General features: G+C 69.6%; 47 protein-coding genes (1 of these 47 only partly in view). 22 read left to right on the top strand and 25 right to left on the bottom strand.

Annotation, left to right across the window (positions count from 1 at the left end; translation table 11 throughout):
- The 4 genes from ASG04_RS14625 to ASG04_RS14610 form a co-directional block, all read right to left on the bottom strand.
- A protein-coding gene (locus tag ASG04_RS14625; protein WP_162241731.1) for a sensor histidine kinase crosses the window boundary here: on the bottom strand, window positions 1-354 show its 5' end (the start). It extends 858 nt beyond the left edge of the window; 354 of the gene's 1,212 nt are visible here — the first part of the coding sequence; its start codon is at window positions 352-354; its stop codon lies beyond the left edge, outside the window.
- Window positions 355-407: 53 nt separating this feature from the next.
- Window positions 408-1,205, bottom strand: coding sequence for an ABC transporter permease (locus ASG04_RS14620; RefSeq protein ID WP_082518230.1), 798 nt, complete (start codon window positions 1,203-1,205; stop codon window positions 408-410).
- 5 nt (window positions 1,206-1,210) lie between these two features.
- Window positions 1,211-2,050 carry an ABC transporter ATP-binding protein gene (locus ASG04_RS14615; protein ID WP_056125667.1) on the bottom strand — a complete coding sequence of 280 codons (840 nt, stop codon included), beginning with the start codon at window positions 2,048-2,050 and terminating at the stop codon, window positions 1,211-1,213.
- Window positions 2,051-2,240: 190 nt separating this feature from the next.
- Window positions 2,241-3,014 (bottom strand): SDR family NAD(P)-dependent oxidoreductase, encoded by a 774-nt coding sequence (locus ASG04_RS14610; RefSeq protein ID WP_056125665.1) that lies wholly within the window; start codon window positions 3,012-3,014, stop codon window positions 2,241-2,243.
- Window positions 3,015-3,136: 122 nt separating this feature from the next.
- On the opposite strand from ASG04_RS14610, the gene ASG04_RS14605 reads away from it, so the two are divergent.
- From ASG04_RS14605 to ASG04_RS14575, 7 genes are all read left to right on the top strand, one after another.
- A complete protein-coding gene (locus ASG04_RS14605; protein ID WP_056125663.1) occupies window positions 3,137-4,081 on the top strand; it encodes an AraC family transcriptional regulator in 945 nt (314 codons plus the stop codon).
- Window positions 4,082-4,466: 385 nt separating this feature from the next.
- Window positions 4,467-8,522: a protein kinase domain-containing protein gene (locus ASG04_RS14600; RefSeq protein WP_056125661.1), complete on the top strand. Its 4,056-nt coding sequence runs from the start codon at window positions 4,467-4,469 to the stop codon at window positions 8,520-8,522.
- A complete protein-coding gene (gene pglX / locus ASG04_RS14595) occupies window positions 8,519-12,088 on the top strand; it encodes a BREX-2 system adenine-specific DNA-methyltransferase PglX (RefSeq protein ID WP_056125659.1) in 3,570 nt (1,189 codons plus the stop codon). Before ASG04_RS14600 ends, pglX begins: the two co-directional genes overlap by 4 nt.
- Window positions 12,085-15,669, top strand: a complete 3,585-nt coding sequence (locus tag ASG04_RS14590; RefSeq protein ID WP_056125657.1) for a hypothetical protein — start codon at window positions 12,085-12,087, stop codon at window positions 15,667-15,669. Before pglX ends, ASG04_RS14590 begins: the two co-directional genes overlap by 4 nt.
- Before the next feature lie 2 nt (window positions 15,670-15,671).
- Entirely contained in the window at window positions 15,672-18,350 is a 2,679-nt protein-coding gene (gene pglZ / locus ASG04_RS14585; protein ID WP_056125655.1) for a BREX-2 system phosphatase PglZ, read from the top strand.
- Window positions 18,350-19,660, top strand: a complete 1,311-nt coding sequence (gene brxD, locus ASG04_RS14580) for a BREX system ATP-binding protein BrxD (protein ID WP_056125653.1) — start codon at window positions 18,350-18,352, stop codon at window positions 19,658-19,660. Before pglZ ends, brxD begins: the two co-directional genes overlap by 1 nt.
- Entirely contained in the window at window positions 19,653-21,728 is a 2,076-nt protein-coding gene (locus ASG04_RS14575; protein WP_056125651.1) for a DEAD/DEAH box helicase, read from the top strand. Before brxD ends, ASG04_RS14575 begins: the two co-directional genes overlap by 8 nt.
- Window positions 21,729-22,452: 724 nt before the next feature.
- On the opposite strand, the gene ASG04_RS18110 is transcribed toward ASG04_RS14575, so the two are convergent.
- The 11 genes from ASG04_RS18110 to ASG04_RS14525 form a co-directional block, all read right to left on the bottom strand.
- Window positions 22,453-22,656, bottom strand: coding sequence for a transposase (locus tag ASG04_RS18110; RefSeq protein ID WP_414835835.1), 204 nt, complete (start codon window positions 22,654-22,656; stop codon window positions 22,453-22,455).
- A gap of 539 nt (window positions 22,657-23,195) precedes the next feature.
- Complete coding sequence (locus ASG04_RS14570; RefSeq protein ID WP_056125649.1) at window positions 23,196-23,537, bottom strand: hypothetical protein; 342 nt, start codon at window positions 23,535-23,537, stop codon at window positions 23,196-23,198.
- Window positions 23,534-24,682, bottom strand: a complete 1,149-nt coding sequence (locus ASG04_RS14565) for a TRAFAC clade GTPase domain-containing protein (RefSeq protein ID WP_056125647.1) — start codon at window positions 24,680-24,682, stop codon at window positions 23,534-23,536. The genes ASG04_RS14570 and ASG04_RS14565 overlap by 4 nt, the downstream gene beginning before the upstream one ends.
- A 146-nt stretch (window positions 24,683-24,828) precedes the next feature.
- Complete coding sequence (locus tag ASG04_RS14560) at window positions 24,829-25,314, bottom strand: hypothetical protein (RefSeq protein WP_200938524.1); 486 nt, start codon at window positions 25,312-25,314, stop codon at window positions 24,829-24,831.
- Window positions 25,315-25,503: 189 nt separating this feature from the next.
- On the bottom strand, window positions 25,504-26,067 hold the full coding sequence (locus tag ASG04_RS14555) for a hypothetical protein (RefSeq protein WP_156463683.1): 564 nt from the start codon (window positions 26,065-26,067) through the stop codon (window positions 25,504-25,506).
- Between the two features lie 121 nt (window positions 26,068-26,188).
- Window positions 26,189-26,596 carry a hypothetical protein gene (locus ASG04_RS14550; protein ID WP_056125643.1) on the bottom strand — a complete coding sequence of 136 codons (408 nt, stop codon included), beginning with the start codon at window positions 26,594-26,596 and terminating at the stop codon, window positions 26,189-26,191.
- A gap of 525 nt (window positions 26,597-27,121) precedes the next feature.
- Window positions 27,122-28,186, bottom strand: a complete 1,065-nt coding sequence (locus tag ASG04_RS14545; protein ID WP_056125641.1) for a MupG family TIM beta-alpha barrel fold protein — start codon at window positions 28,184-28,186, stop codon at window positions 27,122-27,124.
- Window positions 28,186-29,790, bottom strand: a complete 1,605-nt coding sequence (locus ASG04_RS14540; protein WP_056125639.1) for a PTS transporter subunit EIIC — start codon at window positions 29,788-29,790, stop codon at window positions 28,186-28,188. Before ASG04_RS14540 ends, ASG04_RS14545 begins: the two co-directional genes overlap by 1 nt.
- Window positions 29,791-29,831: 41 nt before the next feature.
- Window positions 29,832-30,740 carry an N-acetylmuramic acid 6-phosphate etherase gene (gene murQ / locus ASG04_RS14535; RefSeq protein ID WP_056125637.1) on the bottom strand — a complete coding sequence of 303 codons (909 nt, stop codon included), beginning with the start codon at window positions 30,738-30,740 and terminating at the stop codon, window positions 29,832-29,834.
- Between the two features lie 10 nt (window positions 30,741-30,750).
- The gene (locus ASG04_RS14530; RefSeq protein ID WP_162241729.1) at window positions 30,751-31,644 is read right to left on the bottom strand and encodes a MurR/RpiR family transcriptional regulator; all 894 of its coding nucleotides are present in this window, start codon (window positions 31,642-31,644) and stop codon (window positions 30,751-30,753) included.
- Window positions 31,645-31,701: 57 nt separating this feature from the next.
- A complete protein-coding gene (locus tag ASG04_RS14525; protein ID WP_056125633.1) occupies window positions 31,702-32,361 on the bottom strand; it encodes an NUDIX hydrolase in 660 nt (219 codons plus the stop codon).
- 85 nt (window positions 32,362-32,446) lie between these two features.
- Here ASG04_RS14525 and ASG04_RS14520 point away from each other — a divergent pair, with 85 nt between their 5' ends.
- Together ASG04_RS14520 and ASG04_RS14515 are read left to right on the top strand one after the other, a co-directional pair.
- Window positions 32,447-33,391, top strand: a complete 945-nt coding sequence (locus tag ASG04_RS14520; RefSeq protein WP_056125632.1) for an ADP-ribosylglycohydrolase family protein — start codon at window positions 32,447-32,449, stop codon at window positions 33,389-33,391.
- Between the two features lie 76 nt (window positions 33,392-33,467).
- Window positions 33,468-34,577 (top strand): VanZ family protein, encoded by a 1,110-nt coding sequence (locus tag ASG04_RS14515; RefSeq protein WP_056125630.1) that lies wholly within the window; start codon window positions 33,468-33,470, stop codon window positions 34,575-34,577.
- Window positions 34,578-34,600: 23 nt separating this feature from the next.
- Here ASG04_RS14515 and ASG04_RS14510 read toward each other — a convergent pair whose 3' ends face one another.
- A complete protein-coding gene (locus ASG04_RS14510) occupies window positions 34,601-35,173 on the bottom strand; it encodes a hypothetical protein (protein ID WP_056125627.1) in 573 nt (190 codons plus the stop codon).
- A 57-nt stretch (window positions 35,174-35,230) separates the two neighbouring features.
- Between ASG04_RS14510 and ASG04_RS14505 the strand changes: the two genes are divergently transcribed.
- From ASG04_RS14505 to ASG04_RS14475, 7 genes are all read left to right on the top strand, one after another.
- The gene (locus tag ASG04_RS14505; RefSeq protein WP_056125625.1) at window positions 35,231-38,719 is read left to right on the top strand and encodes a TM0106 family RecB-like putative nuclease; all 3,489 of its coding nucleotides are present in this window, start codon (window positions 35,231-35,233) and stop codon (window positions 38,717-38,719) included.
- 175 nt (window positions 38,720-38,894) lie between these two features.
- Window positions 38,895-39,269 carry a PH domain-containing protein gene (locus ASG04_RS14500; protein WP_056125624.1) on the top strand — a complete coding sequence of 125 codons (375 nt, stop codon included), beginning with the start codon at window positions 38,895-38,897 and terminating at the stop codon, window positions 39,267-39,269.
- Window positions 39,270-39,273: 4 nt separating this feature from the next.
- Window positions 39,274-40,092, top strand: a complete 819-nt coding sequence (locus ASG04_RS14495) for a nuclease-related domain-containing protein (RefSeq protein WP_056125622.1) — start codon at window positions 39,274-39,276, stop codon at window positions 40,090-40,092.
- 96 nt (window positions 40,093-40,188) lie between these two features.
- Entirely contained in the window at window positions 40,189-41,538 is a 1,350-nt protein-coding gene (locus tag ASG04_RS14490; protein ID WP_162241728.1) for an ABC transporter substrate-binding protein, read from the top strand.
- Entirely contained in the window at window positions 41,535-42,494 is a 960-nt protein-coding gene (locus tag ASG04_RS14485; RefSeq protein ID WP_235515552.1) for a carbohydrate ABC transporter permease, read from the top strand. The genes ASG04_RS14490 and ASG04_RS14485 overlap by 4 nt, the downstream gene beginning before the upstream one ends.
- Window positions 42,494-43,402 (top strand): carbohydrate ABC transporter permease, encoded by a 909-nt coding sequence (locus ASG04_RS14480; protein WP_056125617.1) that lies wholly within the window; start codon window positions 42,494-42,496, stop codon window positions 43,400-43,402. Before ASG04_RS14485 ends, ASG04_RS14480 begins: the two co-directional genes overlap by 1 nt.
- The gene (locus ASG04_RS14475; RefSeq protein WP_056125615.1) at window positions 43,399-44,427 is read left to right on the top strand and encodes an aminoglycoside phosphotransferase family protein; all 1,029 of its coding nucleotides are present in this window, start codon (window positions 43,399-43,401) and stop codon (window positions 44,425-44,427) included. Before ASG04_RS14480 ends, ASG04_RS14475 begins: the two co-directional genes overlap by 4 nt.
- 440 nt (window positions 44,428-44,867) lie before the next feature.
- Here the strand turns inward: ASG04_RS14475 and ASG04_RS14470 are convergent, their stop codons facing one another.
- The 3 genes from ASG04_RS14470 to ASG04_RS14460 all read right to left on the bottom strand — a co-directional run bounded on the left by ASG04_RS14470 (window position 44,868) and on the right by ASG04_RS14460 (window position 47,326).
- On the bottom strand, window positions 44,868-45,524 hold the full coding sequence (locus tag ASG04_RS14470; RefSeq protein ID WP_056125613.1) for a GOLPH3/VPS74 family protein: 657 nt from the start codon (window positions 45,522-45,524) through the stop codon (window positions 44,868-44,870).
- Window positions 45,525-45,601: 77 nt separating this feature from the next.
- Window positions 45,602-46,405, bottom strand: coding sequence for an SDR family oxidoreductase (locus ASG04_RS14465; RefSeq protein ID WP_056125611.1), 804 nt, complete (start codon window positions 46,403-46,405; stop codon window positions 45,602-45,604).
- A 93-nt stretch (window positions 46,406-46,498) separates the two neighbouring features.
- Window positions 46,499-47,326 carry an HNH endonuclease family protein gene (locus ASG04_RS14460; RefSeq protein WP_082518169.1) on the bottom strand — a complete coding sequence of 276 codons (828 nt, stop codon included), beginning with the start codon at window positions 47,324-47,326 and terminating at the stop codon, window positions 46,499-46,501.
- 85 nt (window positions 47,327-47,411) lie between these two features.
- Here ASG04_RS14460 and ASG04_RS14455 point away from each other — a divergent pair, with 85 nt between their 5' ends.
- Together ASG04_RS14455 and ASG04_RS14450 are read left to right on the top strand one after the other, a co-directional pair.
- The gene (locus tag ASG04_RS14455; protein WP_056125609.1) at window positions 47,412-48,191 is read left to right on the top strand and encodes an aldo/keto reductase; all 780 of its coding nucleotides are present in this window, start codon (window positions 47,412-47,414) and stop codon (window positions 48,189-48,191) included.
- 76 nt (window positions 48,192-48,267) lie between these two features.
- Window positions 48,268-48,816, top strand: coding sequence for a cysteine hydrolase family protein (locus ASG04_RS14450; protein WP_056125857.1), 549 nt, complete (start codon window positions 48,268-48,270; stop codon window positions 48,814-48,816).
- A 4-nt stretch (window positions 48,817-48,820) separates the two neighbouring features.
- Here ASG04_RS14450 and ASG04_RS14445 read toward each other — a convergent pair whose 3' ends face one another.
- The 3 genes from ASG04_RS14445 to ASG04_RS14435 all read right to left on the bottom strand — a co-directional run bounded on the left by ASG04_RS14445 (window position 48,821) and on the right by ASG04_RS14435 (window position 52,864).
- Window positions 48,821-49,246 (bottom strand): type II toxin-antitoxin system VapC family toxin, encoded by a 426-nt coding sequence (locus tag ASG04_RS14445; protein ID WP_056125606.1) that lies wholly within the window; start codon window positions 49,244-49,246, stop codon window positions 48,821-48,823.
- Window positions 49,243-49,455 carry a hypothetical protein gene (locus ASG04_RS17655; protein ID WP_056125604.1) on the bottom strand — a complete coding sequence of 71 codons (213 nt, stop codon included), beginning with the start codon at window positions 49,453-49,455 and terminating at the stop codon, window positions 49,243-49,245. The genes ASG04_RS14445 and ASG04_RS17655 overlap by 4 nt, the downstream gene beginning before the upstream one ends.
- Before the next feature lie 67 nt (window positions 49,456-49,522).
- Complete coding sequence (locus ASG04_RS14435; protein WP_156463682.1) at window positions 49,523-52,864, bottom strand: DEAD/DEAH box helicase; 3,342 nt, start codon at window positions 52,862-52,864, stop codon at window positions 49,523-49,525.
- A gap of 96 nt (window positions 52,865-52,960) precedes the next feature.
- Here ASG04_RS14435 and ASG04_RS14430 point away from each other — a divergent pair, with 96 nt between their 5' ends.
- Window positions 52,961-53,401 carry a BLUF domain-containing protein gene (locus tag ASG04_RS14430; protein WP_056125600.1) on the top strand — a complete coding sequence of 147 codons (441 nt, stop codon included), beginning with the start codon at window positions 52,961-52,963 and terminating at the stop codon, window positions 53,399-53,401.
- Here ASG04_RS14430 and ASG04_RS14425 read toward each other — a convergent pair.
- Both ASG04_RS14425 and ASG04_RS14420 read right to left on the bottom strand, forming a co-directional pair.
- A complete protein-coding gene (locus ASG04_RS14425; RefSeq protein WP_056125599.1) occupies window positions 53,398-54,813 on the bottom strand; it encodes an amino acid permease in 1,416 nt (471 codons plus the stop codon). The genes ASG04_RS14430 and ASG04_RS14425 overlap by 4 nt on opposite strands.
- A gap of 125 nt (window positions 54,814-54,938) precedes the next feature.
- Window positions 54,939-55,271: a hypothetical protein gene (locus ASG04_RS14420; protein WP_056125597.1), complete on the bottom strand. Its 333-nt coding sequence runs from the start codon at window positions 55,269-55,271 to the stop codon at window positions 54,939-54,941.
- A gap of 106 nt (window positions 55,272-55,377) precedes the next feature.
- Between ASG04_RS14420 and ASG04_RS14415 the strand changes: the two genes are divergently transcribed.
- From ASG04_RS14415 to ASG04_RS14405, 3 genes are all read left to right on the top strand, one after another.
- Entirely contained in the window at window positions 55,378-55,767 is a 390-nt protein-coding gene (locus ASG04_RS14415; protein WP_056125595.1) for a hypothetical protein, read from the top strand.
- Window positions 55,767-56,189, top strand: a complete 423-nt coding sequence (locus ASG04_RS14410; protein WP_156463681.1) for a hypothetical protein — start codon at window positions 55,767-55,769, stop codon at window positions 56,187-56,189. The genes ASG04_RS14415 and ASG04_RS14410 overlap by 1 nt, the downstream gene beginning before the upstream one ends.
- Before the next feature lie 104 nt (window positions 56,190-56,293).
- Window positions 56,294-56,731 carry a hypothetical protein gene (locus ASG04_RS14405; RefSeq protein ID WP_156463680.1) on the top strand — a complete coding sequence of 146 codons (438 nt, stop codon included), beginning with the start codon at window positions 56,294-56,296 and terminating at the stop codon, window positions 56,729-56,731.
- Window positions 56,732-56,842: 111 nt separating this feature from the next.
- Here the strand turns inward: ASG04_RS14405 and ASG04_RS14400 are convergent, their stop codons facing one another.
- Complete coding sequence (locus ASG04_RS14400) at window positions 56,843-57,463, bottom strand: hypothetical protein (RefSeq protein ID WP_056125589.1); 621 nt, start codon at window positions 57,461-57,463, stop codon at window positions 56,843-56,845.
- Between the last annotated feature and the right edge of the window lie 208 nt (window positions 57,464-57,671).

Genomic DNA, 57,671 nt, shown 5'->3' with positions numbered 1-57,671 from the left:
GGACGCGATGCCGATCAGCACCGAGACCACGACCGAGGTGCGGAGCCGGTCGAGCTGGCACCAGGCCACCGGGTACAGGATGCACTGCACGAACGCGGTGCTCGGGGCCACCGCGGGGAGCACCAGTGCGGCGACGACCAGCAGCGGTACGAAGGCGGCAGCGGCACGCGGGCTGTCGTACCCGCGCCAGCCGTACGATGCGTAGGCCACGGCGAGGACACCGAGCATCGCGAACGCCGGCCACCTGGTCGACCACGGCGACCACCCGAGCAGCGTGATGACCGCGACCATGGCCACCGTGACGGCGAAGGCCACGTGCAGGCCCCAGTTGCGGTGCGCGGTGATGCGGTCCATGCCGACAGCATCCCACCGCCCGGTGCCGCTCCGACCGTTGTCCACAGGCACGATCACGCGTCCTTGCGGTTCCATCGGAACGTGAGCAGGCAGGCCACCGTGCCCAGGACCAGCCATCCGACCATCACGAGCGTGCCCAGGAGGAGCTGCCACGAGCCTCCCGGCTCAGCGGACGCGAACGCGTCGGGCAGGAAGACGGACCGCATGCCGGACGCCATCCACCGCAGGGGGAAGACCGACGCGACGTTCTGCAACCAGCTGGGCAGCTGTGTGAAGGGGAGGTAGACGCCGGAGATGAACTGCAGCACCAGGACGATCGGGACGATCGTGGCGGTGGCGCGGCGGCCCTCCCGGGGGAGTGCGGAGATCGCGATGCCGAGGACACAACTGGTGGCGATGCCCAGGATCATGATGCCCGCGAACCGGGCCCAGAGGGCCGGGTCGGTGGGCAGGTCGACGCCGAAGACCAGGCTGGCGATCGCCAGCAGCAGGGCGGTCTGGATGACGGTCGTCACCAGGACCATGCCGATCTTGCCGACGAAGTAGCTCAGGACCGGCAGGGGTGTGCCGCCCAGTCGCTTGAGTGTGCCGTCGCTGCGCTCGCCGGCGATGTCGACGCCGAGGGACTGGGTGCCCGACAGCAGGATGCCCGTCGCGACCAGACCCGGCAGGTAGTACGTCGCGTAGTCGACGCTGACGTTCGGGCCGGCCTGGATGTCTGCGGCGCTGCTGAAGGCGACCGAGAACAGCGACAGCATGATGATCGGGAACAGGAACGTGAAGAACACCGAGTCCGGTGCGCGGAAGTACGAGCGGATCTCGTAGCTGATGCGGGCGGCGCCCGTGGTCATCGCGGTCATCGTGTGCTCACCATCTCGAGGTAGACCGTCTCGAGGGAGGGGCGGATGACCTCGAGGTCGTGCATCGGTTCCGTGCTGCTGCGGATCAGTCGTGCGGCGTCGTCGGTGCGCTCCTCGTGCTCGGCACCCGAGTCGTCGCGCCACCGGATGCGGGGTGTGCGGGCCTCGGAGCCGCCGAGCTCGTCGATCGGGGCGATGTCGAGTAGTCGGCCGTCGGCGATGACCGCCGCCCGGTCGGCGAGCTGCGCGGCCTCGTCGAGGTAGTGCGTGGTCAGCAGGATCGTCGTGCCCTCCGCCTGCACCTGGCGGAGCAGGTCCCAGAACTGGCGCCGTGCCTCCGGGTCGAAGCCCGTGGTCGGTTCGTCGAGGAACAGGACCTCGGGGCGGCCGATGATGCCGAGGGCGACGTCGACGCGGCGGCGCTGGCCGCCGGACAGGCGTGCGACGCGGGTGGTGCGCTGGGACTCGAGCCCGACGGCGGCGATGAGCTCGTCGACGTCGCGGTGCCGGGGGTAGAGCTTGGCGAAGTGGACCAGCTGCTCGACGACCGTGACGTTCGGGGACTCGCCGCTGGTCTGCAGGACCATGCCGACGCGGGCGTTGTGGCTGCGGCTGGTGCGGGCCGGGTCGTGGCCGAGGACGCTGACGTCGCCGGACGTGCGGGAGCGGTACCCCTCGAGGATCTCGACGGTGGTGGACTTGCCGGCGCCGTTCGGGCCGAGGAGGGCGAAGGTCTCGCCGGCCTCGATCGAGAAGCTCACGTCGTCGACGGCGACCTTGCCGGTCGCGTACTGCTTGCTGAGGTGACGGACCTCGATGGCGGGGGTGTCGGGCATGCCTTCAGCCTGGCCGGGTTCTGGGCGCGGGGGATCGGTGGGGGCGGTGGAGGTGGGTCCTCCGATCGGGGGATGCGACCGACACGACAATGGGCGCCGGACGCGCGGAGCCGCGGGACCTCCGCAGGGGCGGACTGGAGGCTCGGTGCACGACCGGCACCGAGCCTCCAGTCCGGCCTGTGGTCGCCGCTCAGGCGAGCCGCGTCGACGCGATCCCGCCGTCGACGTCGATCGTGCCGCCCGTGACGAACGCAGCCTGGTCTGAGACCACCCACCGGACGGCGCGCGCGATGTCGACCGGCTGCACCGGCCGCCCGGCCGGAGTGCCCTGCGTCATCGCCGCGAGGACTTCGGCCGAGTCCGCGTTGCCCGGCGTCGCCGTTGCGCCCGGCGCGACGGTCACGACCCGGATCCCGCGGTGGCCGTACTCGGCTGCCCAGGCCCGGGTGAGCTGCTCGACCGCGGCCTTCGTCGCGGGGTAGAGGGCCATGAAGGGGACGCCGACGCGCGCCATCCACGAGCCGATGTTCACGATGTGGCCGCCTCCGCGCTCCGTCATGCCGGGGGCGAGTGCAGCGACGAGGACGTGGGGCGCCCGGATGTTCGTCGCGAGCAGGGCGTCGACGGTGTCGTCGGACAGCGATTCGGTCGGGCCGCCGGGGTAGAGGCCGGCGTTGTTCACGAGGACGTCGACGCTACCGCCGAGCTGGTCGAGCGCGTCGGCTGCGAAGGCTCGGATCTCCGCGGCGCTGGCGGAGAGGTCGGCGGTGAGCGCGACGGCCCGGCCGCCCTGGCGCTCGATGTCGGCGGCGACCGCGCGGGTGCGCTGCTCGTCGCGGCCGTGGACGGCGACGGTCAGGCCGTCGGCGGCGAGTTCGCGGGCGATGGCCTCGCCGATGCCGCTCGAGGCGCCGGTCACCAGGGCGGTGCGGGGGACGGTCTGGTCATTCGGTGCAGTGGTCATGTGTCGATGTTCCGGCCGACGGCGGGTGCGCACCTTGCCCGGATCCGCGAGGACCTTGCCGGATCCCGCGCCGGGGCATCGAGCCGCTCATCGAGACGATCAACGGTGGGTAGGTTGGCGACATGGACGACCGGATCGCGCAGCACCTGGACCGCGCTGCGGCGATCGCGTCGGCGCACGCGGCTGTGGTCGGCAGCGACCACCACGCGGCGATCGCCCGCATCGGATCGGCGCACCACGCCGAGACCCTGGGGCTGACCGTGTCGCGGGTGCACGAGCCGACCGGACTGTTCGACCGCCGGTACGTGCCGTCACTGTCGGTGGTGCTGCGCGGGCGGAAGCGCTCCATCGTCGGGGACGACGACCAGGTGTGGGGCCGCGAGCGGTTCATCATCACACCCGTGGACCTGCCTGTCGTCGCCGGGGTGGTCGACACCGCGGGGGAGGACGGCTTCGTCTCGGCGGTGTGGCGGCTCGACCCGGCCGTCGTCGGCGAGGTCGTCGCGTCGATGTCCGTGCCCGCCGTTGCCCTGGCGGCACCGGTACCGCGGCTCGGGAGCTGGACGGAGCCCCTCGCGGATGCATTCGCCCGATTGCTCGGGCTGCTCGACGCGCCGGAGGACATCCCGGTGCTGTTCCCCCTGGTCTCGCGGGAGATCGTGCTGCGGCTGCTGCAGACCTCGCAGGCGCCGCGGATCATGGCGGCGCTCGACGGGACCGGTCCCTCGGTGGTGGCCGGGGCGACAGCGCTGCTCACCGGGCGGATGGAGGAGCCCTGGTCGATGGACAGGCTCGCGCGGACGTTGCGGGTGAGTGAGTCGACGCTGTTCGCCCGGTTCAAGGAGGCGACCGGCATGACGCCGGCGCAGTACCTCAAGAAGACGCGGTTGGCGGAGGCACGGCGCCGGATGGTCGTGCACGGGGACACCGCGGCGCGGGCTGCGGCTGCGGTGGGGTTCCGGAGTGCGTCGCACTTCTCGCGGGATTACCGGGAGGCGTACGGGCGGCCGCCCGCGGCCGATGCGGTGGTGACGCGGGCGCAGTTGGCTTTGGCGACGGCGGTGTAGGTGCGGGGGTGGGACGGGGCGGACTGGATGAGCGCGCCTACCGAATGGGGCGAGGCACGCGGTTCTCTGAGCGCTTCGGCATCAAGCGCGGCGGCTACGATGACTGCATCGATCCTGACCTGACGATCGACGCGTGCCTTTTCGGGGACCCCCTCCTGCTCCTCGAAGCAGGCGAATAACTCACTGCCAAGCACGAGGTCGAGCAGAGGCGTGATCTGGTGGAAGAAGATTCAGACCGCTCATAAGAGAGGCGCTGAGGCCGCTGCTCGAAAGTGTGAATAGCAGATTCGATAGGATCTTGATCGCCGCACTCCGAAGCGTAAGACGCCGGCGGGGTGGAGTGGTTGAGACTTCGGGACGACGGCTAGCGTGAGAGGAGGATGATTTGCGGGAGGACTCGGGGCTGTGGCGGGTGATGGGCGACCCCGCGCAAGCGCAGGAGGCTGCCGCGCTCGCCAGGATTAAGGAGCTCTTGCCCGACGACGGGATCGCCCGCGCTTGGGTGAACGTCACCTTCACTGACACGGACGGGCGTCTCAATGAGGTCGACGCGCTGGTCGTTACCCGCTCCGGACTGCTCTTGGTCGAGCTGAAAGGCTGGCACGGCCTGATCGGCGGCGATCAGACCACTTGGCACCACAACGGGCGAGCCGTGGACAACCCGCGGAAGCTTGCCAATGCGAAGGCAAAACGACTGGCCTCAGTCCTGAAAGATCTCGCCCACGCCGCCCGTCTTCCGAGCGGCGCCGTCCCGTATGTGGCGGAGGCTGTCATCCTCCATGAGGACCCGCAGGTGCGTCTCGACCAGTACGGTGTCGAGTCGGTGTGGGCGCTCGATGGCTACAACGTCCGCGGGCTGGGCCAGGGAAAGAAGTTCTCCGACCTGCTCGCCCGTGCCCCACGGCGCGCCCTAATCGACCGGGCTCAGGCGAACAACATCGATCGCCTTATGGAGGCCGCTGGCCTAATGCCGCGGGCTCGTCAGCGGATGATCGGTGAGTACGCGCTCAACTCCGGCGAGCCGCTTGACGAGGGTCCTGGCTGGCAGGACTTCCTCGTCACGCATCCACGCACGAAGCTGCAGCGCCGTATCCGGCTCTTCCCGTACCCGAAGGGCGCATCGCGCGATGTCCGCGCCGCCGTCGACCTGAGGGCGGCCCGCGAGATGCGTCTCACCGACGGCATCCGGCACGACGGCATCGTCGGCCCTGCCGAAACGTTCTTCCCTGAGGAGGGAGCCGCCCTCGTCTTCCCCTTCGACGCTCACGAGGTAAGCCTCGCGGCGTACATGCAGCAGCATGAGGATCTGAGCTTCGAGGCCCGGGATCGCCTCGTGCAGGACCTCGCCGAGCTGGTCCGTTTCGCCCACGGACAGCGGCTAACCCATCGTGCGCTCTCTCCACTCAGTGTCCGGGTTCGTGCGACGGGCGGGACGACGACCCTGCGCATCCGAGACTGGGACCTCGCCCGCCGTCCCGCTCCCAGCACCTCGACGTCGACCGAAGTCGGACGGGGCCTCACCGACGTCGCCGCGGCGGTCGATGGTGAAGTGCATCTCTACCTGGCGCCGGAGACCCAGCGCGGGCAGACGCCGGCTTCACCGCAGACCCTCGACGTCTACGGCGTGGGAGCGGTTGCGTACCTGATCTTTACGGGGAAGCACCCGGCAGTGAATTTTGCTGCGCTACAGGGTTTGGTCACGTCTCAGGCTACCGGGCTCGACCCGCGCGCCATCATGCCCGAAATTCCCGACATGTACGCCCAATTGGTGCGGGACGCGGCCGCGTTTCGCGAGCTGGACCGCACGCTCGACATCGGCGACTTTCTGGTGCAACTCGCGGCTGCCCGCGTGTACGAGCGTGGTGACGCCGAACCAGTACCCGCGCTGACCGATCCGCTGGACGCCGCGGAGGGGGAGATCGTCGGTGACCGCTTCGAGATCGTCCGCCGCCGCGGGTCTGGCTCGACGGGCGTGGCACTCGAGGTCGCGGACTACGAAAGCGGACGCGAAGGCGTGATCCTGAAGCTCGCGAAGGATGACACGGCGGCGGCGCGGCTCGCCGTCGAGGCCGACGTGCTGCAGCGACTGGACAGCCCGCGGATCGTCAAGCACCTCGACGGGCCGCTCACGGTCGGCACTCGGCAGGGTCTGCTGATGACCGATGCGGGCGAGGAGACGCTCGCCGACCGCATCCGCATCGAGGGCAAGGCGACAATCGAGCAGCTCGAGCGCTACGGATCCGACCTCTTTGAGGCGGTCGCGCACCTCGACAGTCGGGGCGTGTTCCATCGCGATATCAAGCCGTCGAACCTCGCTATCAAGCCCGATCCCGGCAGCCGCAGGCCTCGCCTGACACTCTTCGACTTCTCGCTCGCCGACGAGCCACTGACGAACATTCGCTCCGGCTCGAGCGCCTACCTCGACCCCTACCTCGGCCACGGTGGCCGCGCGCAGTACGACAGCGCCGCGGAACGATTCTCGATCGCCGCGACGCTGTTCGAGCTGGCGACCGGTGACCCGATCTGGTGGAGCGACGGCGACGCACCGAGCAGCGCGACAGACGCACCGGTGGTGCAGGCGACCATGTTCGACCCCGCGGTCGCGGAGGGTCTCGGGCGCTTCTTCACCGCGGCACTCGCTCCCGCGAACGCCGACCGGCACCCGTCCCTGGACGCCATGCACCTAGCGTGGACGTCCGCACTCGCTGGGGCGACGGTCGGTGTCGATGATGCCGCAGCGAACGAGTCGCTAGCGGGCGCCGCGACGCTTGACACGTCGCTGCGCGAATCGGGTCTCAGCGCCCGCGCCCTCTCCGCGTTGGCGCGCGTCCCGGCGACAACGATTGGCGAGCTGCTCGGCGTGCCACCGATGACGATCAATCAGCTCCGCGGTCTCGGCGAGCAGATCCGGCGGGAGATCCAGGGCCGCACCCGCCAGTGGCGACAGCGGCTTACGAAATCGGAAACGCAGACCGACGAGCCGGTGCAGGTCGGGCGTCGCCCCGTGGAGGACTTCCTCGGCGCCATCAAGTTGAAGCCGGAGGAGTCTTCGGAGGACCGCTACAAGCGGTTGAAGAAGAACGGCGCGCTGCGTTCGGCGACCGAGGACGCGGCCCGCTGGGTGCGGGACCTCGGCGGCGTCGCGACGCTGGACGAGCTGGCAATGAAGCTGCTGCGCGAGTACGGCTCGACGCTGGCGGACGACACTCGTCAGAAGGCGGCGGCGGAGGTGCTCCGCGCAGTCCTGGAGGTAGACATCCGTTCCGGCGCGTCGAAGTTCGTCTACGAGCAGTTCCGCGACCGTTCGCGGACTGTGATCGCGTACGCGCCGGACGACGGCGCGGGGCTCACGTTCGACGAGGCCGAGCTACACCTCGAGGCGCTGCATTCCGCATCCGACCTCGTGGACCAGCTGCTCGCCGAGTCGGACGTCGTCCCCGGGCCGCAGCTGCGAGAGTCGCTGCTCGGCAGCGGCATGCCGGCGCTGCGTCTCCCGGTGGCGCGGACGGCGCAGCTGGCGATCGGGTTGTCGAAGGAGGGCCGCATCTCCTCACTGGGCGAGGCGTACCGGGCGGACTTGGCGTCGACCCGCGCTGTCGAGCTGGCACTGCGCGGAGCGGCGACCCGTGAACTGGCGATCGTCACCATCGAGCACCGGGTCCGTGCCCGCTTCCCGGAGATCAGCTCGATCCCGCCGCGCCCCGACCTCGACCAGCCGGTGCGCTCGACGATGCCGTATCTGGAGTGGCGCGCGGACCTGGGCAAGTACGTGGTCCGGGCGAATGATGGCGCCTCGCTTACAGTCACCGGTTCGTCGACGACCTGGGGACGCACGGAAGCTGACCCGGCGATCGCCGCACGGCTGCGCCAGTCGATCGAAGACCGGGGCGCGCTGACCGTCGTCGTGTCCGGCCGCCAAGGTCTGCTCGCCAGTGCGCGCCGCCTCGGTCGCGAGCACGGGCTGCACGTCGTCGACCTCGCCGACCTGGCGCTCGATGCGCTGCGGACGACGGCCGTGGCGAAGAATATCCAGTGGCCGACCGTACTGCGCGCGGATGGTCAGGCGAAGGGTTCCCAGGACCGCGGGAATTTGCTTCAGCTCGCTCGGCTCGCGATCGAGCCCGCGTGGACGGAGCTGCTCGCGACACCGGAGCCTCTGCTGCTGGTGAATGCGGCGGTGGTCGCGCGCTTCGGCCTCGTCCACCTGGTCGCCGCGGTGACGGACCTTGCGACACCGCGTGCCGCCGCGCGATGGTTCCTGCTGCCGCGCCCGGCCGGAGTCAGCACGCCGGACCTCGACGGGGTGCCGTTCCCGTTCGGTGCCGACGGCCACCTGGAGCTCTCCCTCGACCACCTGCCCGCGGCCGCATCGGAAGGCGCCCGGGATATCGACCGACAGGCACCTGCGGTCGAATTCACCCGAAAGGTCCCCGCGACGTGATCGACTCCGCCGCCCTGCTCGCCGACCTGCAACGCCAGCTGAAGCTGCTGCAGACGGACCTCACCCTGCGCGCCGAAGATGAGGCAGACGCATGGGGCACTCGCCTCCGCGACGAGCACCGCCGCGCCTCCGCGCGGGAGCGCACCGGGAAAAGCTGGATCGACTGGCGCGACGGCGAGGTCGCCCAGGCGGCAGTGACCTGGATCCTCGCCTGCGTGTTCATTCGCTTCGCCGAGGACAACGACCTGCTCGCCGGGGCGAAGCGCGATGGCACGCAGGTCTCACTGCCCTGGCTGGCCGGTCCCGATGACGGACTCGACCGTGCCGTCGAGAACGAAGCGGCGTTCTACGCTGCGACCCCGACCGCGACGAGTCGTGACTGGCTGAAGGCGGCGTTCAGCGTGCTCACCGACCTGCCCGCCGGTCGTCCGCTCGTGGACCCGGACCACTCCGCCGTGTGGCACGCGCCGATCTCGGCGTCCGCGGCCGATGGGCTCCGCGATTTTTTCCGCCGCACCCGGCCGGACGGCACACTCGTTCACAACTTCAGCGACTCGGACCTCGGCACCCGCTTCCTCGGTGACCTCTACCAGGACCTCTCGGACTACGCGAAGAAGACCTACGCGCTGCTACAGACCCCCGACTTCGTCGAAGAGTTCATCCTCGACCTGACCCTCACCCCGGCCATCGCCGAGTTCGGGCTCACCGGACTGAAGCTCATCGACCCGGCGTGCGGCTCGGGGCACTTCTTGCTCGGCGCATTCGAACGGCTCGTGGCGAATTGGGCGGAAGCGGCACCCGCGGTCGACAAGGGTGCCCGTGTGCAGAAGGCGCTCGACTCCATCCACGGCGTGGACCTCAACCCCTTCGCGATCGCCATCGCCCGCTTCCGCCTCACGGTCGCCGCGCTGCGGGCATCCGGTCTCACGTCGCTCGTCGGCTCGCCTGCCTTCCGATACCACCTTGCCATCGGCGACTCGCTGCTCGGCAGCGTCAACCCGAACGCCGGCTTCGACCTCGGCGACGACGAGTACTTCGAGTACAGCGCCGAAGATCTCCGCGACTACCAAGGCATTCTGGAGCACGGCCAATACCACGTCGTCGTTGCAAACCCGCCCTACATCCAGCCGCCGGACGCGAAGCTGCGCGACACTTATAGGGCACTGTATTCGACCTGCCGTGGAAAGTACGCCCTTTCAGTGCCCTTCATGGAGCTACTGTTCCGGCTCGCAAAGCGTCCGAACGCGAGCGGCGCCGGATATGTTGGCCAAATCACCTCGAACTCCTTCATGAAGCGGGAGTTCGGCAAGAACCTCATCGAAAAGTTCCTATCCGGCGGCTTCACTGGTCTGTCGCCGGAACATGTGGACCTCAGCCACATCATTGATACTTCGGGCGCGTACATCCCTGGGCATGGCACTCCGACGGTGATCCTTGCGGGTCGCCCCCGGAAGCCGCAGTCGGATTTCGTCCGGGCGGTGCTGGGGGTGCGCGGCGAGCCTGGTCAGCCCGCGGTACCGGCTGAGGGGCTCGTGTGGCGGGACATTCTCGATCACCTTGATCAGCCAGGCTATGAAGGGCCCTATGTCTCGGTCGCGGACATGTTGCGCAGCAGCTATGCGCAGTTCCCGTGGTCGCTGTCCGGCGGCGGAACCGCGGACGTCCGAGCTCTCATCGACGGTCAAGGAGAACGGAGGTTGTCGGACGTAGTCGAGTCCATTGGATTCACTGCGATTACGGGACTCGACGATTTCCATGTGCGGAATGAACCCTCGGGATCGGCTCTATGGGAATCGATTCCGACCCGCAGCTACGTCGAAGGAGAGAGCGTCCGGGACTGGCGCGTTCAAGCCCGTCGAGTGGTTCTCGACCCATATGCAGATTCAATGAGTCGTGGTGCAACTGCAACGTATTGGCCATATCGCCGAGCGCTCAATGCGGTGATTTTTTTTGGTAAAACGCCGTCCGCCCGCGGCCATTGGTGGGGTGAGTTCGCTTTTGTTCACAACGCGAGGCTACAGGCTGAGGCCCTCATCTCCTTTGCCTTTGTCAGCACGCATAACCACTTCGTTCTTGTGAATGATCATTCGGTAATGAACAAGTCTGCCCCGGTGATTAAGCTGCCAGAGGGGGCAACTGAAGACGATCATTACGACCTGCTCGGAGTGCTCAACTCCTCTGTGGCGTGCTTTTGGCTCAAGCAGGTGAGTCACAACAAGGGAAGTACCCTCAGTCGTGACGGCGCGAGAACGACCCTGGCGCCGTGGGAGGATTTTTTTGAATTCACAGGTACGAAGCTGCAAGAGTTCCCGCTTCCGCGCGAGCGGGAACGGGACCTTGCTCGGCGCATCGACCTCGCGGCGCGAGAGCGAGACGAGTCGACGCCGAGCAATGTTCTCGCGGCGGACGGTCCTTCTGAGCTAGAGGCCGCAGAGCCGAAGTGGCGTACTTTCGGCCGGGAGATGACCTTCTTGCAAGAAGAACTCGACTGGCGGACGTATGCCGCATACGGGCTGGTGGATGCTGAGCTTGCGCCGAAGCGCCCCGACGTTGTCGCAATCGAGCCGAACGAGCGCGCGTTCGAGATCAAGCTCGCCCGGACCGTCGCGGCCGGGGAGACGAAGACAGCATGGTTCGAACGGCACGGGCGCTCTCCGCTAATAGACCTTCCAGAGGCGTGGCCGGTCTGGTATCGCGATCTCGTTGAGCGGCGCCTCGAGGCGATGGAGACGAATTCGTCTTTGCGCCTGCTGGAGCAGCCCGAATACAAGCGCCGATGGGCCGGTGCGAGCTGGGAGACGCTTGTCGCCGGCGCGATCCGCGAGGTAATTCTCGACCAGCTCGAGGCGCCTGAACTGTGGCAGGACGCCTCGGGCCGCCCGGTCGTGCGGTCCGTCGCTCAACTCGCCGACACGCTGCGCCACGACGAGCGGCTGCGGGAATTGCTCGCCATCCACACAGGCTCTCAGGACTTCGACCTCAGCACCGAGATTGGCCGGCTGATCGAGCCGGAGGCCGTTCCCGCCTTCGCACCGCAACGGTACAAATCCTCCGGGCTGGAGAAGTTCCGTTCCTGGGAGCACATCTGGGAGCTCCAGCGCGCCGAGGACCGCGGCGAGCGAGTCGACGTGCCCGTCCCGCCGAAGTACAAGCCCGTGGACTTCGTGAAGGTGTCTTACTGGTCGGCGCGTGGCAAGCTCGACGTGCCGAAGGAACGATTCATCGCCTTCCCCGGCAGCCACTACCCCGAGGACTCGACGGGGGTCTACGGCTGGGCGGGGTGGGATCACTCCGAGCGCGGCCAAGCGGTCGCTCGGCTCGCCAACCAGCTCAGTCGTGCTGGGGCATCCGACCAGCAGGTCGTGCCCCTTGTGGGGGTACTGCTCGAACTCGAACCGTGGCTGCGGCACTGGCACGATGAGATCGATCCCCGCACGGGCGTCAGTCCGGCGACGGCCGTCGCCGGGATCACCACCACACTGCTCGGCCGCCTCGGCCTCGGCAGCGACGTCGTCCTCGCCTGGCGACCGGAAGCACCCGCCCGTGGGCGGAGGAGCTCATCATGATCGAACTCACCCTCAACGCGCTGCTCCGCGACGCCATCGACCTGCCTGAGCGGGTCGAAGCCGCCGACTTCGTCATCAAGCTCGACGAGGGCGTCGCCAAGCACGCCCAGACGATCCAGGACTACGTTGTCACCGACGCCATCGCGGCGGCGGTCGGCGAGGGACTCGGGCTCGTGACCAGCTCGCTGCAGCAGCAGTCCTCCCGAGGTGCCTTCCTCGACGGCTCCTTCGGCTCCGGCAAGTCGCACTACTTAGCCGTGCTCCACCTGCTGCTCTCCGGCCACGTCCCAGCCCGGCAGATCCCCGGGCTGGAGGCCGTGGTTGCTCGGCACCTGGATACCCTGGACCGGCCGCTGCTCGTCCTCGACTACAACCTGCTCGGCGCCAGGTCGTTCGAGGATGCAATCTTCGGCGGCTACATCGCCACCGTCGCCCGCCTCCACCCCGACGCCCCCGCACCCGTGCTGCACACAAGTGACGCAGTGCTGGAGGACGCTCGTGCCGAGCGCGAGGCATACGGCGACGAGCTCTTCTTCCAGCGTCTCGGCGCCGGGGGTGACACCGGCTGGGGCGACCTGGCCGGAGAGTGGAACGCCGAGACGTTCGAGGCGGCCGCAGCCGAAGCGCCCGGCCACCCGGACCGGGACCGTCTCGTCGGCGACCTGCTTGCCAAGGTGTTCACCGGCTACGCCCGCGCCGGCGAATGGCTGCCGATGGCCGACGGACTGAAGGCCCTCGCGAACCACGCCAAGCAGCTCGGCTACCAGGGGCTCGTCTTCCTCATCGACGAGGTCGTGCTCTGGCTCGGTCAGCACCTCAGCGACCAGGTGTGGGTGGAGCGCGAAGTCGAGAAGGTCGTCATGGTCGGCGAGAACGCCGCCGCGAACCTCGCTATCCCGATCACGTCCTTCCTCGCCAGGCAACGGGCGCTCAGCGACTTCCTCGGCACAAACGTCTCCGGCGCGCAGCGAGTCGCCCAGGGGCAGCTCTTCGCCTACTGGGAGGACCGGTTCACGAAGATCAAACTGCAGGCGGCCGACCTGCCGAAGATCGTCAAGAAGCGGTTGCTGCGGCCGAAGTCGACCGCGGCCGTAGCCGTCCTCGCCGCCGCCGTCGCCGAAGTGAAGCAGGACTATGCCGCCTGGGGCTACCTCCTCGACGACGAGGTGCGGTCGGACGAGCAGTCGTTCGCCGACGTCTACCCGTTCTCACCCGCCCTCATCGACACGATGGTGGCCCTCTCCAGCCTCATGCAGCGCGAGCGCACCGCGCTGAAGCTCATGGCCGAGCTGCTCGCCGACGGGCGCGACACCCAGCTCGTCCGCGACGTCATCCCCGTCGGTGACCTCTACGAACCGGTCGCGCTCGGCGGATCCGAGCCGCTCAGCGAGGAGATGAAGCAGCACTTCCGCATCTCCCGGACCTTCTACCGGCAGAAGATGCTCCCGTACCTGCTGCGGAAGCACGGGCTGACGGAAGCCGAGGCAGCAGCACTGCCGCGCACCCACGCCTTCGTCACCGAGGATCGACTCGCGAAGACGGTCCTCATTGCTGCGCTCGCGCCCGAAGCGAAGTCGCTGACCTCCCTCACCGCCGCTAAGCTCGCCGCCCTCAACTACGGCACGATCGACGCATTCATCCCCGGAGCCGAGGCCGACCAGGCGCTCGGACTTGTGCGCGCTTGGGCCGCCGAGTTCGGCGAGATCAACGTCGGCGACGGCTCGGACCCCATCATCAGCGCCACGCTGAGCGGCGTCGACTACGACTCGATCCTGGAGCGCGTCGCCACCGAGGACAATCAGCAGACACGCCGGGAGCTCGTGCGCAAGCTCATCGCCGAGGAGCTGAGCCTCCCGCCGGAGAACCTCACCGGCCGCCAGCTCACCCACGTGTGGCGCGGCCACAAGCGCACCGTCACCGTGAAGTTCGGAAACGTGCGCGACGAGACAGACGTGCTCGACAGTGACCTCATCCACGGCGACCCGGAGTGGCGGGCCGTCATCGACTTCCCCTACGACAACGGGAGCCACAGCCCGGCCGACGACGTCGCGCGGCTGCGCAAGCTCGGCGACGGCGGACGCAGGGCGAACACCATCGCCTGGATCCCGAACTTTCTTACCGCCGCGAAGCAGGACGAGCTGGGCAAGCTGGTGCGGCTGGAGTATCTCCTGACCGGTGGACGCTTTGACCAGAACGCCGACCACCTGGCCGTGGCCGAGCGCGGACCGGCCCGGCAGACGCTCGAATCGCAGCGGCGCACCCTGCGCGATGCGATGGTGGTGGCACTCCGGCAGGCCTACGGGGTCAACACGCCCGTCGACACGAACGTCGGCAACGATCTGGGCGGCAACGAGATCTTCTCCACCCTCGCCGGGCTCACGATCGCCCCACCAGCGACCGGCACCCTCCTCACCGGATTCCGGTACGCGCTGGACACCGCCTGGGCAGACGAGTTCCCCGAGCATCCCGACCTCGGTGCCGAGGAAGTTACCGCGAGCAAGCTCAGCCCCGCGCTCAACCTGATCACGTCGACGATCGAGCAGGGCGGGCGCAGGCAAGGCCTCGCCGCCGGTGAGCAGCGCGCGGCGCGTGATCTCATTGTGCCGCTCAAGCTTGGGGCGCTGAATGAGAACGTGCTCGTCGTCGACGCAGCACACTTCGGCTGGACCGCCGATCTCGCTCGCTGGCAGGGCGAGCTCGGTGCCGGAATCACCGTCGGACAGCTGCGGTCGAAGCTCGCCCCCTGGGGCATGACCCAGCCGATGCAGGACACGGTCCTCCTCACCTGGGGACTGTTGCACAACATCGAGTTCGGCAGCGGCACCCCGGGCATCGGCTCGCTGCCGGACGCCGCGACGCCTCGGCACGCGAACCTGCCGAGCGACGCCGACTGGAAGGTCGCTCAGGGTCGTGCTGGCGCGATTTTCGGCGTGCCGCCCGAGGCGCTCCTCACCCCGCGCGCCGTCGGTCGCTTCGCACAGGCCGTCCGTCACCAGGCGACGTCGAGCAAGGTTGCTGATCTTGCGGCGCAGCTCGAAGGGAACGCCGCGACCCTCGGCATCGACGTCGCGGCAGTCACCGGGCGACTCGCCACCGCGCGTCGCGTCGGCGAGCTGGTGCGGGCACTCGGATCGTCGACGAGCGGCGACAAGGCCCTCATCGACACGCTCGTGACCTTCGACCTGCCGACCGAGCTGACGGCCCATGGCAGCGCGCATGCGTCGGCGGAGCGGCTCGCGCGGGAGCTGCAGGGGCTCAACTGGCGGGTCGTAGCCGCGGCGGCGAGCCGAGGCGACGCGGGCATTGACGCGTCCCTCCAGGCGCTTCGGGATGCGGCCGCGGTCGACGAGTCGGTCGTACCGCTTGAGCCGCGCCTGCGGGAAGTCGCCGCGAAAGCGGAGGCACTGCTCGTGCAGGCGCCGCATACACCGCGGCCTCCGCAGCCCGCACCGACCAATCCGCACGGCACCCATTTCGGTGCGCTCGCCGACCTGGGGAGCGTCCTCGCCGACCTCCGCAGCGAAATCGAGCAGGAAGCCGGCGTTGAAGGCAGCGTGACGATCAGCTGGCAGATTGACTGACCGTGGCCATCCCGATCGCAACCGAAACCGCACTCCGCGACCACGTGGCGGCATGGCTGAAGAAGCCGCGCCCCGCTCGTACGGTCCTGGTGCGTGCGCAGCCCGCGTGGTCGGGGCAGCGGGTACTCACGGTTGGTGAGGCGAGGGTCCACGTCATCGAAGGCGTGTCCGGGCTCGCTGCGCTGGATGCGATGCGATCCGTGCCCGACGGCGAATACGTCGCGGTGCTCACCGACCTCACGGAAGCGCAGCTCGGCAGCGCGGTGGTGCTCGACGCGTCGCCGCAGCAGCTCACCGACCTCGACGAGTGGGCGTTCGTCGCGAGCGCCTTCGGCGTGCGGGACGATTCGGTCCCGCGCCCGGTGAAGGAACTCGGGAACTGGTTGCCGCGGCTGCTGGCCGACTGGCGCCGCGAGCGGAACTACCCGCAGCTCCCGTCGGGAGCGGTGCTTACCCCGGGACACGTCATCCGGTCGCTGCTGCTCGCGCTCCTCGGCCTGGGGCGACCCGAGGACCTCGACCTGTCCACGGCGCTCGCCCCGCTGGATGACGCGACCGCACGGATGCGGCTGCAGTCACTGGCCGCGGATGCTCGCCTGGGGTTCATCCAGGCGGTCGCCGCGCACACCGAGCCGCACCTGGCACTCGCACTCACGGCGGCGAGTCGGCTCGGTAATGTGTCACCGATCGCCGTCGGCCTCGCCGCCGGCGAGCTTTGGACTGCCGGTTCCCTCGCGCCGAACGCCACCGTGGCCGCCGCCCGGGTCCGTGCCGAAGAGTATCTGGGGCGGGCGCCAAGTGCCGCCGCTGTGCAGCGCTTCGGTGGCGGCGCGAAGCTCATCACGCAGCGCTGGCTCGCGAGCGGGGACCGGCATGCCACCGAGGTGCTCGAGCAGGCCGAAGCGCTTTGTGGCGAGTGGGGTTGGGCGGACGGCGCGGCGGGATCCGCCCTGCTCCCTGCGGGTCTCCGCGTGCGCATCGCTGCATTCGCCGCCGCGATCGACGCCGCGGTAGCGACGCCGACGCCGCAGACGGCGCGTTCGGTCGAGCGGGCATTGGCCGCGATCGACGGGCACAGCGTCCGGGCGTCGTTCGATGGCTCGCGACCGACCGCACAGATGGCCGCCCGGCTCGTGCGTTGGCTCGTCAGCAGTGTGACCCCGACAGCGGGACTTAGTGGGGCGCTCCAGGACTACGCCACGGATGGCGCATGGGCGGAGCGTGCCCTCGGCGACATCTGGGACGGCGACACCGATCGCGGCCTCGCGCGAGCCTACGGTGCACTCGCACTCGCCGTACAGGCGAAGCGGCGCGACCAGGATCGCGCGGCATCGGCGCTGCTCACCGGCGCCTCCAGTAAGGACGAGCGGGTCACGCCCGTTGAAGACCTGCTCGCGCGGACCGTCGTGCCGCTCGCCGCTCGGAACGGTGTGCTCCTGATCGTGCTCGACGGTATGAGCGTGCCGACCGCCGCCGAACTCGTGCCCGAGCTCACGGGGCTCGGCTGGGCAGAAGTCGTCCGCGAGGGGCAGCGGCACCGTGGAGTCGCGCTTGCCGCACTGCCGACGGTAACGCAGTACTCGAGGACCTCCCTCTTCGCCGGGGAACTACTCGACGGCCATCAACAGATCGAGAAGTCGAGATTCACCAGCGGCGTGAACGGGGTCGTCTTACATAAGGACGACCTCCGGTCCAGGCCCGGCTTCGCGCTCCCCGAAGCGGTGACTGATGCGATCGGCAGCCGGACCCAGAAGATCGTCGCCGCCGTGCTGAACACGATCGACGACGCCCTCGCCAGCGCCGACGTCGACGCGCTGCGCTGGACGCCGCACTCCATCGCCAACCTGGAGGCGCTGCTCGCGGCCGCCCAGGACGCCGGGCGTCTCGTCATCCTCACCTCGGACCACGGCCACATCGTCGAGCGCGGTAGTGAGCTGCGGAACGTGCCGGGGTCGCCAGCCCGTTGGCGCGATGCAGGTGGGGCCCCGGCCGGCTCCGATGAGGTGCTCGTGGCGGGGCCGCGCGTGCTCGCCCCCGGCGGGCAGGCGATCCTGGCCGTATCGGACGGTCTCCGATACACGACGAAGAAGGCCGGCTATCACGGTGGTGCGTCCCTCGCCGAACTGACGATCCCCGTCGTCGTGCTGAAGCGACAGGGAGCCGATGACCCGGTCGGCTGGGTCGAGGCCCCGCCGCAGGAGCCGACCTGGTGGAATGAGCCGAGTCGTGCCGAGACCTCAGCCGCCTCGGCTGCGCGCCCGGCTCCGAAGGCCAAGACAAAGTCGGCCAAGGTGGCTGCGCCGACCGGGCCGACCCTGTTCGGCACCGAGCCGGAGCAGCCCGCGGTGGTGGCTGCGCGCGCGGGGGCGAGCCTCGGCACCTCGCTCGTGAGCGCGGCGACGTACAGCGCACGCCGAAATCTAGCGGGGCGCCATCCGGTCGAGGACACCATTGTCGCGACGATTGTCGACTCCCTCGAGGCCGGTGGGGGACGGGCGCACCGAGACACGCTGGCGGTGCAGCTCGGCATCGCCGCCCACACCTTCGCTGGGCTCTTGACGACGCTGCGCCGTGTGTTGAACGTCGATGGCTACCCGGTCGTCGACACCGATGCGGATGGTGTGACGGTCGTGCTCGACATCCCGCTGCTCCGAGAGCAGTTCGAGCTCGGGGGCGCCTGATGGTCGACGTCAGTCCGCGCCGTCGCCGCGAGATCATCGACGCCCTGCGCCGAGGGACCGTCCCGCAGCGCGGACTCGACGTGATGGCTGTCGGCCTTGAGCGCTTCGGCACCGCGATCGCCGCTGAGCTTGCCACGGTCGCCGAGGGCGGCGCGAACTTCAAGGCCATCCGCGGCGAATACGGTGCTGGCAAGACATTCTTTGCGCGCTGGCTCACCGAGACGGCCAAGCAGCAGGGCTTCGCGACCGCCGAGGTGCAGATCTCCGAGACCGAGACGCCGCTGCACCGACTGGAGACCGTCTACCGGCGCATCACCGAAACCCTCGCCACCGAGGCGATCGGGGCGAGCGCATTCCGCGACATCGTCGACGGCTGGTTCCGAGTCCTGGAAGAAGACGCCATCGCGGCCGGGGCCGACCCGCGCGACCCCTCCGCCGTTGCAGCCCGCACCGACGCGCTCCTGGAGCAGCGGCTCGCCGTCGTTAGCCGCACCGCCCCCGCATTCGCCGCAGCCCTCCGCGGCTACCACAAGGCCGTCCGATCGGGGGACGGCCCGACGTCCGACGGACTCGTCGCGTGGCTCGGCGGGCAGCCGTCCGTCGCCGCGAGCGTCCGTCGTGTTGCCGGCGTCCGTGGGGACATCGACCATTTCGCTGCTTTCGGATTCCTCCAGGGCCTCCTCGCCGTGCTCCGGGACTCGGATTACCGCGGACTCGTGCTCGTCCTCGATGAGGTCGAGACTCTACAGCGGGTGCGCAGCGACGTACGCGAGAAGTCGCTCAACGCGCTCCGGCAGCTCCTCGATGAAGTCGACGCCGGGCGATTCCCCGGGTTGTACGTCCTCGTCACCGGCACACCCGCGTTCTTTGACGGGACGCAGGGCGTCCAGCGTCTCCCACCACTCGCGGCACGCATCGGCGTCAACTTCTCTGGTGACCCAAAGTGGGACAACCCTCGTGCGCCGCAGGTCCGCCTGCTCGGATTCCAGCATGCGAGCCTCGTCGAGCTCGGACAGCGCATCCGCGACATCTATGCGAGCGGCAGCCCCACGGTAGACCGGATCGGGGCGTTGATTACCGACGACTATCTCGGTGGGTACGCGACTGCGGTCGCAGGGCAGCTCGGCGGGCGAGTCGGCATTGCGCCGCGCGTGTTCCTACGCAAGCTCGTCGATCTGCTCGACAAGGTCGAGCAGTTCCCTGATTTCGTGCCCGACGCCGCCGGAGCGGTGCAAGTCGCCGCCGGTGAGCTCAACGACGATGAGCGTGCCGCCCTCGGTAGCCTCGACGCGATCCACATCGATGTCTAAACCGACCGGCATCGCCCCGGCGCTGGAGTACCACGTCGCGAATACCCTCGGCTGGCCGGACCTGCGGCCGCTCCAGCGGGCGGCCGTCGCGCCGGTGTACTCGGGGGCAGACTGCCTGCTCATCGCGCCGACCGCCGGCGGCAAGACCGAGGCCGCGACGTTCCCGCTGCTCACCCGGATGACCGAAGAAGGCTGGACAGGGCTCTCCGTCGTCTATGTCGCTCCGCTGAAGGCATTGCTCAATAATTTGCTGCCGCGCTTGGAACAGTACACGGCTTGGCTCGGGCGTCGCGTCGCACTCTGGCATGGGGACATCGGCGACGGCGCCAGGCGAGCGATTCTCGCTGAACCACCCGACATCCTCCTCACCACACCGGAATCCCTCGAGGCGATGCTCGTTTCGCGCCGGGTCGACCACCGGCTCCTGTTCCGCGGGCTCCGCGCTGTCGTCGCCGACGAAATCCACTCCTTCGCCGCCGGGGACCGCGGGTGGCATCTGGTGGCCGTCCTCGAACGTGTTCAGCGGCTCACCGAACACCGAATCCAGAGGGTCGGCCTATCCGCGACCCTCGGGAACCCGAGGGATGTGCTCGCTTGGTACCAGGGATCGAATGCCGCTCTTGGCGTTCCAGCCCAGGTAGTCGCCGTCGACGACCCACCCGCCCCACCGGAACTAGTGCTCGATCACGTCGGCAGCCTGGAGAATGCCGCCACCGTGATCTCGCAGCTTCACGTCGGTGAGAAGCGCCTCGTTTTCTGTGAGTCCCGGAGGCAGGCTGAGGAGCTCGCCTTCGAGCTGCGCGGCCGGGGCGTCACGACTTTCATCTCCCACTCGTCGCTGTCGCTCGATGAGCGCCGCCAGAGCGAGCGGGCGTTCGCCGAGGCGCGAGACTGCGTCATCGTGTCGACGTCCACACTCGAGCTAGGCATCGATATCGGCGACCTCCACCGGATGATCCAGCTCGATTCGCCACGCTCCGTCGGCTCGTTCCTACAGCGCCTCGGTCGCACCGGCCGTCGCCTGGGCACAGTGCGTAATGCTCTGTTCCTCACTACCGATTACGACTCGCTCCTGCGGGCCGCAGGCTTGCTTCACTTATGGGGCAACCGGTTCGTCGAGCCGGTCATCCCGCCGCCCTCGCCGAGGCATCTCGCCGCGCAGCAGTTCCTCGCGCTTGCCCTTCAAGAGGGTCGATTTGCCCGTGCGACCTGGCGTGGATGGTGGGGCGGCAGCCCGGTAATGAACGCAGGGGAGGAGGTGCTGGAATACCTCGTGAACAACGACTTCCTCGTGCAGGACAGCGGGTGGCTCATCATTGGACCCGCCGCGGAGAAGACATTTGGCGGTCGACATTTCATGGACCTGCTTAGCACCTTCATCGCCGATCTCGAACTCTCCGTGCTCATCGGCCGCAAGGAAATCGGCAGCGTCACGCCGCTTTCCCTCACCTACGCGGTCATGCGTGGAGAGAAACCGCTGTTGCTTGCAGGACGCGCATGGCGCGTCCTCACGATTGACTGGGCGCGCCGCCGCGTCGAGGTAGAACCCGAGAACGCTCGGGGGAGGGTCCGCTGGTCGTCTGACTCCCTCCCCGAGTCGTTCGAGATGGTTCGGGCGCGGCGAGACGTGCTCCTTGGTGCCGATCCGCCGGCGTGGTTGACTGAACGCGCGACGAGGGCTCTCGCTGCGACTCGAGAGTTCTGGGCCTCGCGCGTCGACCCCGAAAGCCTCGTCCTCACTCGCAGCACGAATGAGGCCACGCTCTGGAGCATGGGTGGGCTCAAAGCGCATGAGACCCTCGCGGCGGCGCTCCCCATCAAGTTCGAGGCCCGCTCCACCAATGAGTACATACGGGTCACCGTTGATTTTGACGTGAAGGTTATGCGAGCTGTCACCCTTGAAGGCGTGTTTCCCTACATCGACGCACGGGCGGTCGATGGGCTGAAGTTCTCCGCCGCTCTGCCGGCGGACCTGGCCTATGCAACGCTCGCCGAGCGATTCGTCGATACGGTGAATGCGGCTGGGATAGCCTCGTCGTCGATTGCGATCGTTACTGGCGGAGAGTAGGTTTGAAGATTTATGAAAGCGCTTAGGATCGACAACGTTGCCTGAGTTGCTTGTATGCTTCTCGGATTGACAAAGTCAGCTGTCTACAGCCGCCCAGTGTTGCCGAAGTGCACGTCTCCGACGCTCGTCAGCTCAGATGAGCGGTTCTTTGAAGGCGTCACTGGCGAATCGCAAGCGGTTGTGCCCGAATTTGCGGCTGAGCACAAGGACTGTCGACGAAATAACGTCGACGAGTCTGGGCGGGGGATCGGTCTTGGGTGCTCAATATGACGACGTGCTGGGGTGGATGTCACGGTCGCGCTCGAACGCGACGGCTAGTGCCAGATTTGCGACGACGCGATCGACCGGGAATCATCGCCCTTCAAAGAACGCGAGCCGGCTTCAGACCGTACGGTCCAAGTGACCGATGACGGGTGAGGGGAACTCATTGCCGAGGCAGCGCAGGCTCGATTCGCGTAAGTCGTTGCCCCGCGCGGGCCCGTGTCGCGGGGACGTCGGACACGAGTGCCTCCCGGTGATCGGATCGCAAACGGACGTTTCGTTCCGAGATTCGGCGGCCAACTGCTGCCGAGCCTTGCTGCAGGAGTTTGCCAAGCAGCCCGAGGATCACCGGCTCAGCGACGGTGCGGGGCTACGTACGTGTCCCACGAACCACCGAACACCTCCAGATCGAGCTGTTGCGACGACGAGTTGAATCCGCCCTGGGTTCCGGAGCCGGACCAGCTCAGCCCGACTGGACTGTGTCACGGCACCATTGTCGGTGTCCTGCCGGTCCCGAACTCTTCCAACCCTCGGCCCACCGCACCTCCAGAACGCCCAGCTCACGGGCGACCTCCGCGACCGTCCGACCGGTGTTGGTCACCAGCTTCACAGCCTCGTCCTTGAACTCAGGAGTGAACTCCCGACCCGCCCGTCTCAAGATGAACATCCTCACTTACAAGGTGTCCACCGACCCGGCCTAAGGCCAGCGTGAGGCAGGGCTGCTTGCCCAGCACGGTGTGGGACTGCCGGGTCATCTCGGCGCTGGTTGTGACGAACCGCCACGTCCGTGTGGGAGCGGGATCGAACCACCAGTCGAGGTCGGCGGTGATGCGGTCTTGGAGAAGGTTCGTCAGGGCGGTCTCGTTCTGTACGGAGTCAGTCGATGGGTTCCGACCTGGGCCGCCTCTGTGAGAGGTCGGCTTGGGTCGCAGGCAGGGCTCTCCACAGGACCACTGACATTCCCTGCGACTGCGGCGCGCTAGGCAGGAGCGCAGCAGGCTTTCGCACTCGATCTTCTGGCCGCTTCGGGTTGTCGCATTTGGGGAATCACTGACGCAGTGCTCATGGTTGTGCTGCTGCTCGTAATTATCGTGATGGGGCCGATCTGGCTCATCGGATCGTTCCTCGGCTAGCGCTGCAGCTCGAGAACGACGGCCCTATAAAACTCGGGTGCCACCTCGCTTGTCCTGGCCAGCTTGGCTTCATTCAGCGTGGGATTGAGCTGGCCGGCTCGTCCCAGATCGAGGCGTACTCCTCCTCAACCTCGTGCCAGAGTGCAGCACGCGCACTCTCGCAGTCGGAGAAACGAAGGTGGTCGGGGGCAAGCACGACGAACTCGTGGGGGATGACCCGGCCAGCGCGATCCTTCCGCCGTTGCGGATCGGGGATTCGCACCGCGAGCGTGTCGGCCCGCTGGGTGAACGTGAATGGCTCCCCGTCCGAGCCGGTAAACGCCTCCTCGTAGACCTCGAGCGGATTCGCCAGCCCGCCAGTGCGAACGAACCGGAACCCCCAGGTTTTCCCACGGGTGGCCCAGATGAGCCTCACTTCGGACTCTCGATGAGGACGTCGTTCTCGACCGCGCGGTTCAAATCGAGGCGGAAGCCGAGCAGTACGGCCGTGAGGAAGTCATGGCGGTCTGCTGCCTTGTTGCATGCGTCCTGCAGCTTCTCGGTGCCGTGTTCGATAAGCGGGTCGACGACGAACGGCACGAGCGCGGGGAGGAGCTTGAGCTTGCCCGGAAGCCTGACCGCGAACGCGCTGAGGAACGAGATCGCGGTTCCGGCGTTCTTCATCAGTTCGGTCGCGACCTTCCCGCCGTGGCGGAGCGCTTTCGCCCAGCGCAGCTGCCGCGAGAGCGGCAGCATTGCTGCGATCGGCAGCATCAGCGGCACCCCGATCTGCTCACCGAAGTCGATCCTGCCGGGTTCGAACTTCGCGGAGGACAGTATAACGAAGTCCTCCCCGAGGGAGAACGCTTCCGGCTCTTCAGCGAATGCGGCGAGCTCCTCGCGCAGCAGGGTTATCTCCTGCCCGACCTTCTCCACAAGGAGGTCCCGGAACGCCGTCGCATCCGTCCCCGGCAACAGGTCCGCCTTCGACAGCCCAAAGAGCCATACTCGAGGGAACCGAACGAGCCGCTGGCTATTTGGCAGGAGCTCGCTGCGCACCCGTGACACGTGTGCGATGTAGTTCGTCAGCAGCGCTTTTAGGTACCGCTCTTCCTCGCCAGCGTTGTCGACGAGACGTTGCCCGTCGACGAGCAGCACAGCTACGTCGGACCCGACCAGCGCCTTGAAGGTCTCGGCACGACGGCTGATCTCCTCGAGGGTGGAGGGTTCTTCCTCAAACCACTCACCCGGGTAGTCGTGCCACACCAGCCGGAGCTCCTCCGCAGCCGGCTTCCTGCCCCTCGACGCGGCGTTGGAGCGCTGCTGGACCGAGAACACGTACTTCGTCGCAGAGAAACGGCTCGTGGCCGGCATCGCGCCAGTGTTCTTCATCCCGAGATAGTTCTGATGCAGCCGCAGGCCCTGCGCGGCCGTATCCGCGGTGATCTTATACAGACTCTTGTTGATGAAGGCTGGCTCTTGCGCGGCGCCGTAGAACGACGAGAGCAGCACGGTCTTCCCGCTGCCGGACTCCCCGAACACTGCGATCTGCTGTTCCCGTGCAACCTTCATCGGCTTCATGTACCAAACCTAAGGGACGTCCGGGCACGGTTGCTCCCGGTTCAATGGATCCGGCCAGGTACGAGGAGCGACCGGTTCTCCACTGGACAGGTCAGGACTTCAGCCGAGGGGTCTACTGAGGGCGTTTCGCCGCTTAGGGGGGCGAGCTATCGGTTCCAGAGCCCATGTGGGCGAAGCAGCAGGATGATCTGCGATTCGAGCTGCCGCGCTGCAAAGCCGCCCGCGCAGGTCGTCCAACGCAGCTCGACGTTGTGCCACTCAATCGCGTCCTTGGCCCACCTGGTGACGCGACGAGGTTGGCCTTCTGTCAGTGCGATGAGCTGCTGGCTGACGAAGCCGACGTCGGCGAGAGCACGATCAAGTGCTGCCTCACCAAACCCCGAGGCGGCTGCCTTACCGCTCGTGTGCCTGGAGAGCCTGCCACGCATGCCTTCGGGTTTGCGGCTGCCACTGCCAGCGCGCTCGCCTGCCATTCCGACGTAAACGATGCTTGCACCGACGCGCATCGAGTAGACGCCGGGAAGCCGTTCGATCATGCGAGTCGCCTCTCCGAACGGCAACCAATCAGACCAGGCAGCGAGCGCGTCGACCGCTGCGTAGTCGGCGCCACGGGAGCCCTGTGCGTCGATCATTGAGCGATTCTGGCATGCAAGTCACGACCGAACTCCGAACAACTCATCGCACCGGAGGCGGGCAGGGGCTCAGGTGGCGGCTGCGTCCCGCAGTCGTGGACCTCGAGATGGATAGCCATGACCGCAGCATTTCTGCTGTGACACTTCGGGGTCGGCTCGGACTGCTAAGCAGTGTGGTCGGCGCTAGCGTCAGGTCAGCGCCCCAGCTGCGTCGAGAACTTTGAGTGTCGCCAGAACGGCGTCATCCCGATACTGCTTCGACCGCGCAACCGTACGAACCGTCTTGACCACCTCAGCTGCTCCAACGACTGCAATCGGGCCAGAACCGACCTCTTGCGTTGCGCACCACTGTCGAGCTTCCGCCTCGTTCGCGCCACCTGCAAATCGGCCCACGTACAGCCTCAACTCGACCTGGTCGAGTTCAAAACCGAAGCGGTCGGCTGCACCCTCGACGACTGTGGCCCGCACCACGCTGTCATTCATGAGTGCGTACAAGGCATTGTGGCGCGGGTCGACGGCTTCCCCGCGGACGTGTGCTGCAACCACGCCGCGGGAACCGAAGAACGACTTCACCGTGGCCAAAACGAGCCGGTTGGCACGGGCCCCCACAAGGTCGACCTCAAATCCGTGGGTCTGCCACTCCTCGTAGGCGGCTTTGCGGGTGCGACGCTTCACCGGGAACTTCAGTGCGCTCGAGACCACGAGCCCTTCCGTCTCCATAGCCAGGGCCACAAAATGCTCGAAGGCTTCCACGTAAGGAGATTAGCGAGTGCCCCTGAAGCTGGCACTCTGGCCGGCGCCGGCGCCGGCGCCGGCGTCGGCGCCGGCGCCGACGTGGAGCGGGTCATGCGGCGGTGCAGGCGCTCGGTCCTGGTCAGCCATTGAGAGCGAAGAACCCGAAGATCCCGGTCAGTACCCCGACACCGCCGCTGAGCCAGGTCGCGCGACGTGTCCAGATCGTCGCGCTGTCGTTGTAGGCGAAGTCGATCACGGCGAACAGTGCGCACGCGATCGTCACCCCGCCTGCGATGAGGAGCGCGATCGGGAAGTCGCCCATGAGGAACACCACCCCGACGGTCATCGCGGCGACGAAGGTTGCGACGATCGCGAGCGGAGGGGCGGGGACTGCAGCGTCGTCTGACCCGGCGACAGCATGCCGCCGGACGTGCACAAGGCTGAATGTGAGGAGCACGACGCCAGCGACGGCAATCGCGACGACCGCCGCGATGAGCGCGAAGGCTATCGCGACCAACGCCTGCACGAGGCCGAGGCCGACACCCATCGATCGCACGTGCTGTCTCCTTCGGGCTCCCTGAGCCCTTGATCGTCCGCGCTGCTCTAGTCGGCAGCGCGTCAAGGAGCGTAGCGGAGAAGATCTCAGAGCCCTGACCCGAGACAAGGCGCACTCCGCCATCGACGGCTCCGTCAGAAGGCCTGCTTGTCGAAGCACTCGGGCTCGGTGTGCAGGGGGTCCTCCCACGCGAGGCTGGCGGACATGGCTCGGGTCGCAGTTTCATCCCACATCCTTAGGCAGACCCGACCTTCCGTAGGCCACCGTCTGACGCCGTGAGCCCAAGCGAGCGGAATTTGCCGTGCGCAACCGGCGAGGCTGCCGCTAGCCGCGGCTGCGTCCGGGCCGAGGTTCGCTGACCATAGCAGTGCCGCCTCGGTCGCTCTGGCTACTTCGTGGTGCATTTTGGTGCGGCTGGCTACAGATGGCACAGTGCTCCGCGAGGTGGCCGTCAGATCCTCGTAGTTCTGGGGATCTTCCGCTTACGTGGCTCAGCCTGAGACCCGGGCAACGGGTTCAAATCGCATCGGGACCCATCTGAATCGAGAGCGCCTGAGTACCGAACTTGGGGCGCACAGTTTGTTCGGTTTCTGGCTGGGAAAGTCGGGCAAGTCGGGCAAGTTGGGCGACTCGGCGATCCGGGGGCAGATCCCGCAACGTGATCGCCACCTCCCCGCAGTACCTCCCGGCGGACGCCAACTGCACGGTGACCGACCCGGCCGGCCTGGGCTGCCCACCAACCTCGGGCAGCGGTAGCCCGGCGAAACGCTCCCGAGAGTGCTCCAACCGGATCATCGCCTCGGCAGCGTCGGGCCGGTTCCGGTCGGGGATCGCCAGCGCCTCGATGACCGCGGGGTGCACGCCCGGGGCGGCGGTGCCGTCGAGCGCGACGAGGTCCTCGCGGACGAACGACCCCAGCCGCGACCAGGAATGATCGGTCAGCGCCGGATCCCCGACGTACACGTCGTCCACGCCGGCGTCGACGAGCGACAGCGCCTGGAACAACGGCGGCATGTTCCGGTGCTCCTCGACGGTCGGCAGCCCCTCGCGGAGCGGCCCTCGACGCGCCGAGTCGCCGGCGATGAACGCCCCGACGCGCCACCCGAACTGTCGCGCGACGGACACGGACGACGCAACAGAGGACAACGCCAGCCCGGTCCACTCCCGTGGGTAGAAGTTGTGGATCAACTCGACGTCCAGGTCAGCGAACGGCGCGAGGTCAGCGGCCTGCAGGGTGCTCGCGTTGAGCGCGATCGGCAGGATCGAGGCGATCGAACGGATCTCCGCCACGGAGAACCCGAAGTCGATCCGCACCCGCGCCACCCCGATCAACCGCAGGAACTCCCACGGCGAATCGCCGAGCAGCCGCGCGGTGTTGGGGGAGACGTCGGCCACGACCGACAGGCCCGACGAAGTGGCTGCCGAGACGATAGCGGCCGCCGCGGCACGAGCCCCATCGGGGGAGTCCTCGGGAATGTGCAACGACGTGAACGCGAGCGTCGCACCCGCCTCCGCTGCGGCGGAGAACGTCGGACCCGCCATCGAAGCGTGCGCCAGGTACGCGCTCGCGCCCAACCGCATCAGCGCGAAGCCCCGGCCCGAGCGGAACCAGCAGCGGAGCCGGCAGCGGAACCAGCACCAGTACCCGCAGCCCCGGCAGCCGGAGGCGCATCGGTCGCGTCAGCCGGCACGGCCGACGACACCAGGTCGAGCGGCGCCCCGGGAACGGACTGCTCCTCGAGGTCGGCCTTGACCGACGCGGACACCCCGAACAGCAGCGTCGCGACGAACCCGACGACGTACGCCACGACCAGTCCCGACCCGTACCCGAGCAGCGCCCAGCCGTACCCGGACGAACCGTTGAGCAGCGGCAGGAGTGACAGGTCCGATGCCCCGATGGCGATCGCCCCGACGGGGTGCCCGAGCTGGTCGAACAGCCCGACGACACCGCCACCGAACGCCCCACCGATGCACGCGGTGATGAACGGCCGACCGAGGGGGAGCGTCACGCCGTAGATGAGGGGCTCACCGACGCCGAGGAGCCCGGCGGGCAGTGCGCCACGGATGGTCCGCGAGAGCGCCTCGTTGCGACGGAAGCGCATCCACAGCGCGAGCGCGGCACCGATCTGCCCGGCACCGCCCATCGCGAGTACGGGCAGCAGCACGGTCCACCCGGTCTGGTCGATCAGGGTGGTGTGGATCGGGGTGAGCGCCTGGTGCATGCCGGTCATGACGAGCGGCAGGAAGAACCCGCCCAGGATGAACCCGGCGAAGGCGCCGCCGTTGGCCAGGAGCCAGGTCGCGGCCGCACCGATCGCGACCGAGACGACCCCCGCGACCGACATCAGGATGCCCAGGGTGATCGACCCCGCGACGAGCACCGTGACCGTCGGCACCACGATGAGCGCGATGACGTCCGGCGTGTTCCGCCGCATGAAGCGCTCGACCAGGGCGGCGAGGATGCCGCCGGCCATCGCGCCGAGCACACCGCCCTGCCCGGGAGCGAGCGTCTGCCCGAACACCGTGACGTTGGCGACCCCGGCCGCGACGACGATCGCACCGACGGCGCCACCGAGGATGGGCGTGCCGCCGAACTCCTTCGCGGCGTTCATGCCGACGAAGACGGCGAGCAGCGACAGGAACCCGGACGACAGCACGCCGAGGAACGGCGTCACCCCCGGCAGCCACCCGAGGTTCGTCAGAATGCCGTTGATCCCGGCGATGAGACCGCAGGCGATCAGCGCGGGGATGAGCGGGATGAAGATCGCGGAGATCTTCCGGATGGCGCGCATGGTCCGGCCGTCGGCACGCGACCGCGCAGTCGCTTTGATCGACGCCCCGCGCGCAGCCAACTCGTCAGGCGACGCACCCGAGGCACCCGCGGAGCCCGAGGCCCCCGACGCACCGGACCCACCAGCCGCAGTCGGCGGGGCGGAGGCGCGCAGAGCCTCCAGGTCGACGGCCACCCGGTCGACGAGACCCGGGCCGAGCACGATCTGCAGGTTCGAGCCGGCCGCGATCGCGGCCATGACGCCGTCGGTGGACTTGAGCTCGTCGAGCGCGACCGCGTCGGTCGAGACGACCTCGACCCGCAGCCGGGTCATGCAGTTCTCGACGTCGGCGATGTTGCCGGAGCCTCCGACGGTGTCGAGGATCCGCTGTGCGAGTTGCTGTGCATCGGTCATTGATGGTGCTCCTCGGGGGCAGGAAACGGGGTGGTGCAGGGTCAGAGGACGGCTCGGAGCGAGCCGGAGGCATCGGCGAGACGCTGGCGGACCGTGTCCGCGGACGCCCCGGTGAGGATCACCGCGATGGCGGTCTTCACCTCGCCGTCGCTCTCCGCCAGGGCAGCGGAGACCGACGCATCAGAGGCCCCGGTTACGTCCTGCACGAGCGTGAACGCCCGGGCGACGAGCTTGGCGTTCGTGGCACGCACGTCGACCATGCGGTTGCCGAACGTCTTGTTGCTGCGCACCATCGCGAGCGTGGTGAGCATGTTGAGCACGAGCTTCTGCGCGGTCCCCGCCTTCAGGCGGGTGGACCCGGCGATGAACTCCGGGCCGACGACGACGTCGATGGCGATGTCGGCGTGCCGCCCCGCGGCCGAACCCGCGTTGCACGCGACCGAGACCGAGAAGGCGGAGCGGCGGCGGGCCTCCCGGATGGCGGCGATGACGTAGGGCGTCCTGCCGGATGCGCTGATCCCGACGATCACGTCGTCCTCGGTCAGGCCGAGGGCGTCGAGGTCGCGGACCGCCGCTGCTTCGTCGTCCTCCGCACCCTCGACGGCGGTCGTCAGCGCGACCTGGCCTCCGGCGATCAGGCCGACCACCTGCGACGGGTCGGTGCCGAATGTGGGCGGGCACTCGCTGGCGTCGAGGACGCCCAGCCGGCCCGGCGTGCCGGCGCCGACGTAGACGAGCCTGCCGCCGCGCGCGAACGCTGCGGCGATCCGGTCCGCCGCTTCCGCGATGGCCGGGAGGCACGGCTCGACCGCCGCAGGCACGCTGCGGTCGCCAGCGTTCATGCGCTGGGCGGCTTCGAGAGTCGAGACCAGGTCGATGTCGTCGAGGCTCGCGTCGGTCGCCTCGGTGGTCAGGTCCTTGAGTTCGTCGCGCAGGTGGTCGTGGTGCATGGGTCGGCCTTCAGGATCGGTGGTGCGTGCGGACAGCGGCGCGGCTGCGTGCGAGGAGGGGGCGGGAGCGGTCGTCGGTGCGCTGCGCGACGACGATGAACAGCGCGTCGACGATGGCGAGCTGGCTCATCCGGCTGCCCATCGCCGCGGGGCGGAGGTCGCTCTCGGCCCCGGCGACCCCGAGCAGGACGTGGTCAGCGGCCCGGGTGAGTGCGGTGCCGCGGTGCCCGGTGATCGCGATCACGCCGGTGCCGCGCCGCTGTGCTTCGGCCGCGACCTCGAGGACCTCGGCCGTCGTGCCCGAGTGGCTGACGAGGACGACCACGTCGTGCTCGTCGACCACGCTCGCCAGGGTCAGGGCGTTGTGCGGGTCGTCGGCGATCGAGCTCGCGATGCCGATGCGCTCGAGCTTGAGGTGCAGGTCGCGGGCGACGATGCCGGACGCGCCGACGCCGTAGAGGACGACGCGGCGGGCGTGTTGCACGGCCTCGGCGGCGTGCTCGAGTGACGCCGGGTCGAGTGCCGCGCGGGTGTCGGTCATCACGGCGCGGACGTCCTCAGTGACCTTCGCGATGACGGTCGCGACGTCGTCATCGACCCCGACGCCGGCGTGGATCTCGCCGTGGTCGTGGATGCCGCGCTCGACGGCGCGGGTCATGCTGCGCTGGAGCTCGGCGTAGCTGGCGAAGCCGAGGTGTCGGGCGAATCGGGAGACGGTCGCGGCGCTGACGGCAGCGCGGGTGGCGAGGTCGGCGGCGCTGCCGTTGGCGCTGTCCTTCGGGTTGGCCAGGACCGCGTCGGCGATCGCCCGCATGCCCAGCGGCATCGTCGCCGACTGGGTCCGCACAAGCGCGAATGCGTCAGCGCGGTCGGGGCGGGCCGTGGCGGTGTGTGTCTCCGGCATGCATGCCATGAAAGCGCATTGCACGGGACATCACCAGAGCTGAAAGTAAATTACGTGTTACGGCGACGGCCGGTACAGCGCCGCCGGCTTCCCCGGCCCCTCCGCCGCACGCTCCCCGGTCGCAGTGAGCATCGGCACCATCGCTCGCCGGAACGAGTCCGGCAGCAGCCGCTCGCCGAGCACCGCCTCGTGCAGCCCGCGCAGCGCCGACATCGTGAACGGGGAGGGCAGCAGCCCGTGCGGGTCCGGCGCGCCCCGGTGGTCCTGCCGGAGTTGCGCCACCGCTGCCCTGAGGATGTCGTCGTGCCCGTGCACCATCCCGGTGGCGTCGGTGACGGGCACGACGCGGGACGCCGTATCTCCGTCCGTCCCGCCCGCGGCCGACAACAGCGAAGCCGGCACGACATCGAGGTGCGCCACCGACAGCACCCACCCCCGGTCGTCCCGCGCCGGGTCGTCGAACACGTGCAACTGCCGCGGCGCCAGCCCCGTCACGCCGGCCTTGTCGCGCAGTGACCGCAGCACCGCGTCCGCCAGCCGCTCGCCCTCGTGCACGAACGTCCCCGGCAGGCGCCAGTCCCCGTCGACCTGATCGCGCACCTGCAGCACCGACAGTGGACCCCCGACCGGCACGGTCAGCACGGCGGTGTCGACCGCGACGGAGGGCCGTGGGTAGTCGGACAGGCGATTGCCGCTGGCATCGCGGTACGTGGTCATTGCAGGAGTTTACGCCCGCTTGCGCAAATCATGCTCGCGTGCCAGGCTCGGTTTACGCAGTTCCGCGTAAACCCTCGGAGGGCTCATGACGAACACCCACGACCGCGCCGTCGGCGCCGTCCTCGGCTCCGCAGCAGGCGACGCCCTCGGCGCCGGCTACGAGTTCAAGCCCGCCGTCCCGGAACCGACACCGATCCGCATGGCCGGCGGCGGCTCGTTCGGCTGGGCCCCCGGCGAGTGGACGGACGACACGAGCATGGCCGTGCCGATCCTCCGCACCGTGGCGCGCGGTGGCGACCCGGCGTCCGAAGCCGCCCTCGACGGCCTGGTGGCCGCCTGGTCGAGCTGGGCGGTCAACGCGCCGGACGTCGGCATCCAGACGCGCAACGTCCTGACCGGTCTGGAGGAGCACACCGCCTCCGACGCACGCGCTTCGGCCCGACAGGAGCACGAGGTCAAGGGCCAGTCGGCGGGCAACGGCTCGCTGATGCGGACCGCGCCGCTGGTCCTCGGATACGTGACCGGCGCCGCGGACGAAGAACGCGAACTGGCCGCCGCTGCGCGGGCGATCAGTGACCTGACGCACTACGAGTCCGACGCGGGCGACGCGTGCGTGCTCTGGTGCGTGGCGATCCGGCACGCGGTCCTCACCGGTGAGCTCGACGTCCGGCGCGGACTGGACCTGCTCGACCCGTCGTCACGCGACGTCTGGGCCGAGCGACTCACCACGGCGGAGCAGTCGGAGCCGGTGGACTTCACCGACTCGAACGGCTGGGTGGTGTCAGCGCTGCAGGCGGCCTACGCGGCGGTCAAGCGCAGCGACTCGCTCGAGGACGCCCTGGTCCGCGCGGTCCGCACCGGCAACGACACCGACACGGTGGCCGCGATCGCCGGAGGGCTCGCTGGGGCGCTCTACGGGGCGTCGGCGCTGCCAGCAGCATGGCGCGAGCTGCTCCACGGCTGGCCGGGACTGCGCGCGGACGACCTCGTCGCGCTGAGCGAGCAGGCGCTGCAGGCACGACGGGCCTGACGGCGCCGCGACCGCGCGCGGGGCCACGCCGCTGCCGCGCGGTCCGCGAGCCCGGCTTCGCCCGTACGCTCGGGCAATGGCCAGCTTCACACCCGCCGTCCTCGCGCTCGTGTTCGGGTCGCTCATCGCGATCGCCGGGCTCGTGCCGTGGGCCGCCGTGCAGTACCGCCGCCGTGGAGGTCTCGGCTTCGGCAACACCGTCCTGGCGTTCATCACGGTGGTCTACGCACTGGCGCTCGTGACCTACACGCTGCTGCCGCTGCCGGACACCAGCGACGTCGCGGTGCTGTGCCGCTCGGCATCCGGCCCGCAGCTGCGCCTGTTCGCCTTCGTCGGGGACATCGCGAAGGAGGGCGGGCTCTCCGGACCGCGCTCACTGCTCGCGAACCCGGCCGCGGCGCAGGTCATCTTCAACGTCATCCTGTTCGTGCCGCTCGGGATGCTCGTCCGCCACCTGTTCCTGCACGGACGGTTCCTGGCCGGGGTCATCAGCGGCACGGTCGTCGGGTTCGCGGTGTCGCTGCTCATCGAGTTCACGCAGCTGACGGGGGACTGGTTCCTGTACCCGTGCGCCTACCGCCTGTTCGACGTCGACGACCTGTTCGCCAACACCCTCGGAGCGCTCGTCGGCACGCTGATCTCCCCGGTGCTCGTGATCTTCGTCCGCAACCGGGCGTCGACCACCGCGGACGTCGCTCGCCCGGTGACCCGCACCCGGCGGGCGTTCGGCATGTTCTGCGACCTGCTCGCCATCACGCTGACGTCCGGCGCGCTGGTGTCGATCACGAGCCTGGCCCTCGCGCTGGCGAACCAGGGCCTGCGGTCCACCACCGCGACGGTGCTGCTGGCGACGCTGCCGTTCGTGGCGCCGGCGATCCAGCTCGTGCTGGTCCTGGTCACCGGGCGCACCCTGGGGGAGGCCGTGGTGCGGCTCCGTCCCACACCGCGGCCCGTCCTGTGGCAGCGTCTGGTGCGGTGGGCCGCCGGGTCCGGCGGGTGGGCGACACTCACGGCCGCGACGTTCCCGCTGTCGGGCGTACTGGCGTTCGCGCTCGCGGTGGCGGCGCTCATCGGCTTGTTCGCGACGCGGGAGCGCCGGGGCTTCGCGAACGCGCTCGCGCGGCTCGACGTCGTCGACGACCGGGTCACCGCTGACGAGCGGGCAGCGGAGGAGTCAGTCCGGTAGACCGGCCTGCTCGCAGGGGTGCTTCACGCTGCGGGCTCGACCACCAGGAGGTACCGGCGAGCGGCAGCGGTCCGCCTTCGCGCCCAGGCCACGAAGGCGACCGCGGTGACCGCCACCGCAGCGACGAAGATGCGGCTGAACCAGATCTGCCACGGCTCGTCGGAGGTCAGCTGCGCGAGCTGCGGTCCACCGATGCCGACGTAGAGCAGGACGAGTTGTGCGGTCTGGTACGGGAGGAGCAGCGCCAGTGCGCGCGCACGCTCGGCACCGCGAAGCGCGAGTTCCCCGTCCAGCGGCGGTATCGGCGTGGCGGTGCGGATGCTCCGATTGACCGCTTGTCTCGTTGCGCGGTCGAGACCGGCGAGCGGCCGCGAGAGCTCCGGAAGGAGTCCGGTCAGGTGCAGAGCGAGCGTGACCGCGCCAGCGAGGCCGCCCACGGCGCAGGCGATGCCGATGACGATGAGGATGCCGGCGAGCCCGCTGTCGCTCGTCAGCGCGAGCACCACGCCACCGACGCCGCCGAGGACTGTACCGACAGCGACGATCCACGTGGCGCGCCGGCGGGCTCGCTGCAGGGTCGGTCCGATGTCCTCCACACGGCCATCGTAGGGAGGGGAGCCGTGCTGTCGGCACCCGGCCCTACGGTGGGTTCCATGCAGATCACCGAGGCCGGCCGCGCGCTCCTGAGCCCGAGCGACCTCACCACGTGGGCGACGTGCGAGTGGGCCTTCCTGCGCCGCCTCGACGCCAAGCTCGGGCGCGCGGAACCGCTGCCGGACGAGCACGACGACATGCTCGACCGCACGGCTCGCCTGGGGGACCAGCACGAGCTCGACTACCTCGAGATCCTCAAGCGCACGCACGACGTCGTCGAGTTCGACCGTCCGGCACCGCCGCAGTACGCCGATGCCGCCGCCGCAGCGATCGAGGCCATGCAGAACGGCGACGCCGACGTCCTGTACCAGCCGACGTTCCACACGCCACCGACCGAGCACGACGCGGGCTTCATCGGCTTCGCGGACTTCATCATCCGCAACGCCGCGGGGGAGTACGAGGTCTACGACACCAAGCTCGCCCGGCACGCCAAGATCAGCGCCCTGCTGCAGCTCGCCGCCTACGCCGAGCAGATGCAGGCGCACGGCATCCCGACCGGGCAGCAGGTCCACCTGGTCCTCGGCGACCGCACGACGACCACGCACGACCTGGCCGACATCGCGCCGGTGTACCGCACGCAGCGCGCCGAGCTCGTCCGGGTGATCGACGAACGGCTGCACGCCGACCAGCCGCTCGCCTGGGGCGACGTCCGGTACAGCAGCTGCGGCCGATGTGCCGCCTGCCAGACCCAGGTCGCCGAGCACCGCGACCTGGTCCTCGTCGCGGGCATGCGCCTGGACCAGCGAACGAAGCTGATCCGGCAGGGCGTCCTGACGATCGACGACCTGGCGGTCCGCACCACGGCGGTCCCCGGCATGTCGAGCACGACGCGCGAGCGGCTGGTGCGGCAGGCGAGCCTCCAGATCGAGACGGAGCACGCAGCGCACCTGGCCGGACCGGGCGGGCCGGCCTTCGAGCTCCTCGACCCGGTCGCGCTCGACGCGATCCCCACTCCGGACGCGGGCGACGTGTTCTTCGACTTCGAGGGCGACCCGCTCCACACCGAGGACGGTGAGCACTGGGGCCTCGACTACCTGTTCGGCCTGGTCGACGACCGGGCCGAGTTCACCGCGTTCTGGGCGCACACCATCCGTGACGAACGTCAGGCACTCGTCGACTTCCTGGCGTTCGTCGAGCAGCGCCGTCAGCAGTACCCGGGCATGCACATCTACCACTACGCGGCCTACGAGCGGACGCACCTGCTGTCGCTCGCCGCCAGACACGGCGTCGGAGAAGAAGCGGTCGACGACCTGCTGCGTGCGGGCGTCCTGGTCGACCTGTACCCGGTCGTCCGCAAGGCCCTGGTCGTCGGCAGCCGCAGCTACTCGATCAAGAAGCTCGAACCGCTCTACATGGGCGAGGACCTGCGCGAGAGCGACGTCACCAACGCCGCCGACAGCATCACCGCCTACGTCGAGGCGATCGAGGAACTCCGCACCGGCGACCCCGCCGAGGGGCAGCGCATGCTCGACCAGGTCGCCGACTACAACGCCTACGACTGCCGCTCGACCCTGCGGCTGCGCGACTGGCTCCTGTCGCTGCGCCCGCCCGCCGCCGACGCCCCGGCCGAGCTCGACCTGCCGCCGATCCCCGTCGAGCGCGAGCCGAACCCGGTGTCCGTCGCGCTCGCCGAGCAGCTCGAGCACGTCGACGCCCTCGACCGCACGCCGGACCAGACGGCACTGGCGCTCGCCGCAGCCGCGATCGACTACCACCGGCGCGAGGCCAAGACCTTCTGGCAGGACCACTTCGACCGGCTGCGCAACCCGATCGACGAGTGGGCCGACACCCGCGACGTCCTGGTCGTCGAGCGCGCGAGCGTCGAGCGGGACTGGGACACGCTGCCGCGTGCCCGCTCGCAGTCGCGTGAGCTGCGGTTGTCGGGGACGCTCGCGCCCGGCAGTCGGCTCCGGCCTGGAGGCTCGCCCCACCTGGTCTACGACACCCCGCCCCCGCCATCGATCGGGTCTTCGGGCCCCGGGTCGAAGGGCGCGACGGATCGCGCCGTGGTCCTCGACGTCGTCGACCACGGTGACGCGACCGAGGTCCGGCTGCTGGAACGCCTGCCCGTCGGCGGGGAGCCGCACCACGAGTACCCGGTCGCGATCGCGCCGTCGGCCCCGCCGCGCGCCAAGCCCCAGCCCGAGGCGATCGCCGAGTGGGGCGGATGGGTCCTCGACGCGCTGCCCTCGATGCTGCCCGACCCCGCGCTCGACCTGCTGCGACGGGTGCCGCCGCGGGGTGCGCTCGCGCCGGTGGTCGACGATGACACGGTCGGGGCGGTGGTGGCGACCCTGCTCGGACTGGACCGGTCGTACCTGGCGATCCAGGGGCCTCCCGGCACCGGCAAGACGTACGTCGGGTCGAACGTGGTCGCGCGCCTGGTGCGCGAGCACGGCTGGCGTGTCGGGGTCGTCGGGCAGTCGCACGCGACGAGCGAGAACTTCCTGTCCGCCGTGGTCCGCGCGGGCGTGCCGGCGGACCGCGTCGTCAAGCAGCCGAAGGCCGGAGCCGATGCCGACGAGGTCGAGGCGGCCGAGTGGACCCCGGTGAAGAACGGCGCGGCGATCACGGCGTTCCTGTCGTCGTGCGAACAGACCGGCACCGGGGGCGTCGTCGGCGGCACGGCGTGGACCTTCGCGAACGAGACGACGGTCGCGCGGGGGTCCCTCGACCTGCTCGTCGTCGACGAGGCCGGCCAGTTCTCGCTTGCGCCGACGATCGCGTCGTCCGTCGCGGCCTCGCGACTGCTGCTGCTCGGGGACCCGCAGCAGCTGCCGCAGGTGTCGCAGGGCTCGCACCCGGAGCCCGTCGACCAGTCCGCGCTCGGCTGGCTCGCGCACGGTGAGCACGTCTTGCCGCCCGAGTTCGGGTACTTCCTGGCGCGGACCCGGCGGATGGAGCCCGCGCTGACGGCCTCGGTGTCGGGCCTGTCCTACAACGGGCAGCTGACGTCGATGGTGTCCGGGCGGCAGCTTGAGGGCGTCGACGCAGGTGTGCACCCGGTGCCGGTCGTGCACGCGGGGAACACGACGTCGTCCGTCGAGGAGGCGGCGCGGGTGGTTGCCCTCGTGCAGGACACCATCGGGCGCTCGTGGACGTCGTCGTCGGGCACGCGCGCCCTGACCGACGAGGACGTCATCGTCGTCGCGCCCTACAACGCCCAGGGTGCGGTCATCCGCGCGTCGCTCGATGCGGCAGGGTTCAGCGGCACGCAGGTCGGCACGGTCGACATGTTCCAGGGGCGCGAGGCCGTCGTGTCGATCGTGTCGCTCGCGGCGTCGAGCGCGGCGGACATCCCGCGCGGGCTCGACTTCCTGCTCATGCCGAACCGGTTGAACGTGGCGCTGTCGCGGGCGATGTGGGCGGCGTACCTCGTGTACTCGCCGGCGCTGACCACGGCGTTGCCGCCCTCGATCCCGGGGCTGTCGCTGCTGTCCCGGTTCATCGAGCTCGTCGAGCCGCGGGCTGGACGGTCGCGCGGCTGACGCTTCAGCCGGGGACCGGGGCCGGGGATTGGGCGCCCGGTTTTCGCAATCCGAAGTGACGAATCCGGTTCGCGAGAACCGGGTATCGCGTACCGGATTCGTCAGCGGCGAACGCGAAGTCCAATCCCCGGACGGGGGCCTGCAGAGTGCTGAGGGCTTCTCATAGGCTCGTCAGGTGATCGATTTCAGCAACGGAACCCTGTTCAAGCTCGCGCAGTGCGACCCCGCGGAGATCGCACCGCAGGTCCAGCAGCTCCTGATCGACGGAGAGCAGATCCTGGTCGCCGCGAAGACGATCCGCGACTTCGTCGTCTTCACGGACAAGCGGATCATCGCCGTCAACGTCCAGGGGATGACGGGCAAGAAGCGCGACTTCACTTCGCTGCCGTACGGCAAGATCCAGTCGTTCTCGGTCGAGACCGCGGGCACGTTCGACCTCGACGCGGAACTCGAGCTGTGGTTCAGCGGCCTCGGCAAGGTGCGGTTCGAGTTCAAGGGACGGTTCGACATCACGTACCTCGGCAAGCTGATCGCCCACCACGTCCTCTGAGTCGATGAGCGTTCCGCTGACGCTCCGTGCCCGCAAGCCCGGGTACGCGGTGATGCAACGATGCCTCGAGCTACAGGCAGCAGCCCCGGCGCGATCCTCGTGGCAGCGCTTCCGCGGCGTCGACGTGCTCGTGCCCGAGGCTCGCTCCTGGTACAAGGGTGCGCTCGGCGAGCGACGTGTTGCTGCGGTCCTCGACGAGCTCGGGCCCGAGTTCACGGTCCTGCACGCAGTACCAGTCGGCTCCGGAGCTTCCGACATCGACCACGTCGTCATCGGTCCGACCGGCGTGTTCTGCATCAACACGAAGAACCACGCCGACCACACGGTGTGGGTCGGTGGCGGAACGCTGATGGTCAACGGGCAGCGGACCCCGCATGTCCATCGGGCACTCGACGAAGGCGCACGAGCAAGCCGTCTGCTCTCGGCAGCTGCGGTCAGCGACGTGGCCGTTCAACCCCTCCTCGTGATCGAGAGCGCATCGCTCCGGTTCGGGAAGAAAGTCCCCGCGGTCGTGACCCTCCGGCCGCAGGAACTCGGTCGGTGGATCAGCGGGCTTGAGCGCGCGTGGTCCAACGAAGCGACGCGGTACCTGGCAATGGTTGCCGAGGAACGCGCGACTTGGCACGTCGAGTCGCTCGTCATCACCGACACGCTTCGGCACGTCCAGCGCTTCGAGCGTCTCGAGCGGGACATCGCGCAGGCGGCGGCGCAACGCCGCTTCTTCCGCAAGGCGGTCGTCCTCGCTGTCCTGGCCGTGCCGGCCGGTGGTTTGCTCGGGTACTGGTGGGCGGTGGCGGCAGAAGCGCTCCAGAACGCAGCGTGACGGCTCGCCGAGTCGCGGTGCGCACTCGCGACACCGATGTCGGTGACGGCGTCTAGCGTTCGTGGGAGTCTCCACCGCCCCCTCCCGAGGAGTCCCGTGCCGCCTTCGTCGTTGTCCCGCCGCTCGCTCCTCGTCGGCGCGCTCGGCATCGCCGCCGCCTCGAGCCTGAGCGGTTGTGTCGCGAACAACGGCCCGGCTCCGAGCACCGCTGCCGCGGGATCGAAGGCCGACATCGGCGAGGTCGAGGGCACGCTGCGCTTCGCGTTCTGGGGCGGCAGCGACGGCGAGAACACCGGGTTCGCCCGCGCCAAGAAGGGCTTCGAGGCGCGACACCGGAAAGCCACGATCGAGCTGCAGATTCTGCCGTACGACGGGTTCTTCTCGGGCATCGACCGCGGCATCCTGTCGAAGACCGCGCCCGACGTGTTCCGCGTCGACTACACGAGCATCGGCAAGTACACCTCGCACGGGGTGCTGCTCGACATGACCCCGTACCTGACCGCTGCGGAGTCGTCGGCGTTCCTGCCGGCGCTGTACGACGCGGTGCGGTTCGAGGGCCGCACGTACGGCGTGCCGCACCAGACGGACACCTCGGCGATCGCGTTCAGCCGCAAGGCCCTCGACGAAGCCGGCATCGGCGCCGTGCCGGACCGGCTCGAGGACGCGTGGACGTGGGACGAGTTCGCGGCGATCAGCACGAAGCTCCGGCAGACCCTGCCGGACGACAAGTTCCCGTTCGCCTACGACTGGACGGCCGCGGGGGCGTACCGGTGGGCGAGCTTCGTCTACCAGGCGGGCGGGTCGCTCCTGACGCCCTCGCTGCGGCACTCGGCGGTCGACAGCGACGCCGGGCGCAAGGCGATGGCGTTCACGCAGCGGTTCTTCGACGAGCGCTGGGTCCCGGCGAACAACACCATCAAGACGACGGTCTACTCGGACAACTTCTTCCTGAACCAGACGGTGGCGATGACGTTCATCGGCGACTTCCTGGTGCCGGAGCTGGCCGACGGGGCGAACGGGTACCAGGGCGGCGACTGGGCGACGACGTACATGCCGCGGGACCGGGCAGCGGCATCGGACCTCGGCGGCAACGCCCTCGTCGCCACCCGCGACACCGCGAACCCCGAGTTGGCAGCCGCGTTCCTGAAGTACATGGTGGAAGAGGACCCGATGCGTGACTTCTGTCAGCGAGCGAACGAACTGCCCACCCTGCAGAGCCTGGCCGACACGACGCTCGACTACGCGGTGCGCCCCGACGTGATGGACGTCTTCACGCAACAGGCGACGACGATCACCGAGACCGCGGTGCGCGAGACCGTGGTGCCGGGCTTCGCGTCGGTGAACACCGCGCTGCAGGACCAGCTCGAACTCGCCTTCCACGGTCGCAGCACTGACGACGCGGTCAAGGCCATCGACGCCGCGATCGACCAGGCGGTGTCCGCGTGACGGGCGCGGCCGAGCGGATCGGCGGCGCCACGGCGGGTGGAGCCGTGCGGCGCGGACCGCGGCGGACCGTCGGGCCGTTCCGGGCCTCCAGTGGGGCTGCGGCGACCGCGTTCCTGGTGCCGAACGTCGTGCTCATCGTCGTCTTCACGCTGCTGCCGCTCGTGTACGCGCTGGTCATCAGCTTCCAGGACCTGGACTCGCTGGGCGGGACCAGCTGGGCCGGACTCGGCAACTACGCACGTCTGGTCACGGACCCGGTGTTCTGGCAGTCCGTGGCGAACACCGGCGTCTTCACCCTGTTCACCGTGCCGGTCGGGATGGCGCTCGGGCTCGGCATCGCGGTGCTGCTGAACGGGGTGCTGCCTGGCCGCGCGGTGTTCCGCACGATCATCTTCCTGCCGCTCGTGGTCTCCGGCGTGGCGACCGGCGTACTCGGGGCGTGGATGTTCGACCAGAACAACGGGTTCGTCGACGAGTTCCTCAAGGCCCTCGGGCTGCCGGCGCTGCAGTGGCAGTCGAGCGGCGGCTGGGCGATGACCGCCGTGATCCTGATGACGCTGTGGCAGCGCATCGGGTTCGACATGCTCATCTACCTGGCGGGGCTGCAGGGCGTCGACCCCGCGGTGCAAGAGGCGGCGACGACCGACGGCGCGAGCGGCTGGCAGCGCTTCCGGCTCATCACGTTCCCACTGCTCGGTCCGTCGACGTTCTTCCTGCTCGTGATGAACCTCATCTACTCGTTCCAGGTGTTCGACACCGTGTGGGCGATGACCCGCGGCGGTCCCGGCTACGGCACGACGACGATCGTCTCGTACGCGTACCGGGTGGCGTTCGACGAGCACGGCCCGCAGCTGCTCGGCTACGGCGCTGCGGTGGGCATCGTGATCTACCTGGTGACCCTGCTCATCACCGGACTGCAGTGGCGGTTCAACGCCGGACGGGACCAGACGGACTGATGACCACCTCGACCTGGGACACCGGCGCTGCCGGCACCGCGCCCGCCGCGGTCGCGCCCGTCGCCGCGACCCGCTCACCACGCAAGCCCCGCAGCCGCACGCTCTGGCTGCGGCTCACCGTCGCGGTGATCGTGACCGTCGTGATGGCGTTCCCGCTGTACTGGATGCTGCTCACGGCGTTCTCGACGCGTGCCGACCTGTACGCGCCGGGGCTGCAGCTCTGGCCGGAGCACTTCACGATCCAGAACTTCGTCCGGCCGTTCCAGGAGTTCCCGGTCTGGCGGTGGTTCGGGAACTCGCTGATCGTGTCGGTCGTCGTCACGGTGATCACGGTCGTCTGCAACCTGCTCGCCGGGTACGCGTTCGCCAAGCTGCGCTTCCGCGGCCGGAACGCGCTGTTCCTGGTGCTGCTGTCGACGCTGATGATCCCGCCGCAGGCGATCATCGTGCCGCAGTTCTTCATCTCGATCGGCCTGCACCTGTACGGCGGACTCTGGGGTGTGATCCTGCCCGAGGCGGCGGCGATCTTCGGGGTGTTCCTGGCGCGGCAGTTCTTCCTGGCGGTGCCCGACGAGCTCATCGAGGCGGCGCAGCTCGACGGTGCCGGCCGGTTCCGCACGTTCGTGTCCGTCGTGCTCCCGCTGTGCCGGCCGCTGCTCGCGGTGCTCGTGCTGCTGACGTTCATGGGGGAGTGGAACGCGTTCGGCTGGCCCCTCGTGGCGCTGTCCGGCAACCAGGACCTGTTCACCGTGCCGATCGGCATCGTCGGCACGCTGCAGGGCCAGTACACGTCGGACTACGGCGCGATCATGGCGGTCAACCTGCTCATGATCCTGCCGATCGTCGCGCTCTTCCTGGCGTTCCAGCGCTACTTCGTCGAGGGCCTGTCGCGGAGCGGCCTGCGGTGAGCCCCGAGCCTCGCCGCCCCACCGTCGCCGACGCGCGCAGTTGGGTCGCCGCGGACTTCGGCGTGCACGCTGTCGAGGTCGAGCAGGTCGCCGGCGGGACCGACACGTCGGCCGTCGTGTGGCGGATGGTCGACGACGCGGGCACCGCCTGGGCCGCGAAGTGGACCACCCGGCCGACCCGGACCGGCACTCGGCTGGTCGCGTCGATGGCCGCAGCAGGGCTCGAGAGCACTCCGGCCGCCCAGCCCACCGGGGACGGCCGCCGACGCAGCCGTCGCGCGGGCGGCAAGCTCGCGCTCACCCGCTGGTCCGGTGGTGAGGACGCGGCGACGGTCGGGCTCGACCTGGAGGGGTGGCGCGCGTACGGCGCGCTGCTGGCGGACGTGCACGCGCACGTCTTCCCACCGCCGGTCCGGAAACAGGGAGCGCGGCGGGGCATCCGTCGTCGCCGACGCCGCTACCGCGCCGAGATCCGCGCGCTCGACGCGGCGGCCGCTGCTTCCGCGGTCGACCGCGATGCGGTGCTCGACCTGTGGCAGGAGGCTCGTCCGCGGATCGACCTGCTGCTGCGGGGGACCGCGCTGGTCCCCAGCAGCCCTGCCGAGGCCGTCCCGTGCCACGGCGACCCGCACCTGGGCAACGTCCTGGTCGAGGCGGATGGCGCACTCCGTCTGGTCGACTGGGACGAGGCCGTCGTCGGCCCGCGCGAGCTCGACCTGCACCTGGTGGAGTTCAGCGTGCTATTCGACCCGGCGACGCCCGAGCAGCTCGACGCGTTCCGCCAGGGCTACGGCCCCGCCACTGTCGACGAGTGCCGGATGGTGCGGTTCGCCTGTGTTCGAGCGCTCGAGGACCTGACGTCCACGATGACGGAGGCGCTCGCGACCACGGGCGAGGACCGGGACGAGGCACTTCGGGTGTTCACGGGCATCCTCGCGCCGACCGGATCGGCCTCGCTGGTCGAGGACCGGCTGCGACGTGCCCTCGCCGCGGCCGACGAAGCCGGACGAGCCGGCCAGGGCTGACGGGTACCGGCCAGGGCTGACGGGTACCGGCTCGAGCTGACGGGTACCGGCTCGAGCTGACGGGTACCGGCTCGAGCTGACGGGTGTCGGCTCGAGCCGACGGCGCCTGACCGACGCCGACGGAACGGGCCGGGTCGAGGCAAGCAGCGCGGATCACGGGGAGCGGTGAGCGCTGGGGAGAGCAAGGTTCCGTGTGCGCGCTGACGAATCCGGTTCGCGAAAGCCGGGTTCGGAGAACCGGATTCGTCAGCGCCGCGATCGGAAACCGTCATGCGGGGACCGTCGGGACCGTCAGGACCGTCGGACCGTCGGGACCCGGCGGTCCGGTCCCGACCTGCCGGGCCGGTCCGACCTGACCGGACGGGGCGGTCCCGACCTGCCGGGCCGGTCCGACCTGACGGCCCGGTTGCGAACCGGCGGGCGTCGTCGGTCTGGGTCGCCTAAGAACTGGCCGTGGCCGCGCTGGCCGCGATGACCCCGGCCATGACGGCAGTGGTCTGGATGTCCTGCAGGACGCCCTTGACGGCGGGCGACGCCCATGTGCCGGACGTGATGTCCTGCACGAGCGCCTTGTCGACCTTGCCGAACTGCCGGCGGAGCGACCCGGTGGCATCGAGCAGCGCGATCGTCGCAGCGGTGAACGGCGTCGGTGCGGCGCGGCCGTCGAGGACCTCGAGCACGGTGGACCGCAGTGTCATCTCGGGGCGGCCGTCGAGCTCCGGGTACGACGTCGACGAGAAGATCCCGAGCGTGGTCCGCTGCTGACTGGTCAGGAGTCCCCGCTCGACGAGCGAGGCGGCGACGTCGTCGCGGAGCTGCCGTTTGCCGAGCTTGGCCACCCACCACTTCGCCTTGCGCGGGGTCCCGGTCGCGGCGATCGTGCCGACCACGCCGTCGAGGACCGTGTCCCCGGTGGCGCTGCCGTCGACGACGCGCACCAGCTTGCCGTCCAGTGACACGGCGCCTCGCAGGGCGAGGTCCGCCAGGACCGCGCCGGCCAACCCGGTGTCGAACCGCTGCGCGTCGACCGCGCGGCGGCCGTCCGGTTCGGTCAGCAGGAGCGTGAACGCCTGGGGCACGGTGAGTTGCTCAGCCATCCCGGCATCGTGCCACGTTCGGCGGGGGTGGGGCGAGCCTCCAGGACGTCGCGCGCGCCGCGCCGACTGGGCAGTCGTCAGTACGCGGCGGACTGTCCGCCGTCGATCGGGACCACGGTCGCGTTGACGTAGCTGGCGTCGTCGGAGAGCAGGAACGCGACGACAGCGGCGATCTCGGGGGCTTCGCCGTAGCGCTTGGTCGGGTTGACCTGGATGAACTCCTCGGCCGCCTTGCGCGGGTTCTCGGCGTCGAGCTGCTTCATCGAGTTCTCGACCATGGGCGTCCAGATCGCGCCGGGGGCGATGGCGTTGATGCGGATGCCGTAGCGGCCGTACTCGACGGCGGAGTTGCGGGTCAGGCCCACGACGCCGTGCTTGGCGGCGGCGTACCCGGACTGGTTCCCGATGCCGCGGATGCCACCGACGCTCGCGGTGTTCACGACCATGCCGGAGCCCTGTTCGCGCATGATGCCCAGGACCTTCTCGAGGCCGAGGAAGACCCCGCGCAGGTTGATCGACACGACCTTGTCGAACTCGGCGGCCGTGAAGGACTCGGTCGGGTTCTGCTTGCCCTCGATGCCGGCGTTGTTGAAGAAGCCGTCGATGCGCCCGAACCGCTCGGTCGTGGCGGTGACGTAGGCGTCGACCTGGGCCTCGTCGGAGACGTCGGCGACGGTGGTGAGCACCTGGGCCTCGGGGGCGGCCTCGAGGACGGCGGCCTTCGTGCCGTCGAGCCCGTCGGACGAGACATCGACCAGGGAGAGCGCGGCGCCCTCGGCTGCGAGACGGACGGCGGTCGCGCGACCGAGGCCGGAGCCGCCGCCGGTGATGAGGACGACGCGGTCGCTGAAGCGGGTGGGGACGGTGGTGGACACGGACATGGGGAGGCCTCCTGAGGTCTTCGTCGTCGAAGGTCGATGCGTTCGCATCGGCTCGAATCTAGACTACACCTGTCGTTCAACCTGGGGGCCTGGTCAGCAGCGGGCGAGGACCCGGGCCATTGCGTCGTGCTCGGCGGGGACGACCCACAGTCGGTAGGTCGTCTTCACCGCGATCTGGTGCTCGACGTAGGTGCAGCGGAACGCCGAATCGGCGGGCAGCCAGGTCGCGGCGTCGCCCGACCGCTTCTGCGCGTTCGCGTGCTGGTCGACGGCGAACAGGTTGTCGGGGTCGTTCGCCAGGGCAACGCGCTCGGACGGGTCGAGCTGTTGTGCGCCGGTGGTCCAGGCGTTCTCGAGCGCGACGACGTGGTCGATCTGCACGAGCGTGGACGTGGTGTCGCCGCGTACGAAGTCGACCCGGGTGCCGGTGTACGGCGACACGAGCACGCCCGAGGTCACCCGGCAGGGACCACTGCGCACGACGTCGGTCAGGTCGCGGGCGAGCACGTCGTTGCGGGTGTCGCACCCGTTGTGGTCGACGTCGAGCCAGGCGGTGCCGAAGTCGGCGGTGCGGTCGTAGCCGGTGGCCGGAGCGCGGCCCTTGACGGGCAGCGCTGCGAGGCGGGTGCGTGCGGTCGCGACGTCGGCCGGACTGGGGGCTCGGCTCGGCTCCGGCCCGGACGCTGCGGTCGGGCCGGTGTCTGCGGTCGGGCCGGTGTCTGCTGCCTGGCCCGTGGATCCGGTCGGGCCTGTGTCTGCTGCCTGGCCAGCGGATCCGATCGGGCTCGCCGGGGCGGCCGTCTCGGTGGTGCTGGCGGCGTGCAGGGCGTACCCGGCGATCCCGACGGCGATCCCGACGGCGAGAACGATCAGCGTGGAGGACAGCGTGCGGCGGGTGGTGCGGCGTCGGCGGGACGTCATGCGGGGTGGTGCTCCTGGTGGTGCTCGGCGGTTCGTCCCTCGATCCTGGTGGTCGCGTCCGACATCGCCGCGTAGACACGATGGCATGACCGACTACGCAGAACCGTCCGTGCCGGTGACCGGGGGAGCGATGCCGCTCCTCGGGTTCGGCACCTGGCAGATCGACGACGCCGACGCTCCCGCGGCCGTGAGCGCCGCCCTCGAAGCGGGCTACCGCCACATCGACACCGCGACCGGCTACAGCAACCAGCGCGGCGTGGGGAAGGCGATCGCCGACTCCGGGCTCGCGCGCGACGACGTCTTCGTCACGACGAAGCTCCCGCCGGACAACGCCGACCGGGTGCGCGCCACGATCGAGGAGAGCCTCGACCAGCTCGGGCTCGACCACCTCGACCTGTGGCTCGTGCACTGGCCCCCGAACGGCGAGGCGCGCCCCGACGTGTGGGAGCAGGTCGTGCAGGCGCAGACCGACGGACTCACGAGGACCGTCGGCGTGAGCAACTACTCGCTCGCGCAGATCGACGAGCTGATCCAGGCGACGGGCACCACCCCGGCCGTGAACCAGATCAAGTGGAGCCCGGCCGAGTTCGACCGTGACGTCGCCGACGGCCTGCGTGAGCGTGGCGTGGTGCTCGAGGGCTACAGCCCGTTCAAGGCGAGCAACCTCGAGGACCCGACCCTGGTGTCCATCGCCCAGGCACACGACGTCGACACCGCCCAGGTCATCGTCGCGTGGCACGTCGCGCACGAGTTCGTCGTCATCCCGAAGTCGTCGAACCCCGACCGCATCCGGTCGAACGCCGCCGGTGCCACGGTGACCCTGTCGGACGACGAGGTCACGCAGATCGACGCGCTCGGCCACTGAGGCCAACCGAACAACCGAACAACTGACCAGTTGACCGGCCGGCCGCGTGCAGCGGCCGGCCGGTAGCGTCGGCGGGGTGAGCAGCGCCCTCCTCGTCATGGACTACCAGAACAGCATCGTCGAGCGCCTCGGCACCGACGACGGGCTCGCAGCGGCGGTCTCGGCCGTCGACGCAGCGCGTGAGCGGCGCATCCCCGTGGTGTTCGTCCGCGTGGCGTTCCGCCCCGGTGCGCCAGAGGTCGCCGCCGCGAACAAGATGTTCGGCGGCATGCGCGACCGCATGGGTGCGCAGGCACCGGATGCCACCGAGGTCCACCCTGCGTTCGACGTGAGCGACCAGGACATCGTCGTCGTGAAGAAGCGGGTCAGTGCGTTCGCGGGGTCCGACCTCGAGGTGCTGCTGCGCGGGCTCGACGTGCGCGATCTGGTGCTGGCCGGGATCGCGACGAGCGGCGTCGTGCTGTCGACGCTGCGGCAGGCGGCGGACCTGGACTACGGCCTGACGGTGCTGTCCGACGCGTGCTCGGACGGCGACCCCGAGGTGCACCGGGTACTGCTCGAGAAGGTGTTCCCCCGCCAGGCCGAGGTCCTGACGGCAGCCGACTGGATCGCGTCGCTCGGCTGACCCCTCAGGCGGCCCCCGGGAACTCCCACTCCAGATCCGCTGGAGCCCGATCGATGACCGGGAACCCGACAGCACGCGCGACGCGGGCGAGCTTGGCGTCGAACGTCACCAGGGCGTCGCTCGTCATGATCGCGGTGTGGAGCACGACGGCGTCCGGAGCGCTCAACCGGTGATGCGCTGTCAGTCCGGCGATGCCCTCTGCGTCGTCGTCCTCCACCGGGACGACGAGGACGCCCATGGTCTCCACGTGGATCATGCATTCGTCCACCCAGGAGTCCCGAACCGGGCGAACCAGTACCTCTGCCAGCGTGACCGCGGTCGTCAGGAACTCGTCCCACTCGTGATGGTCGAGGACCTCGACCGCGCGTTCGTGGCTGGCGTCGGTCTGGTTGCATCGAGCGATCAGCACGTTCGCGTCGAGCAGGATCACAGCCGTCCCGCCCGGAGGTCTTGCAGGTAGTTCGGCGGGTAGTACATGCCACGCGTGATGCCGTTGAGCGTGACGACCTGGCCGTTGCTGAGCCGGATCGTCGCGGACATCCCGTTCTCTGCGCGCATGAGCGGGCCGGGATCCGCCATGTCGAGGTCGAGGTCGAGGTCGGGTGGGTCGGTCAGCGGGGCATCGTCGAGCAAGGTCATACACCGACGCTACGAGCGCTCGGTCTCGAACGACAAGCTCTCCAGATGTCGTATGTCGCGCCGGCGCTCAGTCGAGCAGCGACCGGATGTCGTCCGCCGACAGGTCGTCCGCGAACAGCGCGTCGTCGTCGATCATCGTGGCGAACAGCTGCGCCTTGCGGGCCGCGAGTGCGAGCACCTTCTCTTCGATGGTGTCCTCGGCGATGAGCCGGTTGACGTTGACCGAGCGGGTCTGTCCGATGCGGTGTGTGCGGTCGACGGCCTGGGACTCGGCAGCGGGGTTCCACCAGGGGTCGAGCACGAAGACGGTGTCCGCCTCGGTCAGGGTCAGCCCGAAGCCGCCGGCCTTGAGCGAGATGAGGAACGCCGGCGCGGTGCCGTTCCGGAAGCGGTCGATGACCTTGGTGCGGCCCCGCGTCGACCCGTCGAGGTAGTCGTACCCGATGCCCCGTTCGTCGAGTGCCGCGGCCACCATGCGCAGGAAGGACGTGAACTGGCTGAACACCAGCGCCCGACGCCCTTCGGCGGCGAGCTGTTCGAGCTCGTCGAGCAGCAGGTCGAGCTTGGCGGACGGGATGTCGTGGTCGTCCGGCGACGCCGACGAGACCAACGCGGGGGAGAGCGCGAGCATGCGCAGCAGCGTGAGCGACCGGAAGACGATCATCCGGTTGCGGTCGAGGTCGTCGATCAGGTCGAGGACCTTCAGCCGCTCCCGGTTGAGCGTGCGTTCGTAGACCTGCCGGTGTGCCGGGTCGAGCGTGACACGCACGACCTGTTCCTGCTTGGGTGGCAGGTCCGACGCGACGCTCTCCTTCGTCCGACGCAGCATGAGCGGTCGGATGCGCCGCCGCAGTCGTGCGGTCAGCTCGGAGCGGGCCTCGCCGCGCAGGTCCGGCGAGGCGAGCGGCTTGACGTAGTCGTCGCCGAAGCGCGTCCACGACGACAGCAGCCCGGGCGCGACGATCGAGAACAGCGCCCACAGGTCGGTGAGACCGTTCTCGAGCGGCGTGCCGGTGATCGCGATCTTGACCGGCGCGCGGAGCTCGGACGCGACCCGGTGGGTCTGCGACTGCGGGTTCTTCACGAACTGCGCCTCGTCGAGCAGCAGCGCCGACCAGGGCAGGTCGGTGTAGGCGGCGGCATCGAGGCGGAGCAGCGCGTACGAGGTCACGACCACGTCCGCCCCCGCCGCGACCCGGGCGACGAGGGACGGGTCCTTCAGCGAGGTGGTCTCGATGGTCGCGACGCGCAGGGACGGGACGAAGCGTGTGGCCTCGGCAGCCCAGTTGCCGACGACCGAGGTGGGCGCGACGACCAGGAACGGCGGTTCGTCGGGTGCCGCTCGGCGTCGGGCGGCGATCATCGCGAGCGCCTGCAGCGTCTTGCCGAGCCCCATGTCGTCCGCCAGGACCCCGCCCACCCCGTGATCGACCAGGAACGACAGCCACGCGTACCCGGACAGCTGGTAGGGCCGCAGGTCGGCGTGCACGGTGTCCGGCACCACGACGTCGGTGGGCGGCGCGGCGTCGAGCAGCCGCGCGGCCATCGAGCGCCACCGCTCGTCGTGGTCGGTCTCGTCGGCGAGCTGGTCGAACTCGGACCACAGCCCGGCCTGCAGCGGGGTGACGGCCATCGACTGCGACGGCTCCCACTCGTTCTGCTCGCGGGCTTCCTCGATCAGCTCCTTGAGCCGGTCAAACGCCGGGTCGCCCAACGACAGGTACGAGTTGTCGACGAGCTTCATCCGGCGCTGCCGACTGGCGAGCGCGGTCAGCAGCGGCGTGAAGGGGATCTCCTTGCCGTTCACGCTCACGAAGATGCCCAGGTCGAACCAGTCGTGCTTGTCGGACGGCATGGTCGTGACCCGTATGTGCGGGCGTCCGCTCAGCCGTTCGTAGTCCAGCCGCTCACCCTGCACCACGACGCGGACACCGTGCTCGGACAGTGCCGGCAGCAGCTCGTTCGCCAGGACGGCGACGTCGGCCCCCTCGACGGTGCCGTCGACGAACCAGTCCAGTCCACCCCCCGGACCGACGGGAGGCTCGGCGCGGCTCGCGTCGTCGGCCGCGGCCGGTGCCGTGGTCGCGTCGTCGGCCGCGCGCACGCCCGTCAGGTCGGGGAGCGGACCGTGCATCGCCACCGGGTCCTTGCGTCCGTCGACGTGCCAGCGCCACTGCACGTGGGCGACGTCGTCCGTGCGGGGTGCCCGCGCCGGCTCGAACGTGACCGTCAGCACGAGCTCGGGCGGCGTCCGCTCCGGCAGCTCGATCGAGCCGTCGGAGCTGACCAGCCCGAGTGCGCCGCGCAGCCGCGGGGACCAGTCGGCCAGGAACTCGTCGACCTCGGCCGCGGGCACGTGGATGCGGGCGTCCTCGGTCAGCATGCGGCGCTGGTCCTCGGGGACGGGTTCGGGCGTCGGTGCCAGGTCCACACGGAACTCGGGCGACTCGCGGAACACGTACAGGCCGTGGTCGCCGATGAGCCGCGCGGCACCGTGCACCACGGGACGGCCGTCGAACACCGCGCTCGCGCCGATCACGAGCCCGTCGTCGGCACGAGCGACGTCGAGCAGGACCCGGGCGTCGGAGCCGAGTGCCGCACCGCCCTCGCGTTTGCCCGTGACGAACGCGATGCCGAGCGCCGGGGCCTGTCGCAGCAGCGGCCACAGCAGCGGGCTCGGGAAGTCGTCGAGGTGGATCCAGTCGCTCTCGCCGGGCAGTCCCGCCAGTGCGCCGGCGCGGTGCAGGGCCGCGAGCTGCAGGAACCAGGCGTGCTGCTCGGCGCCGAGGCCCAGCCGGTTCATCGAGTAGGGGAGCGTGCCCCACGTCAGCTGCCCGCGCACCCAGTTGCCCGCGTCGCTGCGGGTGACGGGGCGGACGCCGAGCCGCACGGAGCGGGACGCCGTGGGGACCGCCCGACCGGTCGCGCGCGCCCGTGCCGCCATCCGTGCGGGGACCGCGTCGCGGAGCTCGAACTGCAGGCCGAGCGGGGTGGTGCTCGGGACCGGACCACTCGGCGGGGTGTCGCCGGCGAGGCGGGCGACCTCGTGCCTCCAGTCCGCCGGTGGTGGCGGCGCCGGCGCCTCGGAGCGCGGTCCGGCGTGTGCCGCGACCGCGCGGGCGTTGACGGTGAGCAGTGCCGCGGCGACGTGCTTGCACTCGCCGCCGATCGGGCACGTGCAGCGGGAGCGCACCGGGCGGACGAACTCACCGCGCGCGACCGTGGTGTCGACGTGGACGTCGTAGGGCACGTCGGACGAGCCGGACACGGTCGCGGTGATGGTGCCGTCGTCGTGGACCACTGCCGCTTCCACCAACCCCTGGCGGACGATGTCGCGCGCCCGGCCGAAGGTCTGTGGCCCGACGAAGCGGATGACGTCGACGGCGTCGATCATCGGGGCGGCTGGCACACGCCCATCGTGCCAGGCCCCACCGACCCCCGCGGACCGTTCCCACCCGGACAGGGGCTGTCGCCCGCGGCCCGGGTCCGACAGGGTGGGGGGACCATGCTGCAGTCACTGCTCTACATGAGCTCCGCGAAGGAACCGTTCGACGACGACGCGCTCGAAGCCCTGCTCGAGCACGCGCGTGCCCGGAACACCGCGGACGGGTTGACCGGGCTGCTGGTGCACCGCGCCGGACGGTTCATGCAGCTGCTCGAGGGGCCGTACGACGCCGTGATGGCGACCTACGCGCGGATCCTCCAGGACGAGCGGCATGGTGACGTCGCACTGCTGGTCGAGGAGACGTTGCACACCCGCCGCTTCCCGGAGTGGTCGATGGCCTACGACCGCTCGGAGCCGCAGGACGTGCCAGAGGGATTCAGCGACTTCCTCGCGTCGGGGGACAGCAGCGCCGACCGCAGCAAGTCGCGCGAGCTGCTGCGCTGGTTCCGGAACCACCCGCTGGCGGACCCGACGGCCTCGGGCGGCAAGCACCGCCGCTAGCGCTGCTGCTCGACCGCCAGCTTGCTGTGCTTCCGTGAGTAGCCGAAGTACACGCCGAGCCCGATCGCGAACCACACCGCGAAGCGCACCCACGTCTCCCACTGCAGGAACGTGACGAGCCAGAGCGACGCGATCACGCCGACGATCGGCACGATCGGCATGAAGGGGAGCTTGAACTGCCGGGGGAGATCGGGCTGGGTGTAGCGCAGCACGATGACCGCGGTGCACACGACGACGAACGCGAGCAAAATGCCGATGTTCGTCAGCTCCGCGACCACGCCGATCGGCAGCACGCCCGCCAGCACCGCCGACGCGATGCCGAGGATCCAGGTCACCCGGGTCGGCACGTGGCGCTTCGGATCGGTCTTCGCGAACCACTTCGGCATCAGGCCGTCGCGGCTCATCGAGAACCACACCCGTGAGGCGCCCAGCATGAAGGTCACGAGGACGGTCACGATGCCGACGATGGCCCCGATCGCGATGACGTTCGCCACGCCGCCGAGCCCGACCGACGCGAACGCCGACGAGAAGCCCGAGGCCGGGTCGATCTCGGTGTACTTCTGCATCCCCGTCAGCACGATCGTGGCCAGGACGTAGAGCACCATCGAGATGGCCAGGGACAGCAGGATCGCCTTCGGCATGTGCTTGCGCGCGTCGACCGACTCCTCGGCCGCGGTCGACATGGCGTCGTAGCCGAACACCGCGAAGAACACCGTCGCCGCTCCGGTCATCACGCCGCCGAAGCCGAACGGGAAGTACGGGTCGTAGTTGGCGCTGTTGATGTGGAACACGCCGAGCACGACGATGAGGACGACGAGGGCGACCTTGATCCCGACGGCGACGAACTCGAACCGGGCGGCACTCCGGATGCCACGGGTCAGCACGAACGCGGTGAGCAGGCAGAGCAGGATCGCGAACACGTCGAGCACGTGCCCGTCGCCCGTGCCGGGTGCGCCGAGCATCCAGGCGGGCAGGTCGATGCCGAACTGCCCGACCAGGAAGCCGACGTAGCCGGAGATGCCGATCGCGACCACCGCCACGATCGCGGTGTACTCGAGCAGCAGGTCCCAGCCGATGAACCACCCGACGATCTCGCCCAGCACCGCATAGCCGTACGTGTACGCGCTGCCCGCCTTCGGGATCAGTCCGGCGAACTCCGCGTACGACAGCGCGGCGGCGGCGCTCGCGACCCCGGCGACCAGGAAGGAGATGAGCACGGCGGGTCCGGCCACCCCGTGGGCGACCGTGCCGGCCAGGGTGAAGATGCCCGCGCCGATGATGCCGCCGATGCCGATCGCGGTGAGCTGCCACAGCCCGAGGTGCCGTTTCAGGCCGCCCTCGCCCCCGGTGTCGTCGTCGATCTCCTCGATCGGCTTGCGGCGGAACAGGGTCGGTCGCGGCGTCGTTGCCATGCGCCCACTCTGCACCCTGTGCGGGCGGTGTGTGCGGCCGTTGCCGCTGCGCGGGGCGGACGGGAGGCCCGGTGCCGGGCCGCCACGGGCCTCCCGTCCGTCAGGGGCCACGGACCTCCGGTCCGTCAGGGGGCCGCGTAGGGCGACCAGAACGGCGGCGGCACGGCGCCCCCGCTCAGCACGTAGACCAGTTGGTACGCCATCGCGACGAACGCGACACCGATGATGACGATGCCTGCCCAGGCCCACCGGCGGGCAGCGCGGCGACGACCGCCGATCGCGATGGCCCGCCAGCCGCTCAGCAGCCCGACGGCGCCGAAGAACCCGCCGAGCGCCACGTGCTGGGCGAGCTGCTCCGCCGGGATCACCAGGCCGAGGTACAGGGCGATGCAGCCGAGCACCACCGCGACGGACGCGGGAGCCGCCGGGGGTTCGTGGTCACGGGTCCGTGCGGCCATGCTCCGAACCTACCGACGCTCTGTGATGTCCGGCAGACGCCGGTTCAGGGGGCATCGTGTTCGGGGGCCTCGTGCGAGCCGCGCGCTCGCCAGGCATGCTGGGTGCATGCGTTCGTTCGTCCGTGTCCTGCTCGGGATCGCGCTGGTCTTCGCCGGCACGAGCCACCTCACCTTCGCGCGGAAGGACTTCCAGGCCCAGGTGCCGGAGTTCGTGCCGCTTGACACCGACGCGACCGTGCTGGCGTCCGGGGTCGCCGAGATCGGTCTCGGGTCAGCACTGCTGTTCACCGGTCGTCGGCGTCGTCGGCTCGTCGGGAACGTCGCGGCCTGGTTCTTCGTCGCCGTGTTCCCGGGCAACCTGTCGCAGTGGGTGAACCGCCGGAGTGCGTTCGGCCTGGACACGGACACCAAGCGCATCGGTCGTCTGTTCGGACAGCCGCTCCTGATCGCCGCGTCGCTGTGGTCCACGCGCGGCGGGACGCGCCGGCGTTCCTGATGTCCGCGCCGGTGACGCCGTCCGAGCGTCCCGCGACCGACCGTCCGGGTCCTGGTCGCCGGGCTCGTCACCCCCTGGTCGGTGGCCGTCGCGTCGCGGACCTGGTCGCCACCATCGTGCTGCTCGCCATCGACGCGGGTGTCGCGCTCGTCGCGGGGTGGGGGATCGTGTTCCTGTCGCTCGGTTTCGGGTCGTGCACCGCGCCGGGCAACCGGTGTGACGAGACGCTCGGGGGCGTCGTGGTGTACGCCGGGCCGGTGCTCGTGGCGCTGGTGCTGGCGCTCACCGTCGTCTTCTCCGTGCTGCGACTGACGCGACGCCGGCTGGCCTGGCCGGTCGCGGTGACCGGGTTGGTGGCAGTGGTGGTGGTGTTCTTCGGTGCGCTGCTGCTGGTGGACAGCGCGATCACGCACGGGATCTGAGCGGGACTGCGGACCTTCCTCCACAGCAAGGCCGTGCGGTCTCGTCGTCCACAGATGCGGGCTCGTGCGGCCTGTCGGCGGCCGGTCTGAACGAGCCTGGAGCCATGCCAGACACCGATGTGCTCGACCGACTCGAGCGAACCGCAGTCCGTACCGATGACGACGTCGTGGACCTCGTCGTCGCCCTCCTCGAACGTCCCGTGCGCCGGCAGTGCTGGGTGCTCTTCCTCGCACCCCGCGGCGTGCCGATCCAGCTCGTGGTGCCGATCGCCGACCTGCCGTACCAACCCGACGACCACGTCGACGACTTCGGAGCGCTGGTCGCCGACCTCGTCGAGCAGGTCGACGCCGCCGACGTCGTGCTCGCATGGGAACGGCCGGGTGCGCGCGGACTCAGCCCGGTGGACTGGGAGTGGGTGGACGCCATGGCGTGCGTGCTCGACGAGCACCACGTGCGTCTGCGCGGGCAGGTCGTCGTGCATGACGGGGGCGCGTCGATGGTCGAACTCGACGACGACGAGGTGACCGCCGCTACGGCGTGACGCGTCGGCCTGACGTGGCGGCGGCCGCGCGGCGGCTGGCTCGGGTCGGAGCGGCGCTGATTGGTGCGGCGCGGGTCGGTGCGGCGTGGGCCGGCGTGACGCGCGCCGGGGTCAGCCCTGTGGGGCGGTGTCCGGCACGTCCTGGCCGGTCAGGCCCTCGACCACGGCCTTCGCCGCCGGCCAGGACTTCGCGTAGTGCTCCGGGTCGGCGTTCACCTGCACGGCGTGCGCCATCTGCGTCGGGGTCATGGTCTTCCACCCGGGGACCTTCACGAGCTTCGCGTAGAACATCGACGCTGCCGTGTACGGGTCCATGCGCTGCTCGTACGTGCCCCACGCGCCGTTGTCCCGCTGCTGGAACAGTCCCCGGCTGTCGGGGCCGACCGCGTCACCGTGGTCCAGGTTCTGCAGCCCGGACTCGCCGATCGCGGTCATCACCCCGACGGCCTGCGTGTGCGGGCCGATGCCGAGGGACTGCGCGGCCTCGATGACGTACGCGGCGTTCACCAGCCGGTCCTGGCAGTAGCCGGCGACCGGCCCCGCGGGGACGACGATCCCGCCGATGGTCTTCGACGCGGCCGCCGGGCACGTGACGGCCTGCGGGGACGACACCGAGCCGGCCACGCCGGACAGTGAGTGGACCGCCATGACGACCAGCACGACCACGCCGATGCCGACGGCCACGATACCGGCGCCGAACACGGACGCCAGCGTGATGCCGACACGGTGCATGCTCGGGTCCTTCCGTCCGGGGTCCGGTGCCGGGGTGCCGGATGTCGGTCCGGGTCCCGGGGTGCCGGATCTCGGTCCGGTCGCCAGGACGAGGGTACGAGGGCGGCCTGGGAACGGCCGCCCTCGACATGCCCCGCGTTCAGGTGCGCTCTGGTCCGAGTGGGCGCCGGTCAGCTGCGCGGCGGCCGGGGTGAGCCCCGGTCAGCTG

Origin of the sequence: Curtobacterium sp. Leaf183 (assembly GCF_001424385.1) — a bacterium.
In the GTDB taxonomy this organism is placed as follows: Bacteria; Actinomycetota; Actinomycetes; order Actinomycetales; family Microbacteriaceae; genus Curtobacterium.
Note: the sequence above shows the minus strand (reverse complement) of the source record. Positions and strands in the feature narration are given on the sequence as shown.

Excerpts from the sequence above, each read along its gene's own strand:
- ASG04_RS14605 (WP_056125663.1), top strand. The coding sequence starts at position 3,137 with ATGGACGACCGGATCGCGCAGCACCTGGACCGCGCTGCGGCGATCGCG.
- ASG04_RS14590 (WP_056125657.1), top strand. The coding sequence starts at position 12,085 with ATGATCGAACTCACCCTCAACGCGCTGCTCCGCGACGCCATCGACCTG.
- ASG04_RS14420 (WP_056125597.1), bottom strand. The coding sequence starts at position 55,271 with ATGGCCGCACGGACCCGTGACCACGAACCCCCGGCGGCTCCCGCGTCC.
- ASG04_RS14410 (WP_156463681.1), top strand. The coding sequence starts at position 55,767 with ATGTCCGCGCCGGTGACGCCGTCCGAGCGTCCCGCGACCGACCGTCCG.
- ASG04_RS14530 (WP_162241729.1), bottom strand. The coding sequence starts at position 31,644 with ATGCCGGAGACACACACCGCCACGGCCCGCCCCGACCGCGCTGACGCA.
- ASG04_RS17655 (WP_056125604.1), bottom strand. The coding sequence starts at position 49,455 with ATGACCTTGCTCGACGATGCCCCGCTGACCGACCCACCCGACCTCGAC.
- ASG04_RS14620 (WP_082518230.1), bottom strand. The coding sequence starts at position 1,205 with ATGACCACGGGCGCCGCCCGCATCAGCTACGAGATCCGCTCGTACTTC.
- ASG04_RS18110 (WP_414835835.1), bottom strand. The coding sequence starts at position 22,656 with ATGTTCATCTTGAGACGGGCGGGTCGGGAGTTCACTCCTGAGTTCAAG.
- ASG04_RS14415 (WP_056125595.1), top strand. The coding sequence starts at position 55,378 with ATGCGTTCGTTCGTCCGTGTCCTGCTCGGGATCGCGCTGGTCTTCGCC.
- ASG04_RS14575 (WP_056125651.1), top strand. The coding sequence starts at position 19,653 with ATGTCTAAACCGACCGGCATCGCCCCGGCGCTGGAGTACCACGTCGCG.
- ASG04_RS14540 (WP_056125639.1), bottom strand. The coding sequence starts at position 29,790 with ATGACCGATGCACAGCAACTCGCACAGCGGATCCTCGACACCGTCGGA.
- ASG04_RS14615 (WP_056125667.1), bottom strand. The coding sequence starts at position 2,050 with ATGCCCGACACCCCCGCCATCGAGGTCCGTCACCTCAGCAAGCAGTAC.
- ASG04_RS14515 (WP_056125630.1), top strand. The coding sequence starts at position 33,468 with ATGGCCAGCTTCACACCCGCCGTCCTCGCGCTCGTGTTCGGGTCGCTC.
- ASG04_RS14565 (WP_056125647.1), bottom strand. The coding sequence starts at position 24,682 with ATGAAGCCGATGAAGGTTGCACGGGAACAGCAGATCGCAGTGTTCGGG.
- ASG04_RS14400 (WP_056125589.1), bottom strand. The coding sequence starts at position 57,463 with ATGCACCGTGTCGGCATCACGCTGGCGTCCGTGTTCGGCGCCGGTATC.
- brxD (WP_056125653.1), top strand. The coding sequence starts at position 18,350 with ATGGTCGACGTCAGTCCGCGCCGTCGCCGCGAGATCATCGACGCCCTG.
- ASG04_RS14560 (WP_200938524.1), bottom strand. The coding sequence starts at position 25,314 with ATGATCGACGCACAGGGCTCCCGTGGCGCCGACTACGCAGCGGTCGAC.
- ASG04_RS14460 (WP_082518169.1), bottom strand. The coding sequence starts at position 47,326 with ATGACGTCCCGCCGACGCCGCACCACCCGCCGCACGCTGTCCTCCACG.
- ASG04_RS14480 (WP_056125617.1), top strand. The coding sequence starts at position 42,494 with ATGACCACCTCGACCTGGGACACCGGCGCTGCCGGCACCGCGCCCGCC.
- ASG04_RS14550 (WP_056125643.1), bottom strand. The coding sequence starts at position 26,596 with ATGGGTGTCGGCCTCGGCCTCGTGCAGGCGTTGGTCGCGATAGCCTTC.
- murQ (WP_056125637.1), bottom strand. The coding sequence starts at position 30,740 with ATGCACCACGACCACCTGCGCGACGAACTCAAGGACCTGACCACCGAG.
- ASG04_RS14610 (WP_056125665.1), bottom strand. The coding sequence starts at position 3,014 with ATGACCACTGCACCGAATGACCAGACCGTCCCCCGCACCGCCCTGGTG.
- ASG04_RS14495 (WP_056125622.1), top strand. The coding sequence starts at position 39,274 with ATGAGCGTTCCGCTGACGCTCCGTGCCCGCAAGCCCGGGTACGCGGTG.
- ASG04_RS14430 (WP_056125600.1), top strand. The coding sequence starts at position 52,961 with ATGCTGCAGTCACTGCTCTACATGAGCTCCGCGAAGGAACCGTTCGAC.
- ASG04_RS14455 (WP_056125609.1), top strand. The coding sequence starts at position 47,412 with ATGACCGACTACGCAGAACCGTCCGTGCCGGTGACCGGGGGAGCGATG.
- ASG04_RS14505 (WP_056125625.1), top strand. The coding sequence starts at position 35,231 with ATGCAGATCACCGAGGCCGGCCGCGCGCTCCTGAGCCCGAGCGACCTC.
- ASG04_RS14405 (WP_156463680.1), top strand. The coding sequence starts at position 56,294 with ATGCCAGACACCGATGTGCTCGACCGACTCGAGCGAACCGCAGTCCGT.
- ASG04_RS14425 (WP_056125599.1), bottom strand. The coding sequence starts at position 54,813 with ATGGCAACGACGCCGCGACCGACCCTGTTCCGCCGCAAGCCGATCGAG.
- ASG04_RS14470 (WP_056125613.1), bottom strand. The coding sequence starts at position 45,524 with ATGGCTGAGCAACTCACCGTGCCCCAGGCGTTCACGCTCCTGCTGACC.
- ASG04_RS14525 (WP_056125633.1), bottom strand. The coding sequence starts at position 32,361 with ATGACCACGTACCGCGATGCCAGCGGCAATCGCCTGTCCGACTACCCA.
- ASG04_RS14520 (WP_056125632.1), top strand. The coding sequence starts at position 32,447 with ATGACGAACACCCACGACCGCGCCGTCGGCGCCGTCCTCGGCTCCGCA.
- ASG04_RS14545 (WP_056125641.1), bottom strand. The coding sequence starts at position 28,186 with ATGCGGTTGGGCGCGAGCGCGTACCTGGCGCACGCTTCGATGGCGGGT.
- ASG04_RS14465 (WP_056125611.1), bottom strand. The coding sequence starts at position 46,405 with ATGTCCGTGTCCACCACCGTCCCCACCCGCTTCAGCGACCGCGTCGTC.